Genomic DNA, 49,698 nt, shown 5'->3' on the forward strand with positions numbered 1-49,698 from the left:
GCAAGGGTCAGCGCGACCGCCAGGACGTACTCGTCGTAGCTGACTCGCTGTCGGTAGCCGCTGCTTCGATGACCGTCGGTCACGCATGCCTCCCGCCGGCGCCTGACGATGCCGCGGGCACCCGCCCATCTTTCCGGGACGGGCGCCCGCGGCGGGACAGCCGGCCGCCAAGCTCGGTAGCCCCACAAGCAACTTAGGACGCAATGTGCGCACGGTCAGTAGCCAACAACACATAGCGTTGTAGGTTGAGGCTGCAATGTGATCTGCTTGCACCAGCCGCCAAGCTGGGAGCACCACCGATGTCTGAAGCCGCATACCTGAAGGTCACCAGGGACATCCGGGAGCAGATCAGTTCCGGCCAGTTGAAGCCGGGCGACAAGCTGCCCTCCTTCGCCGCCCTCTGCGAGCACTACGAGGTCAGCAACACCGTCATCCGCGCCACCATGCTCCTCCTCAAGGCAGAAGGGTTGATCGACGGCCGGCAGGGCAAGGGCGTTTACGTGGCGAACCCACTCCCCCAGTAGCCCCAACCGAGGGGAAACACCGTGCCACCGCGTTACCGGTACGAGCAGATCGCTGACGACCTCACCGAACGCATCGAGTCCGGCGAGTTTCCACCCGGCTCCAAGCTCCCCAGCCGACGAGAGCTGATCGAGCACTACGGAGTCACCGAGCCGGTCATAGACCGCGCCATGCAGGTACTGCGGATCAAGGAAAAGACCGAGACACTGCCCGGCGTAGGCGTATTTGTCGCTGATTAGTGCGCAACTCGGGGTGCCGACTCGCCGGCGTTACGGCTTCGCAGGTTCGGCGAGCCGTTGCAAAGTGTCGGCAGGCGGTACAGGGTCGGGTGCGCCCCAACCGTCGGGAACGGGCAGCCCCGCCTCTCGCCGCGCCAGGATGGCGGCACCGACCTGTGCTGCCTGGGTGCCGAAGGCGGAGCGCAGCACCGGGGGCGGGGTCCGCCAGGCGAGGGCGTCGCGCATCGCCTCGCGCACCGGGTCGAGGAAGGACGCGCCTGCCTCGGCCAGCCCACCTCCCAACACGACCCGGGCCGGGTCGAGGGCCAGGGTGAGGGTGGCCAGGGCGATCCCCAACGCCCGGGTCGCGTCGTCCCAGACGACACGGGCATCCGGGTCGGTGCCCACCGCGTCGGCAATGGCTTGGCTGTCCGCCCCCGAGGTGCCGACGCGCCGGGCATAGCGGCGGGCCATCCCGCCGGCCGAGGCGTACACCTCCAGGCATCCCCGCTGCCCGCAACTGCACGGCTCCCCGCCCGGGTAGACCGGCATGTGGCCGACCTCGCCGGACGCGCGGGTCGCGCCGGCCAGCGGGACGCCGTCCACCACCACCGCCGCGGCGATGCCGGTACCCAGGGGCAGCAGCAGGAAGTTGTCCAACCCGACGGCCACGCCCGCCGTGGCCTCCGCGACGCCGGCTGCCCGGGCGTCGTGCCCGATCGCCACGGGCAGTCCGAGGTCGCCGCTGATCAGGTCGCGCAGTGGCACGTCACGGAGGCGGAGGTTGGCCGCGTACCGCACCACTCCGTCCCGCTCGTCCACGAGGCCGGGCGTCACCACGCCGATCGCGGCGGGTTCACCGCCGAGGGAGAGCGCGTGCTCGCGCAGTTGCCGGCACAGGGACCGGATCGCCAGGACGGGATTGTCGTCCGCCTGCGACGGGGCGGTCAGTGCGCTCAGGACGCGGCCGTCCTCGCCGACCACGGCCGCCTTGATGGTCGTCCCGCCGACATCGACGGCGAGGACGCAGTGGCCCGCGGGCTGGGTCACGCCGCTCACCCGAGCACCACGGCGAGGTCCGCGCCGAAGTCACGGTCCAGGGGAAACATGGGCCGCTCCACGTTCTGGTACGGCAGCCGCGCGAGGTCCTGGTCAACACCGCCCGGGGTCAGGGCGAGCAGCCAGTCCCCGGCGGCGGAGAAGAGCTCCGGCTCCAGATAGCCGATCTTCACCACGACCACGTCCACCTCGTCGACCCGGACCCCCAGCCGGGCGTACGACGCCAACAGCCGGTACTGCATCCGGCGGGACGTGACGAAGACGCTGAGCCCGCCGACCCGTACGCTGACGCATCGCCCGCCGTCGGGGTCGTCGGCCACCGCCTCCAGGATCCCGTCGAGTTCCAGCGGACCGGGCGGCCGGGAGTCGATCCGCCCGCCAACTCTCACCCGGACCGGGGAGCCGACCGGTTGGTCGGCGACCAGCGCCACCGCCTGCGGGTCAACCAGCGAGGCGAAGACGGCACGACACGAGCCGTCGCGGATCTCGGGTCGGGCCAGCATCCGGTCGAGAGCGAAGGTGACATCGTCGGCGCCGCCGGCACCCGGGTTGTCCCCGGAGTCGCTGATGAAAAACGGCCGCTTCGCCCGATCGGCGACGGCGGTCAGGGCGGTGTCGAGACATTCGTCCATCGAGCCGGTGGGGGCGACGAAGGTGAACTCGTCCCGGGCCGCCCAGAAGTGTTCACCGAGTTCCCGGGCCGCCGTGGCGGCGACGGTGGCGTCGGTGCCGGTGACCACGACCGCGCCCTGACAGCGTGGCTGGTCGGCCCAGGCGAACCCGACCCAGATCGCCGCATCGATCACGCCGTCCCGGGCCTCGATCTCGGGGATCCGCGCGTAGAGCCCGCGGGCCGGTTCCTCCCGGGTGCTGGTCATCTCGCCGGGTAGCAGGACCGGCACGTGGACCAGTGCCTTGTGTGGACGCTGCTGGCGACGCAGCGCCGCGACGAGGTTGCGGGCGGCCCGCTCCCGGGTCTCCCACACGTCGACGTGCGGCGCGGTGCGGTAGCAGGTGAGCAGGTCACAGGCGTCGAAGAGCACCGGTGAGACGTTGCCGTGCAGGTCCATCGCCGCCGAGATGAACGGCTCGGGCCCGATCACCGACCGGATGGCGGTAACCAGGTCGCCCTCCGCGTCGGTACGGCCGACGACGCTCATCGCACCGTGGATGTCCAGCAGCAAGCCGTCCACGGGCCCGACCGCGGCGAGCTTCTCCATGATCTCCGCTGCCCATTCCTCGTACGCTGCGGCGTCCACCACGCCGCCGGGCAGGGCCCGGGCGTGCACGAGTGGGATCCACTCGACGTCGGCGGCCCACGGCTGCGGCGGCGAGAGCCAGCCGTACCGCGACAGCAGCGCCGCCTCCCGGGTCACCTCGAAGTCGTCGGCGGTGCTCAGGTGCGGGGAGAATGTGCTGGACTCGATGTGGATGCCGCCGATGGCGACACGAAGGGGACGAGGCACGGGTGTTGGCTCCTCAGGTGGGTCGTACGTCAGCGGTCGTGCGCAGCAGGTGCCCGAGGCCGAGGAGGGCCGCATCCGAACCGGCGACGCTGGCCTCGATGGTCAGGGACTGGGTCATGGACGGTAGGCAGCGTTCGTAGAGCATTCCGCGGGTCGCCGCCACGTAGACGTCGAGGCTGGACAGCACGCCGCCGATGACGATGGCGTCGGGGTTGAGGAAGTTGACCAGACCGGAGAGCGCCACACCCAACAGCCCACCGGCGTGGCGCACCATGGTCACGGCGGTCGGGTCGGCGTCGCCGACCGCCGTGATGATCTCGGGGACGGTGGTCGCCGGGGAGCCCTGCTCGGCCAGCTGGCGGGCCAGAGCGGCACCGCTGGCGACGGTCTCGAGGCAGCCCTGGCTGCCGCAGGAGCAGTGCCGCTCGCCGCTGTCGGCGACCCGTACGTGGGTGACGTCGCCGCTGAGTCCGCGCCCGCCACGGTGGATCTGTCCGCCGCTGACCAGGCAGGCACCAATGCCGGTGCCGGCCTTGACGTAGATCATGTCGCCGGTTTCCCGACGCCGGGTGACGTACTCACCCATCGCCGCCGCCTTGGCGTCGTTCTCGACAATCACCGGCACCTGGAAGCGGTCGGCGAGGTGGGCGCCGGCGTCAACGCCGCTCCAGCCGGGCATCCGGGCCGGGCCTACCAACCGCCCTCCCGGGAACCCCACCGGGCCGGGGAGGGCAACGCCGACCCCGAGCAGCGCCTGACCAGGTGCGGTCGCCGCCAGGAGGCGGGTGAAGGTGGCTCCCACGACGGCGAATACCTCCTCGGGCCCGACGGCGATGTCGATCGCCACCTCCTCGACGGTGCGTAGTTCGCCGCCGGGCGTGCACAGGCCCACCCTGGCGTGCCTGCCGCCGAGTTCCGCGACGGCCAGGACTCCCTTGGTCTCTCGCAGGCGCAGGATCCGGGGAGGTCGACCACCGGTGGAGCGGCCCATGCCCTCCTCGGCGAGGACGCCCTCCTCCAACAGCCGGCGTACCACGGCGGTGACGGTTGATGGTGCGACCTGCAATGCCTCGACGAGGTCGGCGCGGGATGTGGCCGCACCTCTGGAGAGCAGGTCGAGGGTCTGATCGCGCAGCGTGGCGGAGATTGGTGGCTCCAAAGTTGCCTCTCCCTTGGTCGGGTGGTTCTCGAGCGCCCGCCCCAGTCGTGTCGCAGCGCGAAGTCGGGGGTGGACTCCGGCCGCCCAGGCGAGGAGTAATGGTCAATGCTTCGGGCGACTTCGATCGTACACCGGCCAAACTTAGTGAATGAAGTGGGTAATTTTCGTTGACGTACCACTTCCACCTGGATACATTCTTCGCGTTGATCGCCGAGGCAGCGCCCGGCGGGGGTACCCGGCCAAGGCGCCGACACCCGGTGACGTAGGGGCACGTGCACATCACACGAGGAGACTCATGACGAGCAGATTTCCCGGCCGCGCCCTGCGTGGCGCGGTGGCGGCAGCCACCACGATCGCCCTCGGGGCAGGTCTGGTCGGCTGCGGTGACAACAGTGGATCGTCCAAGGGCGGCGGTGGTCAGGGCAAGGACACCGTGACAGTCGCCTTCCGTACCCCCAACTGGATCCTGCCGATCTCAGCGCCCGGCTTCACCCAGGGGGAGAACGCCATCTTCGGGCAGGCGCTCTACCGCCCCCTCTACCAGTACCGGCTGGACGGCACCGCGCAGTACAACATCGACCCGCAGCGCTCGATGGCCGAGCCACCGCAGGTGAGCGACGACGGCCGAACGCTGACGATCACGTTGAAGGACAACTCCTGGTCCGACGGCACACCCATCACCACCAGGGACATCCAGTTCTGGTACAACCTGGTCACGGCGAACAAGGACAAGTGGGCGTCCTACCGGGCCGGCGGCTTCCCCGACAACGTCGAGGAGTGGTCGATCAAGGACGAGAAGACCTTCTCGATCACCACCACGGAGGTCTACAACACCGCGTGGTTCGTCGACAACCAGCTCAACCGCATCACGCCCCTGCCCCAGCACGCCTGGAACAAGGACTCCGCGACCGCCGAGGTGAGTGACCTCGCCAGCAGCCCGGAGGGCGCCAAGAAGGTCTTCGACTTCCTCACCGCCGCCGCGAAGGACCCCAAGACGTACGACTCCAACGAGCTGTGGCAGGTCACCAGCGGCGCATGGAAGCTGGAGAAGTACGTGCCCAACGGTGAGGTCACCCTCGCCGCCCAACCGAACTACTCCGGTACGGACAAGCCGAAGCTGTCCACAGTCGTGCTGCGGCCGTTCACCAGCGATGACGCCGAATTCAACGTACTCCGCGCCGGCGACATCGACTACGGGTACGTGCCGGCGGCCAACATGTCCCAGACGAGCTACCTCGAGTCCAAGGGATACACGGTCTCACCGTGGTACGGCTGGTCGATCACCTACCTCCAGCTCAACTACCACAACCCGAAGTCCGGCGTGCTGTTCCAGCAGCCCTACCTTCGGCAGTCGCTGCAGATGCTCATCGACCAGCCGACGATCAGCAAGGTCATCTGGTCGGACACCGCCGCGCCGACCTGCGGCCCGGTACCGGCCAAACCCGGCACCAACACCGACACCGCCGGGTGCGTGTACTCCTTCGATCCGGCCAGGGCCAAGGAGCTGCTGGAGAGCCACGGCTGGAAGGTAACCCCGGACGGGCAGACCACCTGCCAGACACCGGGCACCGGCTCGAACCAGTGCGGCGAGGGAATCGCCGCCGGCACCCCGCTCGAGTTCACGGTGACCAGCCAGACCGGGTTCGCCGCCACGACCAAGATGTTCGCCGAGATCAAGTCACAGATGGCCAAGCTCGGTATCCAGCTGACGATCAAGGAGGTGCCCGACTCGGTCGCGGTAACGCCAACCTGTGAGCCGACCGAGGCGAGCTGCTCCTGGGACATGTCCTTCTTCGGCTCGCAGGGCAGCTGGTACTACCCGGCCTTCGCCAGCGGCGAGCGGCTCTTCGCCACCGACGCCCCGGTGAACCTGGGCAGCTACAGCAACCCGGAGGCGGACAAGCTCATCGAGGCCACCCAGTTCGCCGGCGACGAGAGCGCACTCACGGCGTACAACGACTTCCTGGCCAGGGACCTGCCCGTGCTGTGGATGCCGAACCCGGTGTACCAGGTCTCGGCGTACCGCTCCGGTCTGCAGGGCGTCGAGCCGCAGGACCCGATGAACCTCATGTACTTCCAGGACTGGTCCTGGAAGTAGCCCGCTGATCGTCCCGGCTCCGGCGACGCGCCGTGCGTCGTCGGGGCCCCGACCAGGGAGGGGAAGCCGCACAGTGGCCCGGTACCTCATCGCACGTCTGGGACAGGCGCTCATCGTCATCGTGCTCGTCACGGTGATCGCGTTCCTCATCTTGCACCTGCTGCCCGGGGGCGCCGCACGAGCCACCCTCGGCAAGGAGGCAACGCTGGCGCAGTTGGCGGCGTTCAACCACGAGATGGGCTACGACCGGCCGTTGATCCAGCAGTACGGCATGTACGTGCAACGCCTACTGCAGGGCGACCTTGGCTACTCCTACCAGCTCAACCAGTCTGTCCTCGAGGCGATCGAACAGCGGCTACCCAAGACGATGCTGCTGTCGCTGCTGTCGACCCTGGTCGCCGTCGTGTTGGCGATCCCGCTCGGCGTGCTCCAGGCGATCCGCCGCAACCGCTGGCCCGACTACGCCATCACCGCACTGTCGCTGCTGGCGTACGCCACGCCCATCTTCTTTCTCGGCCTCATGATGATCATCGTCTTCTCGCAGGTCTGGCCGATCCTGCCCCCGGAGGCGCCGCAGGGGTTCACGGTGGCCGAATTGCTCGCCGATCCGGCCGGGCTGGTCCTGCCCACGGCCACCCTCGCCATTGTCACCATCGCGGTCTACGCGCGGTACGTACGGTCATCGATGATCGACAACCTGAACGAGAACTACGTGCGCACCGCCCGCAGCAAAGGGCTCTCCGAGCGACGGGTCGTGCTGCGGCACACCCTGCGCAACGGGCTGTTCCCGGTCATCACGCTGCTCGGGATGTACCTGCCCGCACTGTTCAGCGGGGCGCTGGTCGTCGAGTCGCTGTTCAACTTCCCCGGAATGGGCCAGTTGTTCTGGCAGGCGGCGCTGAAGCGTGACTTCCCGATCCTGCTCGGGGTCACCGTCATCATCTCGATCGCCACCGTCGTCGGCGCGCTGGTCGCCGACCTGCTCTACGCCGCCGTTGACCCCCGAGTCCGACTCCGTGGGAGCGCCACATGAGCACGCTGTCCGAAGCGGTCGGCCCGGCCGAGCCAAACGACACCCCGCCTCGTGGCCTCTGGCGGCAGGGGCTGGTCGTCTTCTGCGAGAACCGGCTTGCCCTGGTGGGACTGGGCCTGTTCGTCCTGCTGGCCGGGGTTTGCTTTCTCGGGCCGCTGGTCTACCAGACCGACCAGGTGCACACGGACCTCACCGCCGTATACCGGGCCCCGGGAGAGCAGGGACATCTGCTCGGCACCGACGGGGTCGGCTACGACCAGTTGGGGCGGCTGATGCTCGGCGGCCAGACCTCCATCATCGTCGGACTGGCCGCCGGGGTCCTCGCCACCATCGTCGGCACGCTCCTCGGTGCCATCGCCGGCTTCTTCGGCGGTTGGGTGGACGCCGCGGTGATGCGCCTTGTCGACGCGATGATGTCGATCCCCTCGTTGTTCCTGTTCATGCTGCTCGCCGCCATCGTCACGCCGAGCGCGCCGATGCTCATCCTCATCATCGGCGCCTTCGCCTGGCTGGGACCGGCCCGGCTCGTGCGGGGCGAGGCACTGACGCTGCGCTCCCGTGAGTACGTCCAGGCGATGCGCGGGATGGGCGGCACGGGCGGCCGTGCCGTCCGCCGACACATCATCCCCAACGCCATCGGCACGGTTATCGTCAACGCCACCTTCCAGGTCGCCGACGCCATCCTCTACGTCGCCTACCTGTCCTTCCTCGGCCTCGGCATCCCCCCACCGGCGGCGAACTGGGGCGGCATGCTCTCCGATGGTCTCGCGGACACCTACAGCGGCCACTGGTGGCTTCTGTACCCGCCCGGGATCGCCATCATCCTCATCGTCCTCGCCTTCAACTTCATCGGTGACGGACTCAGGGACGCCTTCGAGGTTCGCCTCCGGCGACGCTAGCAGGAGCAGAGAATGAGCGAATCGATCGGTCCAACCGCCCGGCACTCCGCGCCGGCTGGGCAGGCGGCAGCCGGCCGGCCCCTGCTGGAGCTACGTGACCTCGACACCGACATCGCGCTGCGCCGGGGCACGGTACACGCCCTCGACGCCATCAGTCTCGACGTCGCGCCCGGGCAGACCCTCGGCGTGGTGGGCGAGTCCGGCAGCGGCAAGACGATGACCGCGCTGTCGATCATGGGACTACTTCCGCCCGGCGGTCGCGTCGCCGGTGGACAGATTCTGTTCGAGGGACGGGATCTGCGATCGTTGCCCACCGATGAGGTGCGCCGGATCCGAGGTGTCCGGATGGGCATGGTCTTCCAGGACCCGCTCACCTCGCTCAACCCCACCATCCGCATCGGCGCCCAGGTGGCCGAACCGCTGCGCGTACACAAGCGGGTCGGCAGGGCGGAGGCCAGGGACCGGGCCATCGAGATCCTACGCCGGGTCGGGATGCCGCGGCCGGAACGGATCGTCGACAACTATCCGCACGAACTGTCCGGCGGTATGCGGCAACGGGTCGCCATCGCCATGGCCCTGGTCTGCTCACCAAGCCTGCTGATCGCCGACGAACCGACCACCGCACTCGACGTCACCACCCAGCGGCAGATCCTCGAACTCATCGACGACCTTCGGGAAGAGTTCGGGATGGCCGTCATCCTGGTCACCCACGACCTCGGGGTGATCGCCGGTCGAGCGGACCGGGTAGCCGTCATGTACGCCGGACGGGTCGTGGAGACCGCGGCTACCGAGCAGCTGTTCCACGCACCCCGACACCGCTACACCGAGGCCCTGATGCGGGCGCTACCCGAGTCGGCCCTCCGGGACAGCGGCGGACACGAACGACTGATCAGCATCCCGGGACTGCCACCGGACCTGTCCGGTCCCCTGACCGGATGCCGGTTCGCCGCCCGGTGTTCGTATGTCCGCGACGACTGCCGGACCACCGACCCGTCCCTGATCCCGGGCACCCATCAGCACGCGTGTCTGCACCCGGTACCCACGCCCGCCGGGGCAGTCACCGGGCCGGTCCCGGCACAGGTCGCACCGGCGGCGGTCCCGGCACGGGTCGAACCGGCGGCGGAGCCGGCACGGGTCGAACCGGCGGCGGAGCCGGCACGGGTCGAACCGGCGGCGGGGCCGGTCACCGCGGCGCCGGCCGACGTCGCGGAGCTGCCTGTCCTGTCGGTGCGGAACCTGGTCAAGAACTACCCGGTGCACGGCCGTGGGCTGCTGCGCCGGGCAGCCGGGCAGGTCAGCGCGGTGGCCGACGTCTCCTTCGAGGTCAGGCCCGGGGAAACCTTCGGGCTCGTCGGTGAGTCCGGCTGCGGCAAGTCCACCGTGGGACGGCTCTCCGTCGGCCTGGAACGACCCTCCGCCGGACAGATCGCGTTGGACGGTACGGATCTCACCGACCTCACCGGCCGGGAACGACGCCGGATGCACCGACAGGTCCAACTCATGTTCCAGGACAGCTACGCCGCGATGAACCCCCGGATGCGGGTTGACGCCATCCTCGCCGAACCACTCGAGATCCAGAAGGTGGGTGACAGTTCGGCACGGCAGGCCCGGATCGCCACTCTCCTCGACCAGGTGGGGTTGTCCCGGCGCGCGCTGGAACGCTACCCCCACGAGTTCTCCGGCGGTCAGCTGCAGCGGATCGGACTGGCCCGGTCGCTGGCGTTGCACCCCCGGCTGATCGTCGGCGACGAGCCGGTGAGCGCGCTGGACGTGTCGATCCAGGCGCAGGTGCTCAACCTGATGCGGGACCTGCAGCGCGAACTCGGTCTGGCGTACATCTTCATCAGCCATGATCTGTCGGTGGTCGACTATATGGCAGACCGGATCGGGGTGATGTACCTCGGCAAGCTCGTCGAGATCGGGCCCGCCCGGGAAGTGGTGCGGGCTGCCCGGCACCCGTACACGCAGGCACTTGTCGACGCGGTCCCGTCCATCACGCCGGATCGGGCGGCCACTCGCGACGGCACGACCATCCGGGGCGAGCTTCCCAGCGCCCTCGACCCACCCACCGGGTGCCGGTTCCGTACGCGCTGCCCCCGCGCGGCGGACATCTGCACGACGGAGCCCCCGCTGGCCGGCGGCCTGCACCAGGTGGCCTGCCACCTGCCGCTACGACCGGAGCCGACCGGCACGCCCACCCAGGTCCAGGCCGTCAGATGACCACGGTGGAAATCTGCGTCAGTGATGTGCCGACCGCACTGGTGGCCGAGGCGGCCGGGGCCGACCGGCTGGAGCTCTGCGCCGACCTCGGCCAGGGTGGCACCACGCCGAGCCTGGGGACGGTTGAGGTCGCCCTGCGTACGCTGCGTGCGGCCGATCTACGCGTCATGATCAGGCCCCGGGGCGGTGACTTCCGGGTGAGCGAGATCGAGCAGCAGGTCATGCTCGCCGACATCGCGGCCCTCCGCGCCCTGCCCAACCCACACGGGATCACGGTCGGGGTGGTGATCGGGGCGCTCACCCCGAACGACAACCTCGACCTGGTCGTGCTGCGGGACCTGATCGAGGCGGCGGGGCCGTTGCCGGTGACCGTACACAAGGCATTCGACGAGGTCGACGACCAGCTCGCCGCGATCGACGAGGTCATCGACCTCGGGGCGGACGCCGTGCTCACCTCGGGCGCGGCGGCCACCGCGCTGACCGGTGCCGCCCGGATCGCCGCACTGCGGCAGCGGGCCGGCGATCGGCTTCGGGTGATCGCCGCCGGTGGTATCCGCTCGCACAACGTCCGGCAGGTGCTCGCCGAAACCGGGGTACGGGAGGTGCACCTACGCGCGCCCGTCAGGCGCGACGGGCGCGAGGCGACCGACGGCGATGAAGTGAGCCGCCTCGTCACCGCCGTACGCGGTTAGCGGATGCGCTGATCGCCCGGTCCACTCATAGCCGTCGCTGACCAGCGTCGAGGACCGTGTAGCCACAGGTCGCCGTGTGGAGGGGCGGCACAGTCCACCTCGGCCAGAATCCGCCGGAACCGGGCGGTGGGCCGGTAGAGTGATTCCGCAGGCATACTTTTTCCAGACTATTCCTTACCGACCGCCGGGGAGGGCAGTAGCTATTATCGAATTCCAGATAAAAACGAGCCGGAATCCGATGCGCGAGGCAGAGCACCAAGCGGACCCGGACGCTGCTAATTTCGGCGAGGTATTCACGGATAGCATGATCACGCTGCGCTGGGATGAGAAACGCGGGTGGCATGACGGCCGGCTCGAGGAATACCAGGACATTGCGCTGCCGCCTGCGGCCCTGGTGTTTCACTATGGGCAGGAAATCTTCGAGGGAATGAAGGCCTACCGGCAGCGGGATGGATCGATAGCGCTGTTCCGGCCGGAGTGCAACGCCGCCCGGTTCAATGCGTCGGCCCGGCGGCTCGCGATGCCGGAACTGCCGGTCGAGACCTTCGTGCGCGCCGTCGAGCTGCTCGTCAAGCAGGACCGGCGCTGGGTACCGGGCGGTGACGACAACAGCCTTTACCTGCGCCCGTTCATGATCGCGACGCAACCGACGCTGGAGTTCACGCTTCCCGCGCGCAGCTACCTGTTCTGCGTGATCGCGAGTCCGGCGCCGGCGTATTTCAGTACGGAAACCGGCCCGTCAGCCCTGAGCGTGTGGCTGTCCGAGGAGTACACGCGTGCCGCGCCCGGCGGTACCGGAGCCGCCAAGGCGGGCGGCAACTACGCCGGAGCCTTCCTCGGCCAGCGCGAGGCCATGGACCAGGGCTGCGACCAGGTTGTCTGGTTGGACGCGGCCGAGCACACCTGGGTCGAGGAGATGAGCGGGATGAACCTCTGCTTCGTCCGGCAGTCGCGGGACGGAGGTGCTCCGACGCTCATGACGCCCGCACTGACCGGCACGCTGCTGCCCGGGGTGACGCGGGACTCGCTACTCACTCTGGCCCGCAGGCTCGGTCTCGGCTGCGAGGAGGGGCGCATCTCGGCGGAGCAGTGGCGCGAGCAGTGCGAGGCGGGTTTGATTACTGAGGTTTTCGCATGTGGTACCGCGGCGGTCATCGTGCCGGTCGGACGTGCGCGAGGGGTCAGCGGCGGCTGGACGATCGGCGACGGCCGTCCCGGTCCGGTCACCATGCGGCTGCGTGCGGAACTGCTCGGCATCCAGCACGGCCGCATCCCGGACGAGTCGCGCTGGCTGCACCACGTGTGTTGATCACAGCCCACACCCAACTCCGGCTGACCCAACCCCTCGCCGCAGGCCTACGCCACCCCGCACGGGTTGAAGAACAAACTGGGCGCAGCTCGGGTGCCTTCCGACGTTACGATTCGGCGAAGGGCCCGCTCCCACCGGGTTACGGCAGGAACGGGCCCTTTCGAGCTCAACGTGAGCGGGCCGTTATCCGGCGCAGCCGGGCACGTTGACGCAATTGTTTGGTCGATTCTTGACGACGACCGTACCGGTGGCCGGGTTCAGGTTCACCGTACCGAACGCGTTGAGGATGCCCCCGCCGTTACCGGTGGCGATATTCTTGACAATCTTCGTGTTGAACAAGTTGACGGTGGCCATCCCGCCTGGTCCGATGTTGAAAATCCCACCCCCCGATACGCTCTGGTTGGCCGTGATGAGGGTGTCTCGGACAACGATGGTGGAGTCGAAGGCAAGGGCCGAGTTGACGATCCCGCCACCGTTCGCGCCCGGCGCGACGTTACCCGCGATCTTGCTGTCTTCGACGGTGACCGCAGGTGTTTCGGTGAGGGCCTGGATACTGAGACCGCCACCCTGAAGGGCTGCGGTGTTGTCGGTGGCGGTGACCCGCCGCACGGTCAACATTCCCCCTTCGGCGAAGACCCCACCACCGTTACTGCCGGTGTTGTTGGTGATGGTGGAGTCGGTGAGGGTGACGGTCGCGTTGAAGCTACCGACTCCTCCGCCGGCGTCACCGGTGCGATTGCCGCTGATGGTGCTGCCGGTCACGAAGGTCGTGCTACCAGCTGAACCGCCGATACCGCCGCCGGAGCCGGCAGCGTTGTTGACCGTGTTCGCGGTGACGGAGGTCTTTTCGACGGTGAGCAGACCGTCATTGTCGATTCCTCCACCCGTGCTCTCCGCGATGTTACGACCGATCGTGGAGTGCTTGGTGGTGGTGACGCCGTCGTTGGCGATGCCACCGCCCCTACTGCTGGCGATATTGCGGGTGACGGCGCTCTTCTTGACGGTCAACGCTCCACCGGTGTTGACGAGCACTCCCCCACCGTCACCGTCGGCCTGCCCGCCGGTGACTTCCAGGTGATTGAGGGTGAGGTCACCACCGGCATCGACGGCGAAAATGCGAAACTCTTCAACGGCGGCGGCACGGGTGATGGTGGTGTGTTTACCGCCGTTCAGGGTGATGGGGGTGGTGATCGCGGGCAGGCCGGCACCGTCGATGTTGGTCGTGAGGGTGTAGGTGCACTTCTCGGCGAGGTCGAGCACGGCACCGCCGCGAGCGTTGGCGAGGGTGATCGCGGCGATCAGCTTGTCCGCATCACAAGGCACCGGGATCCCCTCGGGTTTCTCCGCCTTCCGCCCCTTGTCGGACTTGCCCTTGTCGGACTTACCCTTGCCGGGCTCGTCCCCGCTACGACGGTCGTCGGCGGCGGGTTGCTCGTTGGCGGAGGCGAGGGGACGTCCGGCCGCGTCAGCGGCCGGGGCGGCGACACCGACCGTGGTGAGAGCCAGTCCGGTCACCCCGGCCAGCCCCACAGTCCACCGCCACCGCGCCCTCGCACGCCCCCGGTCGGGGCGCACCGGTTCGGGTCCGGGTGTGTGGTCCTGATGGTTCATCGCAATCCTGGTGTCCTTCCCCCGTGAACGGCGAGAAGCTTCGCCGCCCGGGGGCAGACCGTGGCGGCGCTCCTCGGCTACCAGAAGGCGGTAGCAACCACCCACGAGCAAAACGGACTCAAAATCCTAAACCACCTATAATGCGAGTAATGCCCACCAAAGGGATCTCGACTCCCGTCAGGGCTGTGGGGACGCACCGGGGCTGAGGGGCACGACAGCCGCCACGGCCACGGCCGACGCCGCCCGGAGTCAGCCCGAACGCCCGCCATCGGCGGCCTCGACGAGTTCCGGCCCGCCGGCGCTGCCCGGGGTCGATCCCTACCGGCTGACGGCAGGAATCGACCCCTCCACGCCCGACGCGGTCACCCCTAGCCGGCGCAGCCCGGCACGTTGACGCAGTTGTTTGGTCGATTCTTGATCACGATGGTGCCGGTGGCCGGGTTCAGATTCACCACACCGGGCGGTAGGTTGAAGATGCCACCGCCAGTTTGAACGGCAATGTTCTTGGTGACCTTCGTGTTGACAAGGGTGACCACCCCATCGAGGCCCTGGCTCGCCAGGTTGAATATTCCGCCACCAATTGCTGCCTGGTTATCCGTGATGTGGGTGTTCCGGACGTAAACCGTGGAGGGTTGGTTGAGGGCGGCGTTGACGATACCTCCACCGTTCTGGATGTTGGCGACGTTATGCGCGATCTTACTGTCCGCAATGGTGCCCACGGTTGCCGCGTTGAGGCCTTGGAAAACCAGGCCGCCGCCCTGATTGACGGATGTGTTGTGGGTGACCGCAACGTGGCGGAGGGTCAGGCTGCCACCCTGAACGAAGGCCGCACCGCCATTGCTGGCGCGGTTGTCGGTGATGGCGGAGTCGGTCACGGTGACGTTCGCACTCAAGCCGCCGGTTCCGCCGCCGGCGCCAATGGTGGTGTTACCGCTGATGGTGCTACGGGTCACGGATGTGGTGCTGCCGGGTAAGCTGCCGACACCGCCGCCGATTCCGTTTACAGCGTTTGCCGCATTCGCGGTGACGTTGGATTTCTCGATGGTGAGTAGACCGACGTTGCCGACTCCTCCGGCGGAGGTCGCCGCGGTGTTGCGACTGACTGTGGAGTGGTTGATGGCGGTGGTGCCGTTGTTGGCGATGCCACCGCTGCTGCCGGTGCCGTCGCTACCAGCGATGTTTCGGGTGACGGTGCTGTGGTTGGTGGTCAACGCTGCGCCAGTGTTGACGAAGATGCCGCCGCCGTTGTCGATGGTTTGTCCGCCGGTGATAGTGAGGTGGTTGAGGGTGAGATCGCCGCCGACGTTGACGGTGAGGATCCTGAACTGCGCAACGGCGGCGGCACGGGTGATGGTGGTGTGTTTGCCGCCGTTCAGGGTGATGGGGGCGGTAATCGCGGGCAGACCGGCACCGTCGATGTTGGCGGTGAGGGTATAGGTGCACTTCTCGGCGAGGTCGAGCACGGCACCGCCACGGGCGTTGGCGAGGGTGATCGCGGCGATCAGCTTGTCCGCGTCGCACGGGACCGGTACGGGCTTCGGCTTCATCTCATTCTTACCCTTGCCCGGGTCGGACCCTCCCCCGCTGCGACGGTCCTCGGTGGAGGAGGAGGGCTCGTCGGCGGAGGTGAGCCAAGGTCCGGCAATGCCGACGACCGAAGCGGCGACACTTGTGGCGATGAGCGCCAGGCCGGTCAGGCCGGCTAGCCCGACAGCCCACCATCGCCGCCGTGACCTCGGTCGGAGTTCGGCGAGGTGGCCCGGTTCGCGCCGGCGGGAGTGGTCCTGGTCTTGATGGTTCATCCTGCTCTCGGTGTCCTTCCCCCGTGAACGGTGAGGAACCGCAGCCCACGTGGGTAGACGGATGGGATTCCCCGACTTCCGGGCAGCGGTGGCAACCAACCGAGCTAAGCCGACCCCAGGGGCCAAATTCGGACATAAGGCTACATACGCCCCATAAGGTACCTTCAGTACCTGCGACGCGGCCGTTGCTCTACTCACCCGAGCAGCACGGCCAGCTCCGGAGCGAAGGCTGGGTCCACCGGAAACACCGGCCGCACCACATTCCGGCGCCCGTCGGGCGCGACGGGCGCGAGGCCACCGACGGCGATGAGGTGAGCCGCCTCCTCACCGCCGCCCGCGGTCAACGGATGCGCTGATCGCCCGGTCCAGCTCATAGAGGTTGTCGATGATGGCATCGGCGTGGGCCAGCTCCGCCGGAGCGTGGGTGGTGGCGATCGCCACGACCAGGGCACCGGCCGCTTTGCCGGCGGCGACTCCGGCGGGGGAATCCTCCACGACAACGCAGGACGCGGCGGCAACATCGAGTTGCCGGGCGGCCAGCAGATACCCCTCGGGATCGGGCTTGCCGTGGCGGACATCCTCCGCCGCTACGAAGACCGGTGGAGTTCGCAGACCGGCACCGCGCATCCGGGCGGTCATGAGACGACGGGACCCGGACGTGACGACGGCCCACCTGCCATCGGTGATCTTGGTCAGCGCGGCGGTGGCGCCGGGGATCGGGCGCACCAACTCGGCGTACGAGAGCTCGAGGTCGGCCAGGTCCCGCAGGACCGACGCGACCGCCTCGGGCGGAAAGAACTCCGGCACCACATCCTCGTCACGCCGGCCGTGGCAGACCCGCAGGATGGCGTCCGCATCGACGCCGTAACGAGCGGCGACCGTACGCCAGCTAGTGGTAACCGCCTCGGTCGAATCCACAAGGGTGCCGTCGATGTCGAAGAGGACCGACCAATCCATGGTTCACCTGGCCTTCGCGTTTCGCCACCTGGCAGTCTCGGCGGCGGTGCTCAACGCACGAGGGTCGGGGCGGCGAGCGCGTCCAGCCCGCGCCCGGCCACACAGCGGTACGTCCGCTCCGCCTCCCCGGGTGGCAGCACCTCCAGTTTCCACCCCTCGGTGTGGGTGAGGCCGGCGGCGAGCTTGAAGGTGGTCTCGTTGCACACCCGACGAACCGTCGGGTCGACGCTGATGTCGGGGTAGCGGACCCCGGGTGCCGCCCCGGACAGCTCGCCCTCGGCGTAGCTCTCCCAGGTGTGTTCCCCCGAGCAGGGCACCTGCTTGGCGGGGGTCCGCGACCCGCTGCCCCAGATCGGACCGAAACACTCCAGCTCGTCTCCGCACCGGGCCCCGGAGGGTAGCTCCACGGCTTGGGCGCAGGCGGGCCGGAGGGTGGGATCGGCGGTTCGGCCCACGCTCGAGGTCGGTCGCGACACACCCAGGCCGCCGTCCAGCCCGACCCGATCCAGCCCGACCCGATCCAGTCCAACACCGACCAGCCCGACGCCGGCCGCGAGGAGCGCGACCACTCCCGCGCCGCCGAGGAACCAGGGCCGCCGACGCCGGGCCGCGGCGGGAAGGGTCGGGTGCGCGTCCTCGGCCGGCGCGCGTGGTGCCGGGTAGGTCGGCCGGCCGTCCGCGGCCACTCCGGAATGCCCGCTCGGGGCCGTCCCGGGGTGTCCGCCAGCGGCCGGCTCGGCCGGGGCGCTGGCGGCGGTCCCGCCAACCGGCAGCGCGGCCAGCAGGTCCCGCAGCTCGGCGGCGGACGGTCGCGCCGCCGGGTCGTTCGACATGCCACCCCGCAGGATGTCGACCAGTTCCTCCGGCACCCCGGGCAGGCCGGGTACCGGCTGCTGGAACATCTCCAGCACCGTGACCAGGCTGGGGTTGCGCTCGGACCGCCAACGCGGCGGCCGACCGTGCATCACCGCGTAGAGGGTGGCGCAGAGAGCGTAGACATCCACTGCCGGCGATGGTGGGCTGTGGTTGAACATCTCCGGCGGCGCGTACGCCGGGGTGAGCACCTCCAGGGCGACGGTGGCGTCCCGCAACTCGGCAACGACGGCCAGCCCGAAGTCGGCCAGCACCGCCGGGTTGAAGTGGGAGTGGAGGATGTTGGCCGGCTTGATGTCGCGGTGCAGCACCCCGGCCGCGTGGGAGTGCGCGATCGCATCGGCGATCTTGACTCCGAGGTCGCGAGCCTCCACCGGGCCGAGCGGCGAGGTACGCATCCGTTCGGCGAACGACCCGTCGCAGAGCTCCATGATCAGGTATGGGTGCTGGTCCACGGTGACGCCGACATCGAAGAGGTCGACCACGTGCGGGTGTGAGGACATCCGACCGGCCGCCCGTGCCTCGCGGAGGAACCGGGCCTGGTCCCGCTCGCTGTCCAGCGTGCGGTTCTCTACCTTGACCGCCACCTCGCGGTCCACCGAGATCTGGGTGGCTTTGTAGATCGTCGCGTAACCGCCCCGGGCAAAAACCCGCAGATCGGTCAGCCCGGGCACAAGGGGCGTCGGTAGCGCGCCAGGCGAGGTCTCGGTCACGGCTTGAAAATACCGAACCAGGCGGGCTCGTCAGCGAACCGCGTCAGCGGTGGACGCCGGACCCGCCGGGTCGGCCGACGACGAGACGGCGCCGTCCGGTGCCGCAGCACCCGGACCGCGGCGATCCCACCACAGACCCACAGCGGTCGCCAACGCGCCCAGCCCCTCCCAGGCGGCCACCCCGAAGAACCGGCCCGGAGCGGTGTCCACCAGCACCAGGACGGTGAAAACGGTGAACGTCAGGAGTCGGAACCCGACCGTGAACCGGTAGAAGGCCCGCCACTCAGTCGCCGAGGCGAGCAGGTAGTAGACCCCCATGTTGAACGACGCCATCGAGGACGCCGTCAGGAAGGTAACGGTATAGTCACCCAACGCCCGGGACTCCAGCACCTCGAAGCCCAGCAGCCGCAGCATCACCTCCGGCCAGATCAGCCCAACCGCGCCCACCAGCAACGCGAGCAGGCCGAATACCGTGACTGTCCAGCCGGCAGCGGAACGCGGCAACTTCATCAGACCCCTTCCGTCCGGCACGCCCACATCCCCGGGTCGTGCGCGCCCCCACGCTATCGACCATCCACCCTGTCCCGCATCACCGGAATTACCAAAATCTGCCACCGGCGGCCGGATCAATCGTCCGCTGTCAACCGGCTGAGGAGGTCGTCCGCGACCCGCCGCTCGCTCCGCTGCTCGGTGGCGTACGCCAGGCGTACCGCCTCCTGGGCGCTGGCCCGCGCCGCCACCGACCCGCCGGTGGCGGCGAACGCCCTCGCCAACACGGCGGCGGTGATCACCTGACTGCGCACATCCTCCGCCGGGACGGAACGGGCCCGCCGCGCCCAGTCCAGCGCCTGCTCGGCCTGCCCGTGGGCGAGCAGGGCGGAGGCGTACTGGGCCAGCGTCAGGCGACGGGAGAAGAGCAACGCCGGGGTGGTCTGCGCGGCGGTCGCCACCGGGGCGAGCAGGCCGACCGCGGCGCCGGGATCGCCGGCCGTCAGCCGGGCGGTGGCCAGCAGCACCCGCGGCGCCACCTGCGCCGGCGCCCACGGGTTGTACGGCTCGACGGCGGCCAGCACCGCCTGCGCCTCCCGCTCGGCCCGGTCGTGGTCGCCCGAGTCCAACGCCACGAACCCCCGCAGCGTGCCAGCCATGCCGGTCAACAGTGGATGCGAGGTACGGCGGGCGTACCCCATCGCGTCGGTGAGCAGATCCGCGGCGTGCTCCGGCTCGCCCAGGCCGCGCGCGACGGCCCCGCGCACCACCAGCGCGAAGCCCCGCCCCCACTCGTCGGCGGCGGCGTCAAAGTCCCGGTACGCCCGCCGGGCCGCCCGGTCGGCCTCAGCCAGATCACCCAGCTCGGCGGCGGCGAACGCCTCCACCGCCCGCAGGGTGCCGACCGCCCACTGCTCGCCGACCCGCTCGCCGAACGGCAGGAACGCCCGGGCGAGGCGGCCGGCCTCGTGCAGCCGGCCAGCGAGCAGCCGGGCGAAGGCGGTGGTGCCCCGCAGCCAGGCCCGCCCGTACGGATCCTTCAGCTCGGCGAACAACCGCGCGGCTCGACCGAGCACCGCGTCCGTACCGGCGAAGTCGCCCCGGGTGGTGGTCACCCAGGCCAGGTTCTGCAACGACCACGCCTGCCCACGGCGGTCCTGCACGGCGAGACTGGTCTGGTACGACGCCGCGAGCCGGCTACTCGCCTGCCCGAGCCGGCCGGCGATGAAGTCGGCCATCCCGAGCTGCCGCATCGCCGCCGCACGCAGCGTCGGCAACTCGTGGGCGGAGGCGACCTGCAACGCCTCCTGCCAGGAGCTCACCGCCCGGTCCGGGTCGCCCATCGTCTGCTGCGCCTGCCCGGCCAGGAGCAGCGCACTCGCCTGGGTGGCCGCCTCGTCCCCGGCGTTGGCGGCGATCTTCTCCGCGTTCGCGAGCGCGTCGGCCGCCTTGCCGATCTGGAGCAGCGCCCGCGCGTGCACCACCCGGTCGGCCGCCGGGACCCCATCCGGAGCCAGCTCGCTGGCGCGTTCGGCGTACTCCACCGCCAGCAGCGGCTCTCCGACGTACATCGACCGGCGGGCGGCGTGGCCCAACGCGGCGACCCCGACCGGGACCACGGCCCGCGCCGGTGCGTCCGGCCGCAGACCGACCGCGTCGGCGAGCGCGGTCGCCCGCTCCACGTGCCCGGCCACGAAGTCGTCCCGGGCGGCCTCGGTGAAACCACCGGAGGCGGGGGTACCGGTCGGTGGGTCGGCCGCCGCCCAACGGGCGAGGACCGCGTGCCGTTCGGCCAGCTCGGCCTTGCTGACGCCGGCGTAGGCCGCCTCCCGCATCAGCGGGGTGGCGAACGTGTGGCCGGACCACGCGCGGTGCAACATCCGGCGTTGCAGCAACTCCTCGACCGCGCGTTCCAGCTCCACGGCGGCCACCGCCGCCGGCCAGCCGTCCCGACCGCTCCGCTGCTCCCGCAACGCCTCCAGCGCACCCGCCGGTACGGTGTCGCCGACCACCGCCGCGTCCCGCAGCACCGAACGGGCGTCCGCCGGCAGTGCGTCGATTCGCGCGGCGAGCACGGCCGCGAGGTCACGGGAGAGCAGTTGGCTGCCGAGCGAGCCCGGCGCGAGCTGCCAGTCCTCGTCGGTACCGGCGGTCAGCGCGCCCCGCTCCATCAGCAGGGTGACCAGCTCGGCCAGGTAGAACGGGTTGCCCTGCGCGGTGGCGAGCAGGCGATCGGCGTCGACCTGCGGCAACCGGCCGTCACTGAGGTAGCTGGTGAGCAGCCGCGCGGCGTCCGCACCACGCAGCGGCGGCAGCGCATGGACCTCGGCGTCGGCCACCCGGGTCAGGGCACCCGCCGTGCGGACCAGCTCCGGCCGGCCCAACAGCAGCACCAGCACCGGGCCGACGAGCCGGGACAGGGTTTCGCCGAGCGCCTGGGTGCTCTCGGTGGTCGCGTCGTGCAGATCGTCGACCACGACCACCAGCGGCTCCTCCGCGGCGAGGGCGCTGAGCAGGTCAGCGACGGCGTTCGGCACCGCGTCGCCGTCGGCGGACTGACTCGCCGAGCGCCACTCGCCCTGGTCGGTGGGGCCGCTGGGCAGCTCCGCGTACCCGAGCAGGGCCAGCAGCTGCTCGGTGGCGACCGGCGCGGAATCGCCACCGGCCCGGCCGAGGCGCTGGCCGAGTCGACGCAGTCGCTCCTCGACCGCCGGTCGGGTGAGCGCGGTGGCCGAGTCGGTGGGCAGGCCGACCGCGGCACGGACCAGGTCCGCCAGGGGAGCGAGCCGGCGCCGTTCACCGAACGCGACGCAGCGCACGGAGAGCACCCGCGCACCGGTGTACGCCGCGAACCGGCCGGCGCCCACGTCGTAGCCGGCGGCGAGCCGCTCCACCTCGGCGGCGAAGCGGGACTTGCCGATGCCGGCCTCGGCGGTCATCAGCAGCACCCGGGGCTCACCGCGGTCAACCACCTCGGCGAGCCGGCCCGCCACCCGCCCGATCTCGGTCTCCCGGCCGACGAAGGGCGCCTCGTCCCCCAACCCGGACCGGGTGCCCGTGGCGTCCAGCAGGCCCAGCAGCTCGTACGCCGCGACCGGCTCGCGCTTACCCTTCAGCCGCAGCGGGCGCAGCGACCGCCAGGAGGCGATGTGCCGGGTGGCGGCGGCGGTCCGGTCCCCCGCGTAGACCGCGCCGACCGCCGCCGCGTCGGCGAGTCGGGCGGCCGTGTTGACCGTGTCTCCGATGACCGTGTACTCCAGGGCCGCCTGAATCCCGGCGATCACGCCCCCCGTGTTGAGCCCGACCCGCAGCCCCAGTGGCCCGCCACCACCACGTTCGTCGTCGAGGACCCGGCGCACCGCCCGCTGCATCGACAGCGCCGCCCGAACGGCCCGCTCGGCGTCGTCCTCGTGCGCCACCGGCGCACCGAAGACCGCCATGATGCCGTCCCCGGTCAGCTTGTCGACGTGCCCGCCGAAGGTCTTGACCGCACCGGCCAGCGCCGCGAGCACCCGGTCGGTGACGGCACCGACCCGTTCCGGGTCGAGATCCTCCGACCAGGAGGTGAAGTCGGACAGGTCACCGAAGAGCACGGTGACCACGCGGCGTTCGGTGGCGGGCAGCGTCGCCGCAGCCGGCAGCGCGGCGCCGCAATTGTGGCAGAACCGGGCACCGGGTACCGCGACGGTTCCGCACACCGGGCAGGTCACGTCTACTCCAACTCCGCATCGGTGGCGCCGGATTCCCGGCCCAGGTACGCCAACTGTGCCCGGACCGACCATTGGGCGGCCCACCACAGCGACCGGTCGACGTCGGCGTAGACGACCGCCACCACCTCGGCGGCGGTGCGGGCACCGGCGTCGAGCGCGGCCCGAACCTGGTCGAGGCGGGCCCGCCGATGGGCCAGGTAGAACTCCGCCGCGGCGCCACAGTCCGCCAGCGCCGGGCCGTGACCGGGCAGGGCCGGGATTCCGGCGTACGTCGCGAGCAGCTGCAAACTGTCCAGGTACTCCCCGAGGTGCCCGTCCGGGTGGGCGACCACGGCGGTGCCCTGGCCGAGGATGGTGTCACCGGTGAGGAGCACCTGCTCGTCGCCGTACGTCGCGAGGAAGCAGACCGAGTCGGCGGTGTGCCCCGGGGTACCCAGCAGGCGGATCTCCAGCGGGTCGGCGCCGAGGTCGCCGGCGGCCTCGGTCAGCGGCGTACCGCCGATGGTGTGTGCCGGGTCCGCGGCGCGTACGGCTGCCCCGCCGAGCAGGTCGTGCAGGCGCGCCGAACCTTCGGTGTGGTCAGAGTGCCCGTGGGTGATCAACACCTGCCCGATCGGACCCTGGGCGGCGATCGCGGCCAGGTGCCCCTCGTCGGCCGGGCCGGGGTCGATCACCACCGCCGGTTTCCCGGGGGCGGCGCGGAGCACCCAGGTGTTGGTGCCCGTCAACGTCATCTGCCCGGGGTTGGGGGCCCGCAGCAGCGTGACCCACCCCGGCAGCGCGCTGGCGAGAGCTGTCGCCGGCGCCGTGAAGTGCCCGCTCATGGCTGCGATCGTACGACCACCCGCACCGACCCCCGCGATCTTGCACCTCCAACCTCCGCTTCGTACCCGTTCAGGGGTTTTGACCGGCAGGACGTGCAAGATCGCGACGGGGCGCTAGGCCATGACTTCGACGATGACCTCAACCTCGACGGGCGCGTCCAGGGGAAGCTCCGCCACCCCGACCGCGCTCCTCGCGTGCCGACCGGCCTCGCCGAAGACGGTGCCGAAGAAGTCGGAGGCGCCGTTGATGACGCCGGGCTGGCCGGTGAAGCCCGGGGCACTCGCCACGAAGCCGGTCACCTTGACGATCTTGACGATCCGCTCCAGCCCGACCAACGAGTTGATCGCTGCGAGCGCGTTCAACGCGCACCGCTGGGCCAACTCCCTGGCCTGGTCGGCAGAGACGTCGGCGCCGACCTTGCCGGTGGCGAGCAGCTTGCCCTCGGCCATCGGTAGCTGGCCGGAGACGTAGACGTGCTGCCCGGACTGCACCGCCGGCAGGTAGCTGGCGACCGGGGGCACCACCTCGGGCAACTCGTGCCCCAGCTCGACGAGTTTCGCGTACGGCCCGGTCATGCCTTGGGCCGCTTCAGGTAGGCGACGAGTTGCTCCGGGTTCGGGCCGGGAACCACGGATACCAGTTCCCAGCCGTCCTCGCCCCAGTTGTCGAGGATCTGCTTGGTCGCATGGACCAGCAGCGGGACCGTGGCGTACTCCCACTTCTGCATCGCTGGAAGGCTCTCTTTCCTGGAGTGCGGTTCTTTCCAGGGCACAGCCTACGGTCCGACGACGGCCCGGGGCGCGGGACGTTGCTCGGCCACCGCCTCCCCGCACGGGCCAACGTGGTCATAGGGCCGTGGACAGCGGGACCGGTCCAGCAGCGGCAGGTCACAGAAGACCCGATGCCGGTTGTTCTGGTCGTCCGCCGTGGAGACGGTGGTCTCCCCGGCGTCCACCGCACCGAGGAAGCTCAACGAGGTGGCGATCGTGCCCGCCAGCGCGACAGCGGCGGCGTGGTCCGCGACCCGGACCGGAAGATGCACCACGTAGCCCGGCTCCTCCTCGTCCCGGGGCGGCAGGGCAGGCTGGTCCGGGACGCCCCCGGGGGCCGGCAGCCGGATCGCGGCCGGGAGTTGGGTCCGGCGGGTGTTCTCCACGTCGTACATGCCCTGCCTCCGGCGGTTTGTACCTGATCGTGCCCACGCCGCTCGGCCCACGGCCCGATCCCGGCACCACCGGAACGTAGGCTGCTGTTCGCCGGCCGCCAACAGGACGCGCGGCATTCCGACCGCCAAGTCACATATGCGACACCCGGTCCGGCGGAATACGGACAACATCCGGGGAGTCGACGGTCCTGGGCAGAACCGGCTTCCTGCCAACGGCCCGGCCAACCGCTACCCTTCCGGTCGTAACCGGCGGCCTACCGCCACCCGTCGCCTCGCCGAGCCGACGCAGTCCCACCCCCGGGGGAGCAATGTCCCAGTCAGCCAGCGACGATCCGACCCATCAGCCCGACCACCCGGCCGCCCCCGACGCACCGGCACCGCATCCATCGGCATTCCCCACACCGGCCGCCCCCGACGCACCGGCACCGTACCCGGCGGCATTCCCCACACCGGCCACCCCCTATCCCCCGAACCAGCAGAGTCCGGCGCCCCGCCGCCGACGCGGATTCCTGATCGCGTCGATCGCCCTCGCGGTGACCCTGGTGCTCTGCGTCGGCGGCGGGGTCGCCGCGTTCCTGGTGCTGCGCACGGAGGAGGGCCCGGGCGCCGAGGAGCCCAAGGTCGCCGTGGACGAGTTCCTCACCGCCGTCTACAAGGACCGGGACGCGGCGCAGGCGTCGAGCCTGGTCTGCCCGGCCGCCCGGAACCAGGACAAGATCTCCGCGAAGGTCACCGAGGTGGAGAAGTACGTGGCCGACTATGAAAAGCCGCACTTCCGGTGGAACCCCCCGAAGATTGACGATGAGACCGAGGACCGGGCCGTCATCACCACCACAGTCATCATGACGACCGCCGACGAGCAGGTCGCCGAGCTACCCCTGCGCCTCACCGTGGTCAAGACGACGGGTTGGCGGGTCTGCGAGGTCGCCGGAGAGTGACACCTGGTTAGGCTCGACGGGTGGGAGCAGCACAGCGACCGGCCGAGCCGGCCGGCACCGAGTGGCCGGCCCGCCTCCACGTGGTGACCGGCAAGGGCGGCACCGGCAAGACCAGCGTCGCCGCCGCCCTCGCCCTCGCCCTCGCCGCCGGGGGCCGGCGCACCCTGCTGGTCGAGGTCGAGGGACGGCAGGGCATCGCCCAGCTCTTCGGCACCGACCCGTTCCCCTACGCCGAGCGGCACCTGACCGACGCCGCGGGCGGCGGCGAGGTGCGGGCTCTCGCCGTGGACGCGGAGGAGGCCCTGCTCGAGTACCTGGACATGTTCTACAAGCTCGGCAGCGCCGGGCGGGCGCTGCGCAAGCTGGGCGCCATCGACTTCGCCACCACCATCGCCCCGGGGCTGCGCGACGTGCTGCTGACCGGCAAGGTGAAGGAGGCCACCACCCGCACGCTGGGCCAGCAGCGGGTGTACGACGCGGTGGTGCTGGACGCCCCGCCCACCGGGCGGATCGCGCGGTTCCTCAATGTCACCGCCGAGACCGCACGGCTGGCCCGGGTGGGGCCGATCAAAACCCAGAGCGAGGGGGTCGCCGCGCTGCTGCGCTCCCCGATGACCGCCGTGCACGTGGTGACGCTCCTTGAGGAGATGCCGGTCCAGGAGACCGCGGATGCCATCGCCGACTTCGCCACCCTGGGCTTCCCGGTCGGGCGGATCATCGTCAACGCCGCCCGCCCGCCGGCACCGGTCAACGCCGCGATCACCCCGGCGGAGCTCACCGCCGGGTTGCTCGCCGCCGGGCTGCCCGCCGACGAGGCCACCGTCTCCGGCCTGGCGACCGAGGCACGCGACCAGTCGGTCCGCCGCGACCTGGAGGACTCGCTCCGGACCGATCTGGCCGAGTTGGGCCTGCCGCTGGTCGAGCTGCCACTGCTGCCCGACGGGGTGGACCGGGCAGGTCTGGATCGGCTGGCCGCGGCGCTCGTCCGCGCAGCGTGAGGCACTCCTCCGGCTCGGGAGCGTTGGTGAACCGGGCCCGATACGCTCGATTGGTGCCTTCCGACGACGCGGCGCCGCCGCCGCTGGATGTTGACCGGATCCTCGCCGATCCCGGCGTACGGATCGTGGTCTGCTGCGGGGCGGGTGGGGTGGGCAAGACGACCACCGCCGCCGCGCTCGCGCTCCGGGCCGCGGAGGAGCACGGTCGCCGCACGGTGGTGCTCACCATCGACCCGGCGCACCGGCTGGCCCAGTCGCTGGGGCTGACCGAGCTGAACAACACTCCGCGCCAGGTCAAGGGGATCAACGTCGAGGCCAGCGGCGGTGAGCTGCACGCCATGATGCTCGACATGAAACGCACCTTCGACGACGTGGTGCTCCAGCACACCGATCCGGCGCGGGCTGCCGAGATCTTTGCGAACCCGTTCTATGCGGCCATGAGCTCCACCTTCGCCGGCACCCAGGAGTACATGGCGATGGAGAAGCTCGGGCAGCTGCACGCCCGGGGCGAGTGGGACCTCATCGTGGTGGACACTCCGCCCTCCCGCTCGGCGTTGGACTTCCTCGATGCACCGGCTCGCCTCGCCCGCTTCCTGGACGGCCGGATGCTGCGGCTGCTGCTTGCCCCGGCCCGCACGGGCGGGCGAAGCATGTTCAGCTTCGTCACCGCCGGGTTCGGCATGTTCTCGAAGGTTGTCCAGAAGCTGCTGGGCGCCCAGTTGTTGAGTGATCTGTCCGGCTTTGTGGCCGCCCTCGATTCGATGTTCGGCGGTTTCCGCCAACGAGCGGAGCAGACCTACCGCATCCTGCAGGCCCAGGAGACGGCGTTCCTCCTGGTTGCCGCGCCGGAGCCGGACGCGGTCCGGGAGGCCGCCTACTTCGCGGGCCGGCTGCGGGCCGACCAGATGCCGCTCGCCGGGTTGGTGCTCAACCGGGTGCACCGCCCGGCAGCGCCGGAGCTCGACCCCGACGAGAGCGCGGCCGCCGCTGACCGGCTGGCCAGGCTGGGCGGCCACGACGGCACAGTGGACGTACTCCGGGCCCATGCCACCCTTGCCCACCAGGCCGTACGCGAACAGCGGGTGGCTGCTCGGTTCACCGCGGCGTTCCCGACCGTGCCGGTTGCCTCGGTAACCGCGCAGCCCGCCGATGTCCACGACATCGACGGGCTACGGACGATCGGTTCGCTGGCCGGCCAGGGAGATCCGTAGCCGGCCGCGGCGCCAGGGGTCTCGTCAGCCCGGCCTCGGGCGGTCGAGAATGACTCGTCAGCTGACCGTGGCGGCCAGGACCTTGTCCCGGTCGGCCTTCTCCTTGGCGTTCTTCTTCATCGCGGCCTCGAACGTCCTGCGCCAGCTGGAGACCTGCGGATGGCGGCGCAGCAACGCCCGCCGTTCCCGTTCGGTCATGCCGCCCCACACGCCGAACTCGATCCGGTTGTCCAGCGCGTCGGCCAGGCACTCGTACCGGACTGGGCAGCTTCGGCAGATCCGCTTCGCCACGTTCTGTTCGGCGCCCTGTACGAACAACGCGTCCGGGTCCCCGTTCTGACATGCCGCCAGCGACGGCCAGTCAGTGATCATGCCCATCTGTACACGTCCCCCCTTGCAGTACACCGACCCCATCGCGGACCAGCCGGCTGTTTTCCCCCCGATCGCCCGCCGACCTCCCCCAAGGCGGCACGGACGAACTGTGGCGCTGTCGCCGCTCCCATCATGCTCTGTAGCTGGCTGATTACGCAACGTTGTCGGCAAAATCCATTATTCCGGACACTCCCGGCTTACCGGGCTGGCTGGCGCCCGCATACCCCACCGAGGTCCACGAAAACGCTGGACGCCCATCCGCGCCATGAGGAGACTCGGCGACGCCTGGTCCGCAACCGCCTACCGGGGGTCGTGCGTTTAACACAACGAGGAGGGCGTGCGCAGGAAATGGGGAAAAGCCGCCCCGCGCCGCCCGCCGCCGGTTCGCTACCCTGTCGAGGTGACCTGGATGCGGAAACGTGATCATAATGTGCTGACCAACGCCGCATCGCTGCTCGTCTGTGGCCTACTCGCCGGAGTGGTGGTCGCCGCGGCGGCCTTCCCCGCGGTGGCACTGTCCGGGCTGGCCGCGAAGGCCGGCGCCGAAACGTTCGACGCCCTCCCCACCGAGCTGGCCGTCGGCACCGGGCCCCAGATAAGCCACCTGCTCGCCGCCGACGGCAAGACACCGGTGGCCACGATGTACGACGAGAACCGCCGCGACATCGCCAAAATCGAGGACATCGCGCCGGCCATGCAGAAGGCGATCCTCGCCGCTGAGGACCACGACTTCTACGAACACAACGGAGTCGACCTCAACGGCGTCGCCCGGGCCTTCATCAACAACAGCCAGGAGGGCGCCCACCAGCAGGGCGCCTCCACGCTGACGATGCAGTACGTCCGGCTCGCCATCGCGTACTCGGCGACCCACCCCGCCGACGTGGTCGCGGCCACCGAGGACACCACCGCCCGCAAGCTGCGCGAGATGCGCTACGCCGTGCAGATCGAGAAGGAGTTCTCCAAGGACGAGATCCTGCGGCGCTACCTCAACATCGCCTCGTTCGGCAACGGCGCCTACGGCATCCACGCCGCCAGTCAGGTCTACTTCGCCAAGCCGCCGAGCAAGCTCACCATCGCCGAGGCGGCGCTCCTCGCCGGCCTGGTCAAAGCGCCCAGCACGTTGGACCCGACCACGCCCAGCGGCTACCCGAGCGCACTGGCCCGACGCGACTACGTCCTCGACAACATGGTGAAAATCAAGGCCATCAGCGCGGAGGAGGCCGAGGAGGCCAAGGCCAGCAAGCCGAAGATCGTCGGCAAGCGGGCACCGAACGGCTGCGTTGACACCAACACGCAGGAGTGGGGATTCTTCTGCGACTACTTCTACCGCTGGTGGATGGAGCAGGAGGCGTTCGGCTCCACCTCGTACGACCGGGAGCGGCTACTCAAGAGCGGCGGCTTCGAAATCATCACCACCCTGGAGCCCCAGGTCCAGAAGGCCGCCGACGAGGCGGTACGGAAGAACCTCCCCGCCACCAGTAAGGCCGCGCGGATGCTCGCCGCGGTCGAGCCCGGCACCGGCCGGGTGCGCGCCCTCTCCGCCAACCGCGACTACCAGCTCGACGATCCGGACAACCCGGAGAACAAGCCCCACAGCAACCCGGCGAAGCGCGAAACCGGGGCGCTCGGCAACTATCCCAACACCGTCAACCCGCTCCTCACCGGCGGTGACGGCATCACCGGCTACCAGGCCGGCTCGACCTTCAAGATCTTCACCGTGGTGGCCGCGCTGGAGAAGGGCATCCCGCTCAGCCACACCATCAACGCCGAGAAACAGTTCCAGTCCGAATACATCATCAAGAAGAACGGCCCCGCCGCCTGCGACGGCACCCACTTCTACTGCCCGGAGAACGCAACCCCCAGCATGGCCGGCGTGCACAACATGTGGAGCGCGTTCGGAAGGTCGGTGAACACCTACTTCGTCCCCCTCCAGCAGCAGGTGGGCGCGGACAAGGTGGTCGAGGCCGCCAAGAAGCTCGGCATCACCTTCCGCACCCAGGTGGACCTCGATCAGGAGAAGGACGCCCGCCAGTGGGGCCCCTTCACCCTCGGCGTCTCCCAGACCACGCCGCTGGAGCTGGCCAACGCGTACGCCACCCTCGGCGCCGAAGGGCTGTACTGCGAGCCGATCCCGGTGCAGGAGATCCGCGACCCGGCCGGCAACAAGCTCGACATCGCCAACCCCCGCTGCGAGCAGCGGATCAGCACCGAGGTGGCCCGCGCCGCCGTGGACGCCGCCCGCTGTCCGGTCGGGGACCGCTCGTCCACGACCAAGTGCGCCGGCACGACCGCCGGCAACGTGCGGGGCGTCGTTGACGCCCCGGTCGCCGGCAAGTCCGGCACCACCGACGGGGAAAAGACCTCGTCCCTGGTCGCGATGACCAAGCAGTACGCGGTCGCCGGCATCATGGCCGACCCGGACTGGCCGCAGACCACCCAGCGAATGGGTCACAACGTGGCCACGGGCATCAACCCGCCGGTGTACGAGACGCTGCGCGACGCGATGAAGGGTAAGCCCAGGGTCGACTTCACCCCGCCGGAGAACAAGCTCCGCTACGGCGACCAGCGGTCGATCCCCAACGTCAAGTGCGTCAGCGTGGAGAAGGCGAAGTCCCGCATCACCGGGGCCGGATTCGCGGTGGTCGTCTCGACGAACCGGGTCGAGTCGAGCTGCCCGGCCGGCACCGCTGCCGGAACCAGCCCAACCGGCCGTACCGCCAAGGGCAGCGTCGTCACCATCAAGGTCAGCTCCGGCCCGGCCCCCAAGCCCACCAAGCCGACCGAACCGACCGCGCAGCCCGAGCCGACCGGCGGCAGACCAACGGAACGCCCCGCCGACTAGTGGGTCGCTGAGACGTCGAAGGGGCGGCCACCCCCAGTCGGGGTGGCCGCCCCTTCGCGTACCCGCAGCCAGGTCAGCTGGCGAGCTGCCGGCGTACCTCGGCGGCGACCCGCCCCCCGGCGGCCTGGCCGGCCACCGCGGCCTGGGCGGCCTTCATCGCCGGGCCCATCTGCCCCATGCCGGTGAAACCACCCGTGGTCAGGGCGGTCCTGACCACCTCCGCCAGGTCGTCGTCGGAGAGCTGACTCGGCAGGTAGCGCTCCAGCACCACACCCTCGGCGGTCTCCTTCGCGGCCTGCTCGTCGCGGCCCGCCTCGGCGAAGGCGGCAGCCGCCTCCCGGCGCTTCTTCGCCTCCTTGCCCAGGAGGGCGAGCACCTCCTCGTCACTGAGCTCCCGCTTGGCCTGACCGGCGACCTCGGCCGAACCAACGGCAGCCAGCGCCATCCGGAGCGTGGAGGTGGTCATCTCGTCACGTGCCTTCAGCGCGGCCCGCATGTCCGTGGTCAGGCGGTCCTTCAAGGTACCCATGGACGGTCAAACTACTCTGTCAGCCATGGGAAAGCGCACACTATTCCGCTTCGCCGCCGGCACCGCCGTCGTGGGTGCGGCCACCCTGGCGTACGCATCGCTGATCGAGCGCAACATGTTCACCCTGCGGCGGTACGAGGTGCCGGTGTTGCCGGCCGGTGCGGAGCCGCTGCGCATCCTGCACCTGTCCGACCTGCACATGATGCCCGGGCAGCGACGCAAGCAGGAGTGGGTGGCGTCGCTGGCCGGGCTGGACCCGGACCTGGTCCTGGTGACCGGCGACAACATGGCCAACCCCGACGCGGTCCCCGGGGTCCTGTGCGCGCTGCAGCCGCTCCTCAACCACCCGGGCGCCTTCGTCTTCGGCTCCAACGACTACACCGGCCCGGTCTGGAAGAACCCGTTCACCTACTTCCTGCCCGACCGCGACTACACCGAGGGCGTGACCCTGCCCTACGACGAACTGCGGGACATCTTCACCGGTGCCGGCTGGGCCGACCTGAGCAACGCCCGTACCACGCTCAAGGCCGGCGGGCGGCTGGTGGAGCTGGTCGGGGTGGACGACCCACACATCGAACGGGACGACTACCCGTCCGTCGCCGGCCCGGTCTCGCCCTCGGCCGACCTCTCGATCGCCCTCAGCCACTCCCCGGAGCCGGCCGTGCTGGACCAGATGGCCGCCGACGGGTTCAGCCTGCTACTCGCCGGCCACACCCACGGCGGTCAGGTCTGCGTACCGGGGGTCGGAGCCCTGGTGACGAACTGCGGGCTTCACCGCTCGATGGCCAAGGGCCTGCACCGCTGGCCCGGCTCGGACGCCTGGCTGCACGTCTCGGCCGGCCTCGGCACCCATCCGACCGCGCCGGTCCGCTTCGCCTGCCCGCCCGAGGCGAGCATCCTGACCCTGATCCCCCGCTGAGCCGGCGACGGCACGGGGATACCGAATTTGACCCGCGGATCGGGTGGGCTACTATTTGTCGGCACGCCTCGGGGTGTGGCGCAGCTTGGTAGCGCGCTTCGTTCGGGACGAAGAGGTCGTCGGTTCGAATCCGGCCACCCCGACCAGTTCAGGGGGCACATCCAATCGATGGATGTGCCCCCTACTGCATACTGGCGCTGATCCGGCCGATCCGGGGTTCCTTCGAGATCAAGCAGTCCCCCGTGCTCTCGCCTGCTGGCGATCTTCAGCCGGCATCGACCTTCGTGGCGGTCCCTCTCGACCACATCAGGGTGGCTGGCACGATCGGGTCATGCCAAACGGGAAGCCGGGCGATCACCCGGTCACCGACATCACGGTTCACCGCATCGAGGTCTTTGGTACGGCCTGCGACGAGTTGATCCGGGAGATCTGCGAGCGGGGCGGCGGGGCGGCTCTTGAACGACTGCAGCTGTCGGCGCTTGACCCTCGTTTCGGAGGTTGTCCCGACCTCTCGATGCTAGCGGCCGGTCTACGCGAGATACGTGATCGACTGTCGGCGGCATGAAGGCCCACCTTTGCCCGATCCGCTCCTGACACAGGCGACAACGAGCGGCAGCACTTAGAGAAACCGCAGGCCAGGCGTCATGTGGCGGTGGCTGACTGGTGGGCTATGGACGAGTCGACCTGTACGCCGGATCCCGCTGAGGCCATACGATGCCGGACATGCACGAGGAAGAGGAAGTGGTTCTTCGTCTTGACCGACCGACAGCTGCGGCCATCGCTGACCTGCTCTACAACATCGGCGAGCACCAGGCCGCCGGCATGCCTATCGCTGAGTTGTCGGCAGACGACAGCGAACGAGTCGGCCGGGTGCTCCATGACCTCTGGCGAGCCTTGGGCGTTCCGCTTCCATACGGCGGCGTTCGTGCCGAGGAGCCTCGTCGCCGGATCTGATGTCGTTCCGGCATCGGGGGCTGCTGACAGCAGTGGTGACAGCAAAATGGCCGGAAGAGGCAGCCGCCGGCAGCCAGGCCCGTTCGGGTTGCTCCTGGTGGGCGTGGATGTTGGCGAGTAGGGCGAGGTTGAAGGCTTGCCGCGTACGAAGCGATCGTTCATGCGTAGGGATCGGGTGGCGAAGCGTTCGGCGTGGGTGTTGCGGCCGAGGGCGTGGAAGCAGTGGCCGAACTTGGCGGACAGGTATGCCTCATCGAAGTAGCTGAGCCATTGCGGGTCGGCGCTGCGGTCGGCTCGGTCGAGCGCTTGTTCTGCGTGGTGCAGGGCGGTGGCGCAGGCTCGTTCGTCGTTGGCTTTGGCCAGGGCGTGGGCTTGGGCTTGGACCGCAATCAGATTCGCCGGGGCGGAACGTGTCAAGGGATTTAGGCCAGCGGGAGTTAAGCGGCCTGTCGTTCCGGTTCGGGTTTGTTGATCCAAACTTGGTTGTTGCCTGCCGGTGGGTTGCTTGATCGGGACTTTGACGCCTTGTCTCCTGCGCCCTCGTAACCGGAGTCGGCCAGGGTGGGCAGGTCGAGTTCGGAAGCGGCCCAGTTCAGGGCGGCGGTGATGCCCTGTTGTTGGGCGCAGGTGAGGTCGTGCAGGTGCCCCGACATCGCCTCGGAGATCCACACGGGCAGGCCGTCCGGGCGCATGATCCAAGGCAGCACGAGATGGGCACCTGCACTCTGGGCGGGGACGAGGTGACGGTTGTCGTGTTCGCCCCGGGACCCTATCGGGGTAGGCGCCGGGCACGTGTCTCAGGTCGTTCGTCCTGCGCACGCTGCTGCCTGTACGAATGGTAATGCTCTCGCCGAAGTCGCCTAACTACCCGACTGAGCACAGTAAGAACGAGCATCAATATCAGTAAAGGGAGGAAATCAGTTATCCGATCCATTTTACTCCATTCCACTGGCGCAAATGAAGCGAGTTGCTTTCTTCATGTCACCCCCTCGCCCGCGACCCTACCGAGGGTAGGTTGTCGCCGCGGTTCCCGCCACCATCGGTGCGCCGTTTGCGTGGCTGGCCACGGTGGGGGCGTGCTCGCCGGTCACTGTCAATGGCACCGGGGTGCCCCCGTTTACCCCCGAAAACCCCCGCGAAGGGCCGACTTACCCGCCGTTCGCCTGCGGACCGCACGGTGGTGAAGGAACGCAGTCACCAGGAACAGCACCGCGCCGATGCTGAACCAGGGCGTCCACAACGCCAGCCGCCAGTGCACCACCGACCAGTCGAAACCGGGGCTGGGACGCAGGGCGCCGACCTCCAACAGCACGTCCTGGACCCCCGCCAGTACCGCTCGCAGCGCCAGCACACACCCGCCGGCCCACAACACCGTACGCACCGACCAATCCGGCAGCCGCCTTCCCCATCCGGTCACCGCCGCCAAACACCCCGCGCCGCCCACCAGCAGGGCCAGCGCCACGCCCCACAGACCCACCACCACGAACCACTCGTGCTCCAGCAGCTCTGCACTCCCGGTCGCCGCCACGAACCCCGTCCGCCCACCCAGCGCCCAGAACAGATGGGCCGCGGCGAAGAGCACGCACCACACCGCACCACGCCACCCATACCGCAGCTCCCGCCGCTCTCACGGCACTGCCTGCCCGGGAGAGTAAGGACGCGCCCGCACCCTCGAGCACCCGGTCCGCCATCTTGTGCACCCGCCTTTCCGGCGGCCGGCCCGAGGGGCCGACCGCTGATCCGTCGGCGTCGTGTTCACAAACCTCCGAGGCACCATGTACTCGGGTACACGTTCGGCCACCCGGGCGCGGGCGCCGACCGCCGGGGCAACTGCCGGGTGTGCGAGAACGGCCGACTCCACCTCGCCCAGCTCGATGCGGAAGCCGCGGATCTTCACCTGGTCATCGGCGCGGCCCAGGAACTCCAGCTCACCGTCGGCCCGCCGGCGCACCATGCCCCCGGTACGGTACATCCGGCGCCGCCGATTGGCGGTCTGCGGCGAGCAGGGAGCAGCGGGACGACGCCCGTGTACAAGGAGCTCCGGGTCAGCGAGCGGGCTCGAGGGGGGCGCACCGTACCGAAAGGATGCGGCCGGTCTGCGGATCGATGGCGTACTCGGCCCTCGTTGGAGCCACCGTGTTGTCTGCTTGAGCCGTAGGAGGCTCACAAACCGAAGACGTATCAACCTCCAAGGGTCGATCCGCAGGCTCACCGGTGAGAACGCCAAGGGTGAGCATCACGCCGACGGCAATGACAAGCCGAGGGTGCGGGCGTCGCAGCGGCGGCGAGCTGCGCGGTGGTGCATCGAGATCAATAACCGGCATACGCCACGTTAGCGCCTGGGTCAGGCAGGCCAAGGGCCGCCTTCCAACTCCGACCCGCCAGCGGCGGCGCGTGCGATCCAGGTGCGATAGGCGGCGATCGTGGGCCTCGTCTTCCAGTTCGGACATCTGGTGCCGGAGCGCGGTGCAGTGTTCGTCGATACGGTGCCATCGCCCGCCGACAGAGGGCGAGGTGCCGGCTTCGGCACCTCGCGGGGGACCGCATCATCACTACCTGCATTCCCCCACGCCGTCCAGCGGTTCAGCCGACTCCGAGAATTCCGGATCCCCTGACTCCGAAGGCTTCAGGATCGTACCGACCTCGACCCTGACCGTCGTCGGCTCATCCCGAACTGCCGCAAGGACATGACATCGGCGCACTTCGAGGTCGGGTGTGACGCCAAAGGAATTAACCACGACAAGCCAGGTTCAAATTGGGGTAAACGGGGAAAAACAGCCGCCAGCCGACGTCGAGGGAGGCGACCATGGCGAGTCCGATACCGGAGTTGGACACGGAGGACCTGCGACAGATGGCGGTACGAGGCGGCATCGAGGGTGCGGTCGACATGGACCGGGAGGAACTGCTGGATTCCCTGATCGCCCGCCCCGGCGAGGGGGCCTGGCAGGAGGACCCCAAGCCGGCGGCGGTCAACCCCAACACCTACCGCTACCAGGCTCCCGACGAACAGTAGGCTCCGCGCGGTACCACGATCGACGGGATGCGGCAGCTGAGTTGGATGCCGGTGGGCGGTCAGCTGTGTTCGTTGATGTAGCGGATCAGGCCGGCGACGTCGTCGGGGACCAGGCGACCGATTGCTCCGCTCGAGTAGACGGCCGTCACCACGGTGCCGTCGGGCGCGAGGACAAACCCGGTCGACTGCAGGTAGTGCGGTTCGTCATTGACGTAGGCACCCGTCGCCTCGGCCACCGTGGCGATGTCGGCGCTGTGCCCGACGGGGAAGCCGAGCCGACGATCCGTCACGAGCTGGCGGGTGGTTTCCTCGTCGTCGGAGGAGAGCGCGACGACCCGTACGCCGAGTTCAGCGAGGGTGTCGCTGGCCCGCTGGAACGCCGCGAGCTGAGTGTTGCAGTACGGACACCATGATCCACGGTAGATCAGCACGACACCGAACTGGCCGGCGAGGTCGTCGGGCAGGTTGAGCGTGCCACCGCCGACCGCGGGGACCTGCAGGTTCGGAAAGCGTTGTCCGTTATTGAGACGAGCCACGTCGTTCTCCTTATCGCGCCGGCGCTCCCAGGCGCCCGGTTACTGGACTGACTGGTCCAGAGTAGGAGGCAAAAACTGGACCGGCAAGTCCAGTTTTCTTGCTACGCTCGTGCCATGACCAGCGCGCAGCACACCCCAAAGCTGACCGCCCGGGGGGCGGCGACCAGGACCCGCATCGTGGCGGCCACAGCCAACCTCGTACGCGAGCACGGGGCGGCGGGCACGAGCCTCGACGATGTGATGGCGGCCAGCAGGACCAGTAAGTCGCAGCTGTACCACTACTTCGCGAACAAGGACGATCTACTCCGAGCGGTCGCATGGCAGCAGACCGACCGAATCGTGGAGGCGCAGCGCCCCGAGCTGGACCAGCTGGACTCCCTGGCCGGCCTGCGCCGCTGGCGCGACAAGTTCGTCGCGGCACGCGACGAGGCCCGAAATGTGGGTGGCTGCCCGCTCGGGTCTCTGGCCAGCGAACTCGCCGACGGCGATCCAGAGAATCGCGTCGTGTTGCAGAAGTGCTTCACCGCGTGGGCATCCCCACTGCTCATGGGGCTGACCGCGATGCGCGACCAGGGACAGCTGAGGCCGGATGCCGATCCGGACGCCCTGGCCGAAGCCATCATGGCTGCCCTCCAGGGCGGGCTGCTGTTGAGCAACACCTACCGGTCCAGCCGGCCACTCGCCCGCGCGCTGGACATGGCGATCGATCACGTGGCCAGCTTCGCCACCGGCCGGGGGGCCGCGGTGGGGTAAATTCCGTCCGGTCCGCGTCGGGCCGGCGACAGTAGCGCCGCCGACACGACGCGGACCAGAGCGAACCAGAGCGTGGGCGGTTACGGAATCTAGCCCTGCTCCCCGCGCGGCACCACCATCGACTGGATCTGCGGTAGCTGGGTCCAGTCACTGGTGATGATGCTGGCGTTGGCGCCGGCCAGGAGCAGCAGGCGGTCCCGGGCCTCCGCTTCGGTGGGGTTGGTGCTGCTGATGGCGGGTGCCACGGAGTGCGCACTGGTCATCACCAGCACGTAGTTGTTCTCCGCGAACCAGGTGGTGTCACGGTTGAACCACCCGGAGGCCCCACTGTCGAAGACGACGAACCAGGGGCGGATGTCGGCGTCGTACTGGTCCCGGGGGTCGCCGCTGGCGGCGCCCCTGGCGGCGGGGAAGATCTGCGCATCCTCGATCTCTCCTGCTGCCGCGAGATCATGAAGGTGCTCCGCGTACTGCTCGTTGGTGGGCGACCAGTCGAATGGATTGTTGTTCTCCACGGTGCCGGGGATGACCTGGAGCAGCACCCGTCCGGCGAGTTCCTCCCGGGTGGGCCAGTTTCCCATCCGGGCCGCCTCGTCGAGGGAGCCGTACCATCCGCCGTCGGGCTTGGCCAGCAGGTCGGCGGGGCGGAAGACCCGATCGCCGAGTCGGCTCCGGACCAGGCTGTCAACCTGATCCACACCCATGCCGAAGGCGGTGGCGAGGCCCAGCTTCGGCTCGATCTTGAGCATCAGGGGACCGCTGTCCGGGTGGGCGTCGAGCCAGACGCGGATGTTGTCCAGACAGTCGCCGAGGTGCTTGTTCCGGCTACCGGCGTAGAGGTCGGCGAGGTTCGACCCGGTGGTGCAGTTGTTGTTGTTACTCAGTGGCTCGTCGTGGCTGACCTTCCACTTCCTGGTGAAGATGTTCGGCCAGATGTCGATCTCGATCAGGCTGGTGCCGGTGTCCAGCGCCTCGGCCAGATAGTCGAAGGCCCCCTGCTCGTAGGTGTTGTGGATTCCGACAGTGGTCGCGGATGTGAAGGGCATGTCGTTGGCAGGGGCGGCCACGGCTGGTTGGACCGGCGCCGTCAGGCTTACGATCATGATGGCGGCGACGGCCGACGCGCGACGTGCTAGCACTCATCCTCCTCGATGTTCGGGGGTCCACTGAGGCTAGCAGTAGATCGATGGACGTAGGTTTAATGGCAGGTTTGACCCAAGTGCCATCTGGTCGGGTACCGAGAGCCCGACAAGGTCCGATGTAGCCGAGGGTCACCGATTCGAAGTAGGGCAGCGCACGGCCGACTGCCGCTGCCCACGGACGTGCTGCGCCCATGGTGGGCGCTCGCCGCGGTCTGCATCGGCATCCCGCTACTCTCCGCGCTGGTTGCCACCGTCTTGCTGCGGCGGGTCGTGGTAACGCCGCTGGGTGTGGTGCGACGGGTACGGACGCACCGGCCGAAGCCGTGGCCCGAGCCGTGCTCTGGCAGTCAATGGCGCCGGCGGCGCTGGGCGTGCTGCTCGCGCTCGCGGTGGGCACCGGGTTGGCGTACGGCCTCTTCGGCACCAAAGTGACCGATTACGACTTCAGCGTCTGCCCGGCGGGTGACTGCGAGCAACCGCGGATCGTCCGGAATGTGCCGTTCCCCCTGGTCGATGTGGCCCTGTTCGGCGTCGGCGGCCTCGTGGCGCTGCTGGTGGCCGTCGGCCGGCCTACTCTTCCTTCGGGCCAGCACCGCACTGGAGGAGCTGCGCGTCTGAGTGCACCGAGGGCGGCGAGCAGCGGCTAGCCCCGTTCCGCGCGGGCGGCGACGTGGGCCTCGATGCCCTCGATCAGCTGCCGCAGGCCGAACGTCAGGTCAGTTTCCGTGCTGGTGGCCTCGCCGGCGGCTTCGGCGGGGAGGTCGAAGGTGCCGGCTGACAGCAGGGCACTGAGGGTGGGAAAGCGGTCCGGGCGGGCCACCGCGGCCAGCGCCTCCCCGAAGGAGATCAGGTCGTCTTCGCCGGCCGCCCGGGCCAGGTCGGTGGAGATCCTGGCCAGGCCCTGGGTGGCGCCGGTAAGGAAGAGGGCCAGCGACACCATCTCCTCGTACGTCAGGCCGATGTCTTTGATGACGGCCAGCAGCGCCTCGAACCAGGCCAGCTGGTGGGGGCCGATCGGTTGGCTGATCTGGGCCCGCAGCATCCACGGGTGGGCCTGGTAGCGACCCCACAGCGCCGTGACCCAGGCCTCGACCCGCACCTGCCATCCGCCGGGCACCGCGTCGAGGCCGGGCGGCGCGCCGGATGCCTCGTCGAACATGGCCTCGACCAGGTGCTTCTTGCTCGGCACGTAGCGGTAGAGGGACATCGGGGTCACCTCGAGCCGCTTGGCGACCTGCTGCATGGAGACGGCGTCGATTCCGTCGGCGTCGGCGATCGCGATGGCGGCCACGACGACCTGGGTGGCGCTCAGCCCGGGCCTCGGCCCGGGGCTGCTGCGCGGGCGGTCGCCCTCGCGCCAGAGGAACTCGAAGGTGCGTGACCCACCACCCGGCGGAGTCTGCTCGGAACCCATCGTGCCGCCCTTCCGTTGACACCCCACGCTAACCGTGTATAGCGTATAGCCATCAGTATAGGCCATATACCGTTGCCACCGGAAGTCGGTCCCGGCCCATTGGCGGCACTAGCACCGCCGCCACCGGGAAGCAACGACAGGAGAGGCGGAAGGGAAATGGAGCACGAATACACGATTCAGGTTCGGGGCCTCCGAAAGGACTACGGGAGGGTCGAGGCGCTCAGGGGGGTGGATCTGGACGTTCGCCGGGGCACCCTGCTGGCCCTGCTCGGCCCCAACGGCTCCGGCAAGACCACCGTGGTGAAGACGCTGAGCACGCTCACCCGGCCATCGCGCGGATCCGTCGTCGTCAACGGCTACGACGTAACGCGGCGACGCAACGGAGTGCGGAGCTCAATCGGGATGGTCAGCCAGTTCGTCGCACTCGACTGGCTGCACAGCGGCCGGGAAAACCTGGTGCTGCTGGGCCGGCTCCAGAAGCTCAGCAAGACCAACGCCACCCGCCGGGCAGCGCAGCTACTGGAACGATTCGAGTTGACCGAGGCCGCCGACCGGCCGGTCAAGACCTACTCCGGGGGTATGAAGCGCCGGCTGGACCTGGCCGCCAGCCTGATCGTCACCCCACCCGTGCTGTTGCTGGACGAGCCCACGACCGGCCTCGACCCGCGCAGCCGGGCGGTGCTGTGGGCGGCGATCAGGCAGCTACTCGGCGAGGGCATCACCATCCTGCTCACCACGCAGTACCTGGAGGAGGCCGACCGGCTGGCCGACCAGATCGCCGTCCTCAACGACGGCCGGATCATCGCCCGGGGCACCGCCGACCAGCTCAAACAAGGCGTGGGCCGGGAGCGGGTGGCAGTTGTGCTGAGCGGCCCCGAGGACTTCCGCCGGGCCGGCGACCTGCTCGTCGGGCCGGGCCTCACCCGCGACCCGGAGACCCGAACGATCAGTTTGGCGATCGACGGGCCGTCGCGGGTCAAGCACCTGCTCGACCTTCTGGCCGAGCACGGCCTAGCGATCGACTCGCTGTCGCTGACCAAGCCCACCCTGGACGACGTCTTCTTCGCCCTCACCCAGCGGGCGAGCGACCCTGCGGACGCCGACTCGATGCCCGCCCGCCGCGAGCCCAACGACGAGCTGGGAGCCCTCCGATGACCAGCCAGACCCAGACCGGCGAGGGCTTCGCCCGGCCGGACACCCGAACGAAGCTGTACTGGGCGATCAACGACAACCTCGTCCTGATCGGCCGACATCTGGGGCACCTGACCCGTAGCCCCGACCAGATCTTCACCGCGCTCATGTTGCCGGCGACCCTGCTGCTGCTGTTTCGTTTCATGTTCGGTGGGGCGATCGACGTCGGAAACACCGCCTACGTCAACTACCTCGTCCCCGGCATTCTGGTCATCGGCGTCACGATGGTCGCTGTTTCCACCAGTGCGGCCGTCCAATCCGACATGCAGGAGGGCGTGGTCGACCGGTACCGCACGATCGCCATGGCGGATTCCGCGGTAATCATCGGTCACGTCGTCGCCGCCGTCGTCCGCGCGGCGATCTCGTTGGTCGCCATGGTCGGCCTTGGAATCGCCGTGGGATTCCGCCCGGCCGGCTCCGCTTTCGACTGGGTGCTGGTCGCCGGGACACTCCTCCTCTTCGCCCTCGCGTTGGCCTGGGTCGCCGCCACGCTCGGCCTGCTCGCCAGGTCGGCGGACGGCGCCAGCGGGCTCGGCCTGATCCTCATGTTCAGCCCCTACGCCAGCAGCGCCTTCGTCCAGCCGGAGACGCTCCCCGACGGTCTGCGCGGCTTCGTCGAGCACCAACCGGTGACCCTGGTTGTCGACACCGTCCGTGCGCTCCTGCTCGGGCTGCCGGTCGGCAACACCGGCTGGTACGCGGTGCTCTGGTGGGTCGCGATCCTCGGCGTGGCGGCTCCGGTGGCCACTCGGCTCTACCACCGCCGGTACGCGTGAGGGCTGAAACCCCGTACCGGATGCCGTTCGCACGTCAGTGGGCGGCCATCACTCAAACGGGTCGGAGTTAGGCCGGCATCCCGTCAAAAATCGCCGAAGTAAAACGCTGAAACAAGGGCTACAACTAGGTTTAGCGAGCAGGCAAAGCAAGACTTACCTAACCTAGGTAAGGCTTACTTACTCCGCTCCGGCGCAGCAAACAACGAAACATGATTATTCTTTACCGGGTGACGTTTACTGCTACAGTGTCGGCGTCGGAAAAACCCGCAGTCTGCACCGGCTCAACGTTTACGTCTCGTCGCTGCGGCAATGCTGACTGACACCTTGTTACGCCGCGCTGGCTCGTTCCGGCCTGCCGGCCCGCACGGCCTTGGAGGCATCAATGAAAACTCTGCTGCAGTCACCCCCGGTACGCGAATGCGCCGCCACGGCGTGCAGTTTCAACGACGGCGGCTGCCACGCTCCCGCGATCACCGTGGCCTCGGCGGGTGACGCCGCCTCCTGCGCGACGTTCGTGCAGTCCACCGTCTCCGGCGGGGTCGCCGAGGTGACCGGCGCGGTGGGCGCCTGTGCCCGCTCCGAGTGCACCTTCAACACCAACCTCGCCTGCACCGCCGAGTCCATCACCGTCGGCCCCGGCGCCACCGTCAGCGACTGCCTCACCTACCGGCCCGCCTGACCACCGGCGCACCGGTCCACCCAGAGCCCTCGGCGCAGCAGCCGGGGGCTCTGGTGTGTGCCCGGTCGGCCCGCCGCCACCCTCGGCGGTCGCCCGGACCTCACCCTCGGCGGTCGCCCGGACCCCACCGGCCCACGGTGAACTGCCTCACCTGCGACATCGGCAGCCGAGCACCGCGCTTGGCAAGGTTAGGCTTACCTATTAGAGTCGAGTCCCGAGGCCGAGCTCACTTCACTTCCATGGCCGAGGGGACTACATGGCGTTCCATCCAGGCGACTGGTCAGCGAGTCTGACCGGTTCAGCGCCCGCCCGTGGGGCGATGGCGGAAGCAGCGCTCGCGGGCATCCGCGTCCTGCCGACCGACCACCACGCGGTGATCTCGCGCTCCGCCCTCTCCACCGCCACCTCCCTGCGGCTGCGTCTCGGCGACACCGCCATTGACCTGGTCCAGTCGCATGCCCTGCTGCCCGACGGCACGGTGATCCTGGCGGTCGACGCGATGAGCCCGACCGGTGGTCTGCTGGTGGCGGCCCGTGGGCGACGCGGCGAGGTGCAACTCGACGTGACCCAGCTCGTCCCGGTCGCCGTCCGCTCCCGGGTGCGGGCCAGAGTGCGGGTGACGGGCACCGCGCACCGATTCGACCCGGCGAACCTGGAGTCCTGCGACGCCGACACGGTGCTGTCCCTGCTCGACCTGCCCCCCGTCGCGCTCTGGACGGTCGAACCGGTCGAGGTCACGGTCACCAGCGGCGACGATGAGGCCCTGGTGTGCACCAGCGCTTACCGGGCGACCTGCCCGGATCCGCTCGCCACTGTCGAAGCCACCCACCTGCAGCATCTGATCCGGCACCATCGGGACGCGGTGGACCAGCTCACGACCCTGATCAATCCGGAGTTGACGGCGAAGGCGACGCGAGTCGTGCCGGTTGCGGTTGACGCCGACGGCATGGTGCTCCGCGCCGAGGCGCCAGACGGCCACCTCGATGTCCGGCTGCCGTTCGCCCGCCGGGTCACCTCCAGCGCCGACCTCACGGCGGGGCTGCGGGACCTGCTCGCCAAGGCCACACCGCACCAGTCCGGCTGCTCGCCCCACGGCACGGCCGCCCCCTGCGGCCTGCCAGCGGCGGAGTGCGCGATTCCGTCCGTCTGATCGTCAATCCAGCCCGGGCCTTCTGACCGTCAACTCAGCCTGGCCCGCCCGCCAAACCCTACGAATACCGACGAGCCTCCTCGTCCGCTTTCCCACTCAGCAGCTGGCGGGGGGACGGAGGCTGCCGGTCACCAGATCCGGGAACGCCGACCGCAGACGGCACCTCGCTCCACCAGCGCGGCCATGCGCTCGCGGAGCTCATCCGGGTGACGCAACGCCGGGGTGAACCCGAGCCGGACGTCGCGGTGGCCGCTCGCCCGTTCCAGCCGCAGCACCAGTCCGTGCCGGTCCAGGCGAAGCGGAACCACCCGCCGTACGCCGTACCGGTGCCGTGGTGCGACCAGACGGCAGAGCGATTCGACCGTACGCGGGTGGTGGCGGTCGAGGTGGCAGAGGAGTTCCGCCTCTTCGGCGGCGAGCGGGTCTGGTTCGGCGGCGGCGAAGTCATCCGGGTCCACCGTCGTGGTGGCCCCGTCGACGCTGAGCTCGACGGCGGCGAGATCGAACTCGACGGTCAGGTCCTCGTTGTCGCCGGTGTCGCCGGTGTCGCCGGGGGCGACCGGGGTGAGCCAACCACTGAATGTGCCACGACCACGGACGCGCTCCCGGACCGGCGTCGGTGCCACGTCGGTGATCTCAACGACCGCCGCGACCTCGCGCTGGCGGGTGATGTCGGTGGCCAACCGGCTGTTGACCGGGAGGTCTATCCGGATCCGGCCGCGCGGATCGAGCGTGTGCCGGTTGATCAGGTCGGCCCGGTGCCCGGGTGTCCGCAGCTCCAGTGAGGCGGCCGCGGCGACGATCGTCCGGAGCCGCTGCGCGGAAGCCGCGGGGTAGGTGTTGCTCAACCTGGCACCTCCTATTAGGTTAGGCTTACCTTACTAGAGAGGTGCAGAATGAACCAGTCCCGTCCCAAGGTCAAGCGCTCCCGCGCCCTCGGCATCCCCCTGACCCCGAAGTGCGTGCGCTACTTCGAGCGCCGCCCCTTCCCGCCCGGTCAGCACGGCCGATCCCGCAGGAGCACCAGCGACTACAAGATCCGACTCCTGGAAAAGCAGCGGCTGAAGGCGCAGTACCACGTCAACGAAGGGCAGCTACGGCAGGCGTTCACCCGTGCCGCCCGGCTCGAAAGCAAGACCGGCGAGGCCCTCATCGTCGACCTGGAGACCAGACTGGACGCACTGGTCCTGCGGTCCGGGCTGGCGCGGACGATCTACCAGGCCCGACAGGCGGTCACCCACCGGCACATCACGGTGAACGGACGCCGGGTCGACCGCCCGTCGGCCCGGGTGCGCCCGGATGACGTCATCGCTGTCGCGGCCGGCAGCCGCACCAAGACGCCCTTCGTCGTCGCGGCGGCTGGGGCCCACGCTACGGAAAAGTCCGCGCCCTACCTGTCGGTCAACCTCGCCGACCTGACCGCACAACTGGTCCGGCTACCGCTACGGTCCGAGGTGCCGGTGACCTGCCAAGAACAACTCGTCGTCGAGTACTACTCACGCTGAGCCTCCGTGCCGGCGCATCGCCGTACAGGCCAGTCCGGGCGTCATCCGCTACGGAAGAACTAGGGGCATTCCACCGATTTCGTCTCTATCTTCAGCCCACTGGGCCCGATGAAGCTGCTCCACATGGTCGTGAAGTTGCCACAGGCGGTCGTCCAGGACGAGCTACCTGCCCGGAGATCGTCCAGGTGAACGAGCTCGTCGGTCGGCTCGCCGCCACCACCCTCGACGCCGGTGCTGTACACCCACGTTCCGGACATGGCACGGGGCGAGTAGATGGACGTTTCCAGCTTGAACGGCCCCGACCCGACGATGCGCGAGCACAGCTTGATTTCTTGCGCGGTGCTGCACTTCTGGGTCGAGCCGGCGCTGGGCTTGGCCGGCGATGACGGTGCCGACCCGGTTCGGGTCGGCACACTGGAGGGGGCGGGCGCGTCGGTCGCGGCCTCCCCCGCTGGCGTCTCGGACGGGGATCCGGATTCGGACGGGGACAGTGAGGGGGACGGCACGAGTGCGGCGGTGGTGGTCGGCGCGGGTTCGGTGCCGGGGAGCGTATCGGCCGCAACGCCGGTAGCCGACGGCTCCGCCGGTGGGTCCGCCAGCGCGCTGAAAGCGACCGCGGACAGCATGACCGCCAGGGACACCACAACGACCAGGTGTTGACGCCGCAGTCGGGCCGGGAGTAACTGGCTGGCGTGCTCACGCCACCCGGCGGGACGCTGGACCCGTACCGCGTGGACCGGCTGCCTGTCCCCGTCACTCTCCGGTGGCAGCGAGGGCGTGCTGGCAGCGAGCCCCTCCGCAGGAGGGTCGCCGGACTTGGGCGAGTCAGTCATGGGCTCCGATCCCGGGTGTCGAGTGTTCGTCGGCGGGCGACGCGAGATCGATTGTGGGTCGAAGGTGAGATCCGGTCAATTCGCGACTGTTCGATGCTTTAGGGGTTAACGGGTCATTGCCGAGCCGCTACCGTGCCCTGGAGGCTTGGACCAGGGAAGCGGGGAGTTACGGGTGAACGCGATGACGACGGCGGCCAAGCGCCTGCTGACCGGTCTACTCGGCGTGGCCGCCACGGCCGTGCTGGCGTTGGGCGTGTGGCCGACCGCGGTCGGCCCGTCCGGCCTGGACCTGGACCCCGGCCTGTCGCGGGCATTTGGGCCGCAGCCGTTGCCGTCGGTGGAGGTGCGGCCGGGAGAGCGGTTCGCCGAACGGCAGCAGTCTTCCGGGTACGCGTACCCCCAAATGTTCACCTGGACGCACACGTCCGACGGCACCCGGGATGCGGCAACCGGACTACCGCCGGTGGAGCTGTTCACTCCGTCGATGGGCCTCTCCATCCTGGCGCCGAGTTGGGCCGAACGGATCGGCCTGGCCGGGCCGCGACTCGCCGCCCAGGGGCTGATCTTGTGGGTGCTCTGGTTGCTGTGGCGCATCGTGCGCACGGTTCCGCAGGTGTTCACCACCGCCAACACCCGCCGCATCGTCCACATCGGCCTCATCGTGGCGATTGGCGGCAGCGGCGTTCAGCTACTCAGCTTCGCAGCTCACCAGGCGATCGTCGCCCGCTCCGCAGCCGCCGGCATCCTGGAGGTCGTCTTCTCGTTCTCCTTGACGCCGCTGATAGTCGGCACGCTCGTCCTCCTACTCGCCGCCGCCCTTCGGCAGGGAGTGCGGCTACGAACGGAACTCGACGCGTTGGCGTCGAGGTCCGGGCAGGCGGCGCGCTGATTGCCGAGCGCGTCGTGCGGGGATGCGGAAACCACTGACGGCGGGGAGGCGGGGTAACTAACCCTCGTCGCGCGGGTCACCGGACCGCACCCGATACCACTTGCGCAGCACGAGCGAGCAGAGAAGCAGCCCACCTGCAGCGAGGAGGAGCCAGCCCGAGTGCCGGCCCGCCGAATGAGGATCGCGGATAATTTCGTCGAGGAGGACGATCAGACCACTGACGGCGGCGAGGCTGGCGAGGAATGCGGCGAGCACACCCCCGATGGTGATGATCCCCTCCGCCCAACTGCGCATGCTCTACCTCCCGAAACAGCGATCGTATGCCGGCCGCGCACGTAAGGTAAGTCGGACGGAGCTTGGTTACCGCCGGGGGTCGTGATGGCTTCCTCAGACGTAATGCCATCGGCCAAAAGCCCAGCGAAAATCACTGTTGTCGGGCTGGCGATGCTCAACATCGTCGCGGTGCTCAGCCTGGACGGCCCGCCGACCGAGGCCAAGTATGGACTGAGCGCAGCTTTCTTCTACCTTTTTGCGGCCGCCTTCTTTCTCATTCCGGTCTCGCTTGTCGCCGCCGAACTCACCACCGGATGGCCCGAGAAGGGCGGCGTGTTCAGGTGGGCCGGAGAGGCGTTCGGGGCCCGCTGGGGGTTCCTGGCCATTTTCCTGCTTATCGCGCAGGTGACGATCTGGTTCCCGCTGGTCCTCACCTTCGCCGCAATCTCTCTGGCCTACACCGGTCCACAGGCCACAGTCGACGAAAAGCTCTCCGGCAACCAGCTCTACGTGCTGCTCTCCGTGCTTGCGGTCTACTGGCTCGCCACCGCCATCGCCGCCCGCGGGGTAGCCGCCTTCACCCGAATCGCGAAGTGGGGTGGGATTGTCGGAACGATCATCCCCGCTGCCGCCCTCGTCACCCTCGGCGCCGCCTACCTGGTCTCCGGCGGCACACCACAGATCCAACTGGACCGGGGTGCCGCGATCCCCGACCTGAGCAGCCTCAACAACCTGGCGCTCGCCGCGAGCATTTTTCTCTTCTATTCCGGCATGGAAATGAATGCGGTCCACGTCCAAGATGTGAAAAACCCCGATCGAAACTACCCGGTGGCGATACTGATCGCGGCGGCGGGAACGGCGTCCATTCTCATCCTGGGAACCCTCACGATCGCCTTCGTCGTACCAAGAGGCGAGACCGGCAGCACCGAATCCCTGCTCATCACATTCATCGACGGACTACACTGGTTTGGCCTGTCCTGGGCGACGCCGATTCTGGCGTTCGCGCTCGCGATCGGCGTTCTGGCCGGCATTGTCACCTGGGTAGCCGGGCCATCCACCGCCCTACAGGCAGTGGCGAAAGCCGGCTACCTTCCCCCCTCCTACCAGGCCACCAACAAAAACGGGATGCCCATCCGGATCATGCTGCTTCAGGCAGCCGCGGTCAGTGCCGTGGCGGTGGTGTTCGTCTTCATGCCATCGGTGGAGGCGGCCTTTCAGATCCTCAGCCAGCTCGCCGGACTCCTCTACCTGGTCGTGTACCTGATCATGTTCGCCTCGGCGATCTATCTCCGCTATCGCCAGCCCGACCAACCACGGCCATACCGGGTGCCGGGCGGGCTGGCCGGCATGTGGGTCATCGGCGGAGCCGGCTTCGTCGCCTCGACACTCGCCCTCGCCTCCAGCCTCGTACCGCCAAGCCAGATCGGCGTCGGCAGCCCCGCACTCTACCTCGGCCTGCTGATCGGGCTGGCCGCCCTGATCATCACCACCCCACTGCTGCTATACGCGCGTCGAAAGCCGCACTGGCGCGACCCCGCCAGCGAAGTCGCACCGTTTACCGATGAGCCCCGTGACGACCGCTCCGGCGGAACTCCCACGCGGAGACAGGGCCCCGCCGAAGCGGCAGAGGCCGACGCTGACGAGTGACCATGTCCCGCAGCATCTACCAATATCGACATTGTCAAGCATTAAAAGTGCTGATAAATTAAATTAACTAATCGTTTCACGCCGAATAATCTTCATGGGCCAAGACCCGTGAGGATAACGGCTGCTGCCCCTCTGGGGAGGTTCAAATGAAATCCACCCTTTCCTCGTTCCGTCGGGCTGGTGCCGTCGCCGCCGCCGGCACGCTGGTCGCCAGCGGACTCCTGGGAGCACCCACCCAGGCCGCACCCGCCGCATCCGCCTCCCCCGAAGCCGCCACCAACCTCGCCGAACGCCTCGGCGACCGCACCGCCGGC

At 69.2% G+C, this 49,698-nt stretch carries 49 protein-coding genes, 1 tRNA gene and 4 pseudogenes (1 of these 54 cut by a window edge); 28 read left to right on the forward strand and 26 right to left on the reverse strand.

Annotated features, from left to right (window positions below; translation table 11 throughout):
• Window positions 1-87, reverse strand: partial view of a hypothetical protein gene (locus H0524_RS19810; protein WP_180199983.1) — the 5' end (the start) only. The gene continues 309 nt to the left of window position 1, outside the view; only the first 87 of its 396 coding nucleotides appear in the window; it begins with the start codon at window positions 85-87; its stop codon lies off the left edge, out of view.
• A 212-nt stretch (window positions 88-299) separates the two neighbouring features.
• Here H0524_RS19810 and H0524_RS19815 point away from each other — a divergent pair, with 212 nt between their 5' ends.
• Window positions 300-524 carry a winged helix-turn-helix domain-containing protein gene (locus tag H0524_RS19815; RefSeq protein WP_180199984.1) on the forward strand — a complete coding sequence of 75 codons (225 nt, stop codon included), beginning with the start codon at window positions 300-302 and terminating at the stop codon, window positions 522-524.
• 21 nt (window positions 525-545) lie between these two features.
• Window positions 546-761 (forward strand): GntR family transcriptional regulator, encoded by a 216-nt coding sequence (locus H0524_RS19820; RefSeq protein WP_180199985.1) that lies wholly within the window; start codon window positions 546-548, stop codon window positions 759-761.
• A gap of 30 nt (window positions 762-791) precedes the next feature.
• On the opposite strand, the gene H0524_RS19825 is transcribed toward H0524_RS19820, so the two are convergent.
• The 3 genes from H0524_RS19825 to H0524_RS19835 are packed head-to-tail and all read right to left on the reverse strand — an operon-like array spanning window position 792 to window position 4,424.
• Entirely contained in the window at window positions 792-1,799 is a 1,008-nt protein-coding gene (locus tag H0524_RS19825) for an ROK family protein (protein WP_180199986.1), read from the reverse strand.
• Complete coding sequence (locus H0524_RS19830; RefSeq protein WP_180199987.1) at window positions 1,796-3,265, reverse strand: M81 family metallopeptidase; 1,470 nt, start codon at window positions 3,263-3,265, stop codon at window positions 1,796-1,798. The genes H0524_RS19825 and H0524_RS19830 overlap by 4 nt, the downstream gene beginning before the upstream one ends.
• A 13-nt stretch (window positions 3,266-3,278) precedes the next feature.
• Complete coding sequence (locus H0524_RS19835) at window positions 3,279-4,424, reverse strand: ROK family protein (protein WP_180199988.1); 1,146 nt, start codon at window positions 4,422-4,424, stop codon at window positions 3,279-3,281.
• A gap of 295 nt (window positions 4,425-4,719) precedes the next feature.
• On the opposite strand from H0524_RS19835, the gene H0524_RS19840 reads away from it, so the two are divergent.
• The 6 genes from H0524_RS19840 (at window position 4,720) to H0524_RS19865 (ending at window position 12,675) form a co-directional block, all read left to right on the forward strand.
• Window positions 4,720-6,522: a peptide ABC transporter substrate-binding protein gene (locus tag H0524_RS19840; protein WP_180199989.1), complete on the forward strand. Its 1,803-nt coding sequence runs from the start codon at window positions 4,720-4,722 to the stop codon at window positions 6,520-6,522.
• A gap of 73 nt (window positions 6,523-6,595) precedes the next feature.
• Window positions 6,596-7,555: an ABC transporter permease gene (locus H0524_RS19845; RefSeq protein ID WP_180199990.1), complete on the forward strand. Its 960-nt coding sequence runs from the start codon at window positions 6,596-6,598 to the stop codon at window positions 7,553-7,555.
• Entirely contained in the window at window positions 7,552-8,454 is a 903-nt protein-coding gene (locus tag H0524_RS19850; protein WP_018816931.1) for an ABC transporter permease, read from the forward strand. Before H0524_RS19845 ends, H0524_RS19850 begins: the two co-directional genes overlap by 4 nt.
• 12 nt (window positions 8,455-8,466) lie before the next feature.
• Complete coding sequence (locus tag H0524_RS19855) at window positions 8,467-10,674, forward strand: ABC transporter ATP-binding protein (RefSeq protein ID WP_180199991.1); 2,208 nt, start codon at window positions 8,467-8,469, stop codon at window positions 10,672-10,674.
• The gene (locus H0524_RS19860; protein ID WP_180199992.1) at window positions 10,671-11,366 is read left to right on the forward strand and encodes a copper homeostasis protein CutC; all 696 of its coding nucleotides are present in this window, start codon (window positions 10,671-10,673) and stop codon (window positions 11,364-11,366) included. The genes H0524_RS19855 and H0524_RS19860 overlap by 4 nt, the downstream gene beginning before the upstream one ends.
• Window positions 11,367-11,568: 202 nt before the next feature.
• On the forward strand, window positions 11,569-12,675 hold the full coding sequence (locus tag H0524_RS19865; RefSeq protein WP_309225170.1) for a branched-chain amino acid aminotransferase: 1,107 nt from the start codon (window positions 11,569-11,571) through the stop codon (window positions 12,673-12,675).
• A 183-nt stretch (window positions 12,676-12,858) separates the two neighbouring features.
• Here H0524_RS19865 and H0524_RS19870 read toward each other — a convergent pair whose 3' ends face one another.
• Window positions 12,859-14,286: a right-handed parallel beta-helix repeat-containing protein gene (locus H0524_RS19870; RefSeq protein WP_180199993.1), complete on the reverse strand. Its 1,428-nt coding sequence runs from the start codon at window positions 14,284-14,286 to the stop codon at window positions 12,859-12,861.
• 368 nt (window positions 14,287-14,654) lie between these two features.
• Window positions 14,655-16,088, reverse strand: coding sequence for a right-handed parallel beta-helix repeat-containing protein (locus tag H0524_RS19875; protein ID WP_180200027.1), 1,434 nt, complete (start codon window positions 16,086-16,088; stop codon window positions 14,655-14,657).
• A gap of 248 nt (window positions 16,089-16,336) precedes the next feature.
• Here H0524_RS19875 and H0524_RS19880 point away from each other — a divergent pair.
• Window positions 16,337-16,444: pseudogene (locus tag H0524_RS19880) on the forward strand (copper homeostasis protein CutC); the annotation flags it as partial.
• Here H0524_RS19880 and H0524_RS19885 read toward each other — a convergent pair.
• From H0524_RS19885 to H0524_RS19920, 8 genes are all read right to left on the reverse strand, one after another.
• Window positions 16,413-17,045, reverse strand: coding sequence for an HAD-IA family hydrolase (locus H0524_RS19885; protein WP_180199994.1), 633 nt, complete (start codon window positions 17,043-17,045; stop codon window positions 16,413-16,415). The pseudogene H0524_RS19880 and the gene H0524_RS19885 overlap by 32 nt on opposite strands.
• Before the next feature lie 50 nt (window positions 17,046-17,095).
• Window positions 17,096-18,592 carry a protein kinase gene (locus H0524_RS19890; RefSeq protein WP_180200028.1) on the reverse strand — a complete coding sequence of 499 codons (1,497 nt, stop codon included), beginning with the start codon at window positions 18,590-18,592 and terminating at the stop codon, window positions 17,096-17,098.
• Window positions 18,593-18,661: 69 nt separating this feature from the next.
• The gene (locus tag H0524_RS19895; RefSeq protein WP_180199995.1) at window positions 18,662-19,141 is read right to left on the reverse strand and encodes a hypothetical protein; all 480 of its coding nucleotides are present in this window, start codon (window positions 19,139-19,141) and stop codon (window positions 18,662-18,664) included.
• Between the two features lie 116 nt (window positions 19,142-19,257).
• Window positions 19,258-22,830, reverse strand: a complete 3,573-nt coding sequence (locus H0524_RS19900; RefSeq protein ID WP_180199996.1) for an adenylate/guanylate cyclase domain-containing protein — start codon at window positions 22,828-22,830, stop codon at window positions 19,258-19,260.
• Between the two features lie 2 nt (window positions 22,831-22,832).
• On the reverse strand, window positions 22,833-23,654 hold the full coding sequence (locus tag H0524_RS19905; RefSeq protein ID WP_180199997.1) for an MBL fold metallo-hydrolase: 822 nt from the start codon (window positions 23,652-23,654) through the stop codon (window positions 22,833-22,835).
• A gap of 114 nt (window positions 23,655-23,768) precedes the next feature.
• Entirely contained in the window at window positions 23,769-24,230 is a 462-nt protein-coding gene (locus tag H0524_RS19910; protein WP_180199998.1) for a RidA family protein, read from the reverse strand.
• Window positions 24,227-24,382: a DUF4177 domain-containing protein gene (locus H0524_RS19915; protein ID WP_013736319.1), complete on the reverse strand. Its 156-nt coding sequence runs from the start codon at window positions 24,380-24,382 to the stop codon at window positions 24,227-24,229. The genes H0524_RS19910 and H0524_RS19915 overlap by 4 nt, the downstream gene beginning before the upstream one ends.
• A 48-nt stretch (window positions 24,383-24,430) precedes the next feature.
• A complete protein-coding gene (locus H0524_RS19920; RefSeq protein WP_180199999.1) occupies window positions 24,431-24,820 on the reverse strand; it encodes a hypothetical protein in 390 nt (129 codons plus the stop codon).
• A 308-nt stretch (window positions 24,821-25,128) separates the two neighbouring features.
• Here H0524_RS19920 and H0524_RS19925 point away from each other — a divergent pair, with 308 nt between their 5' ends.
• From H0524_RS19925 to H0524_RS19935, 3 genes are read left to right on the forward strand one after another with little or no spacing between them, the layout of a single operon-like run.
• The gene (locus tag H0524_RS19925; RefSeq protein WP_180200000.1) at window positions 25,129-25,758 is read left to right on the forward strand and encodes a hypothetical protein; all 630 of its coding nucleotides are present in this window, start codon (window positions 25,129-25,131) and stop codon (window positions 25,756-25,758) included.
• Window positions 25,759-25,778: 20 nt separating this feature from the next.
• Window positions 25,779-26,756: an ArsA family ATPase gene (locus H0524_RS19930; protein WP_180200001.1), complete on the forward strand. Its 978-nt coding sequence runs from the start codon at window positions 25,779-25,781 to the stop codon at window positions 26,754-26,756.
• A 50-nt stretch (window positions 26,757-26,806) separates the two neighbouring features.
• Window positions 26,807-27,967, forward strand: coding sequence for an ArsA-related P-loop ATPase (locus H0524_RS19935; RefSeq protein WP_180200029.1), 1,161 nt, complete (start codon window positions 26,807-26,809; stop codon window positions 27,965-27,967).
• 57 nt (window positions 27,968-28,024) lie between these two features.
• Here the strand turns inward: H0524_RS19935 and H0524_RS19940 are convergent, their stop codons facing one another.
• Window positions 28,025-28,345, reverse strand: coding sequence for a WhiB family transcriptional regulator (locus tag H0524_RS19940; RefSeq protein WP_180200002.1), 321 nt, complete (start codon window positions 28,343-28,345; stop codon window positions 28,025-28,027).
• A gap of 403 nt (window positions 28,346-28,748) precedes the next feature.
• Here H0524_RS19940 and H0524_RS19945 point away from each other — a divergent pair, with 403 nt between their 5' ends.
• Entirely contained in the window at window positions 28,749-31,181 is a 2,433-nt protein-coding gene (locus tag H0524_RS19945; protein ID WP_180200030.1) for a transglycosylase domain-containing protein, read from the forward strand.
• A gap of 73 nt (window positions 31,182-31,254) precedes the next feature.
• Here the strand turns inward: H0524_RS19945 and H0524_RS19950 are convergent, their stop codons facing one another.
• Window positions 31,255-31,710: a GatB/YqeY domain-containing protein gene (locus H0524_RS19950; protein WP_180200003.1), complete on the reverse strand. Its 456-nt coding sequence runs from the start codon at window positions 31,708-31,710 to the stop codon at window positions 31,255-31,257.
• 25 nt (window positions 31,711-31,735) lie between these two features.
• Between H0524_RS19950 and H0524_RS19955 the strand changes: the two genes are divergently transcribed.
• The 3 genes from H0524_RS19955 to H0524_RS24345 all read left to right on the forward strand — a co-directional run bounded on the left by H0524_RS19955 (window position 31,736) and on the right by H0524_RS24345 (window position 33,194).
• The gene (locus H0524_RS19955; protein WP_180200004.1) at window positions 31,736-32,629 is read left to right on the forward strand and encodes a metallophosphoesterase; all 894 of its coding nucleotides are present in this window, start codon (window positions 31,736-31,738) and stop codon (window positions 32,627-32,629) included.
• 69 nt (window positions 32,630-32,698) lie between these two features.
• Window positions 32,699-32,775, forward strand: a tRNA-Pro gene (locus tag H0524_RS19960).
• Window positions 32,776-32,960: 185 nt separating this feature from the next.
• On the forward strand, window positions 32,961-33,194 hold the full coding sequence (locus H0524_RS24345; RefSeq protein ID WP_218942279.1) for a hypothetical protein: 234 nt from the start codon (window positions 32,961-32,963) through the stop codon (window positions 33,192-33,194).
• A 465-nt stretch (window positions 33,195-33,659) separates the two neighbouring features.
• On the opposite strand, the pseudogene H0524_RS19965 reads toward H0524_RS24345, so the two are convergent.
• The 4 genes and pseudogenes from H0524_RS19965 to H0524_RS25465 form a co-directional block, all read right to left on the reverse strand.
• A pseudogene (locus tag H0524_RS19965) lies at window positions 33,660-34,018 on the reverse strand (XRE family transcriptional regulator); the annotation flags it as partial.
• Between the two features lie 2 nt (window positions 34,019-34,020).
• Window positions 34,021-34,290: a transposase family protein gene (locus tag H0524_RS25060; RefSeq protein WP_255436072.1), complete on the reverse strand. Its 270-nt coding sequence runs from the start codon at window positions 34,288-34,290 to the stop codon at window positions 34,021-34,023.
• A 410-nt stretch (window positions 34,291-34,700) separates the two neighbouring features.
• Window positions 34,701-35,165 carry a DUF3995 domain-containing protein gene (locus tag H0524_RS19975; RefSeq protein ID WP_180200005.1) on the reverse strand — a complete coding sequence of 155 codons (465 nt, stop codon included), beginning with the start codon at window positions 35,163-35,165 and terminating at the stop codon, window positions 34,701-34,703.
• A gap of 174 nt (window positions 35,166-35,339) precedes the next feature.
• Window positions 35,340-35,558 (reverse strand): annotated as a pseudogene (locus tag H0524_RS25465) (hypothetical protein); the annotation flags it as partial.
• Window positions 35,559-36,389: 831 nt separating this feature from the next.
• Between H0524_RS25465 and H0524_RS19980 the strand changes: the two are divergent.
• Complete coding sequence (locus H0524_RS19980; protein ID WP_019869973.1) at window positions 36,390-36,596, forward strand: hypothetical protein; 207 nt, start codon at window positions 36,390-36,392, stop codon at window positions 36,594-36,596.
• 59 nt (window positions 36,597-36,655) lie between these two features.
• Here the strand turns inward: H0524_RS19980 and H0524_RS19985 are convergent, their stop codons facing one another.
• A complete protein-coding gene (locus tag H0524_RS19985; RefSeq protein WP_018726511.1) occupies window positions 36,656-37,132 on the reverse strand; it encodes a peroxiredoxin family protein in 477 nt (158 codons plus the stop codon).
• A gap of 114 nt (window positions 37,133-37,246) precedes the next feature.
• Between H0524_RS19985 and H0524_RS19990 the strand changes: the two genes are divergently transcribed.
• Entirely contained in the window at window positions 37,247-37,885 is a 639-nt protein-coding gene (locus H0524_RS19990; protein ID WP_180200006.1) for a TetR/AcrR family transcriptional regulator, read from the forward strand.
• An 89-nt stretch (window positions 37,886-37,974) separates the two neighbouring features.
• Here H0524_RS19990 and H0524_RS19995 read toward each other — a convergent pair whose 3' ends face one another.
• The gene (locus H0524_RS19995) at window positions 37,975-38,988 is read right to left on the reverse strand and encodes a phosphatidylinositol-specific phospholipase C domain-containing protein (RefSeq protein WP_180200031.1); all 1,014 of its coding nucleotides are present in this window, start codon (window positions 38,986-38,988) and stop codon (window positions 37,975-37,977) included.
• Between the two features lie 362 nt (window positions 38,989-39,350).
• Between H0524_RS19995 and H0524_RS25065 the strand changes: the two genes are divergently transcribed.
• Complete coding sequence (locus tag H0524_RS25065) at window positions 39,351-39,674, forward strand: hypothetical protein (RefSeq protein WP_255436073.1); 324 nt, start codon at window positions 39,351-39,353, stop codon at window positions 39,672-39,674.
• Here H0524_RS25065 and H0524_RS20005 read toward each other — a convergent pair.
• Window positions 39,671-40,441, reverse strand: coding sequence for a TetR/AcrR family transcriptional regulator C-terminal domain-containing protein (locus H0524_RS20005; RefSeq protein ID WP_180200007.1), 771 nt, complete (start codon window positions 40,439-40,441; stop codon window positions 39,671-39,673). The two genes, H0524_RS25065 and H0524_RS20005, sit on opposite strands and share 4 nt — an antisense overlap.
• Before the next feature lie 156 nt (window positions 40,442-40,597).
• Here H0524_RS20005 and H0524_RS20010 point away from each other — a divergent pair, with 156 nt between their 5' ends.
• The 4 genes from H0524_RS20010 (at window position 40,598) to H0524_RS20025 (ending at window position 44,237) form a co-directional block, all read left to right on the forward strand.
• Window positions 40,598-41,596, forward strand: coding sequence for an ATP-binding cassette domain-containing protein (locus H0524_RS20010; RefSeq protein WP_180200008.1), 999 nt, complete (start codon window positions 40,598-40,600; stop codon window positions 41,594-41,596).
• Complete coding sequence (locus H0524_RS20015) at window positions 41,593-42,408, forward strand: ABC transporter permease (protein WP_180200009.1); 816 nt, start codon at window positions 41,593-41,595, stop codon at window positions 42,406-42,408. The genes H0524_RS20010 and H0524_RS20015 overlap by 4 nt, the downstream gene beginning before the upstream one ends.
• A gap of 382 nt (window positions 42,409-42,790) precedes the next feature.
• Window positions 42,791-43,087, forward strand: coding sequence for a DUF1540 domain-containing protein (locus H0524_RS20020; RefSeq protein WP_018726503.1), 297 nt, complete (start codon window positions 42,791-42,793; stop codon window positions 43,085-43,087).
• Window positions 43,088-43,406: 319 nt separating this feature from the next.
• Complete coding sequence (locus H0524_RS20025; RefSeq protein WP_180200010.1) at window positions 43,407-44,237, forward strand: DUF2470 domain-containing protein; 831 nt, start codon at window positions 43,407-43,409, stop codon at window positions 44,235-44,237.
• Between the two features lie 128 nt (window positions 44,238-44,365).
• Here H0524_RS20025 and H0524_RS20030 read toward each other — a convergent pair whose 3' ends face one another.
• Entirely contained in the window at window positions 44,366-45,085 is a 720-nt protein-coding gene (locus H0524_RS20030; RefSeq protein WP_180200011.1) for a DUF2470 domain-containing protein, read from the reverse strand.
• A gap of 48 nt (window positions 45,086-45,133) precedes the next feature.
• On the opposite strand from H0524_RS20030, the gene rpsD reads away from it, so the two are divergent.
• Window positions 45,134-45,742 (forward strand): 30S ribosomal protein S4, encoded by a 609-nt coding sequence (rpsD, locus tag H0524_RS20035; RefSeq protein WP_180200012.1) that lies wholly within the window; start codon window positions 45,134-45,136, stop codon window positions 45,740-45,742.
• A 59-nt stretch (window positions 45,743-45,801) separates the two neighbouring features.
• Here the strand turns inward: rpsD and H0524_RS25470 are convergent, their stop codons facing one another.
• A complete protein-coding gene (locus H0524_RS25470) occupies window positions 45,802-46,071 on the reverse strand; it encodes a hypothetical protein (protein WP_180200032.1) in 270 nt (89 codons plus the stop codon).
• A gap of 10 nt (window positions 46,072-46,081) precedes the next feature.
• Here H0524_RS25470 and H0524_RS25070 point away from each other — a divergent pair, with 10 nt between their 5' ends.
• Both H0524_RS25070 and H0524_RS20045 read left to right on the forward strand, forming a co-directional pair.
• The gene (locus H0524_RS25070) at window positions 46,082-46,402 is read left to right on the forward strand and encodes a hypothetical protein (protein WP_309225167.1); all 321 of its coding nucleotides are present in this window, start codon (window positions 46,082-46,084) and stop codon (window positions 46,400-46,402) included.
• 354 nt (window positions 46,403-46,756) lie between these two features.
• Window positions 46,757-47,464: a DUF2975 domain-containing protein gene (locus tag H0524_RS20045; RefSeq protein ID WP_180200033.1), complete on the forward strand. Its 708-nt coding sequence runs from the start codon at window positions 46,757-46,759 to the stop codon at window positions 47,462-47,464.
• Between the two features lie 57 nt (window positions 47,465-47,521).
• On the opposite strand, the gene H0524_RS20050 is transcribed toward H0524_RS20045, so the two are convergent.
• On the reverse strand, window positions 47,522-47,758 hold the full coding sequence (locus H0524_RS20050; protein WP_180200013.1) for a hypothetical protein: 237 nt from the start codon (window positions 47,756-47,758) through the stop codon (window positions 47,522-47,524).
• Between the two features lie 84 nt (window positions 47,759-47,842).
• Here H0524_RS20050 and gadC point away from each other — a divergent pair, with 84 nt between their 5' ends.
• Together gadC and H0524_RS25475 are read left to right on the forward strand one after the other, a co-directional pair.
• Window positions 47,843-49,384 carry a putative glutamine/gamma-aminobutyrate antiporter GadC gene (gene gadC / locus H0524_RS20055; protein ID WP_375372017.1) on the forward strand — a complete coding sequence of 514 codons (1,542 nt, stop codon included), beginning with the start codon at window positions 47,843-47,845 and terminating at the stop codon, window positions 49,382-49,384.
• 146 nt (window positions 49,385-49,530) lie between these two features.
• Window positions 49,531-49,698 (forward strand): annotated as a pseudogene (locus tag H0524_RS25475) (S1 family peptidase); the annotation flags it as partial.

Source organism: Salinispora sp. H7-4, from assembly GCF_013416675.1.
Lineage (GTDB): Bacteria > Actinomycetota > Actinomycetes > Mycobacteriales > Micromonosporaceae > Micromonospora > Micromonospora vitiensis.

Coding starts and splice junctions, on each gene's coding strand:
- H0524_RS19815 (WP_180199984.1), top strand. CDS start 300: ATGTCTGAAGCCGCATACCTGAAGGTCACCAGGGACATCCGGGAGCAG.
- H0524_RS19840 (WP_180199989.1), top strand. CDS start 4,720: ATGACGAGCAGATTTCCCGGCCGCGCCCTGCGTGGCGCGGTGGCGGCA.
- H0524_RS19850 (WP_018816931.1), top strand. CDS start 7,552: ATGAGCACGCTGTCCGAAGCGGTCGGCCCGGCCGAGCCAAACGACACC.
- H0524_RS19855 (WP_180199991.1), top strand. CDS start 8,467: ATGAGCGAATCGATCGGTCCAACCGCCCGGCACTCCGCGCCGGCTGGG.
- H0524_RS19860 (WP_180199992.1), top strand. CDS start 10,671: ATGACCACGGTGGAAATCTGCGTCAGTGATGTGCCGACCGCACTGGTG.
- H0524_RS19870 (WP_180199993.1), bottom strand. CDS start 14,286: ATGAACCATCAGGACCACACACCCGGACCCGAACCGGTGCGCCCCGAC.
- H0524_RS19875 (WP_180200027.1), bottom strand. CDS start 16,088: ATGAACCATCAAGACCAGGACCACTCCCGCCGGCGCGAACCGGGCCAC.
- H0524_RS19885 (WP_180199994.1), bottom strand. CDS start 17,045: ATGGATTGGTCGGTCCTCTTCGACATCGACGGCACCCTTGTGGATTCG.
- H0524_RS19895 (WP_180199995.1), bottom strand. CDS start 19,141: ATGAAGTTGCCGCGTTCCGCTGCCGGCTGGACAGTCACGGTATTCGGC.
- H0524_RS19905 (WP_180199997.1), bottom strand. CDS start 23,654: ATGAGCGGGCACTTCACGGCGCCGGCGACAGCTCTCGCCAGCGCGCTG.
- H0524_RS19910 (WP_180199998.1), bottom strand. CDS start 24,230: ATGACCGGGCCGTACGCGAAACTCGTCGAGCTGGGGCACGAGTTGCCC.
- H0524_RS19915 (WP_013736319.1), bottom strand. CDS start 24,382: ATGCAGAAGTGGGAGTACGCCACGGTCCCGCTGCTGGTCCATGCGACC.
- H0524_RS19920 (WP_180199999.1), bottom strand. CDS start 24,820: ATGTACGACGTGGAGAACACCCGCCGGACCCAACTCCCGGCCGCGATC.
- H0524_RS19925 (WP_180200000.1), top strand. CDS start 25,129: ATGTCCCAGTCAGCCAGCGACGATCCGACCCATCAGCCCGACCACCCG.
- H0524_RS19940 (WP_180200002.1), bottom strand. CDS start 28,345: ATGGGCATGATCACTGACTGGCCGTCGCTGGCGGCATGTCAGAACGGG.
- H0524_RS19945 (WP_180200030.1), top strand. CDS start 28,749: ATGCGGAAACGTGATCATAATGTGCTGACCAACGCCGCATCGCTGCTC.
- H0524_RS19950 (WP_180200003.1), bottom strand. CDS start 31,710: ATGGGTACCTTGAAGGACCGCCTGACCACGGACATGCGGGCCGCGCTG.
- H0524_RS19955 (WP_180200004.1), top strand. CDS start 31,736: ATGGGAAAGCGCACACTATTCCGCTTCGCCGCCGGCACCGCCGTCGTG.
- H0524_RS24345 (WP_218942279.1), top strand. CDS start 32,961: ATGCCAAACGGGAAGCCGGGCGATCACCCGGTCACCGACATCACGGTT.
- H0524_RS19980 (WP_019869973.1), top strand. CDS start 36,390: ATGGCGAGTCCGATACCGGAGTTGGACACGGAGGACCTGCGACAGATG.
- H0524_RS19990 (WP_180200006.1), top strand. CDS start 37,247: ATGACCAGCGCGCAGCACACCCCAAAGCTGACCGCCCGGGGGGCGGCG.
- H0524_RS19995 (WP_180200031.1), bottom strand. CDS start 38,988: ATGATCGTAAGCCTGACGGCGCCGGTCCAACCAGCCGTGGCCGCCCCT.
- H0524_RS20005 (WP_180200007.1), bottom strand. CDS start 40,441: ATGGGTTCCGAGCAGACTCCGCCGGGTGGTGGGTCACGCACCTTCGAG.
- H0524_RS20010 (WP_180200008.1), top strand. CDS start 40,598: ATGGAGCACGAATACACGATTCAGGTTCGGGGCCTCCGAAAGGACTAC.
- H0524_RS20015 (WP_180200009.1), top strand. CDS start 41,593: ATGACCAGCCAGACCCAGACCGGCGAGGGCTTCGCCCGGCCGGACACC.
- H0524_RS20020 (WP_018726503.1), top strand. CDS start 42,791: ATGAAAACTCTGCTGCAGTCACCCCCGGTACGCGAATGCGCCGCCACG.
- H0524_RS20025 (WP_180200010.1), top strand. CDS start 43,407: ATGGCGGAAGCAGCGCTCGCGGGCATCCGCGTCCTGCCGACCGACCAC.
- rpsD (WP_180200012.1), top strand. CDS start 45,134: ATGAACCAGTCCCGTCCCAAGGTCAAGCGCTCCCGCGCCCTCGGCATC.
- H0524_RS20045 (WP_180200033.1), top strand. CDS start 46,757: ATGACGACGGCGGCCAAGCGCCTGCTGACCGGTCTACTCGGCGTGGCC.
- H0524_RS20050 (WP_180200013.1), bottom strand. CDS start 47,758: ATGCGCAGTTGGGCGGAGGGGATCATCACCATCGGGGGTGTGCTCGCC.
- gadC (WP_375372017.1), top strand. CDS start 47,843: ATGGCTTCCTCAGACGTAATGCCATCGGCCAAAAGCCCAGCGAAAATC.